This window comes from Aequorivita vitellina (assembly GCF_022008365.1).
GTDB classification, from domain to species: Bacteria; Bacteroidota; Bacteroidia; order Flavobacteriales; family Flavobacteriaceae; genus Aequorivita; species Aequorivita vitellina.
Genome location: NZ_JAIRBA010000013.1, coordinates 1 through 57671 on the forward strand (window position 1 = coordinate 1; position 57671 = coordinate 57671).

Here is a 57671-nt window from a genome sequence, read left to right on the forward strand (position 1 = left end):
AAGTAAGCGCCAAATGTGTCGCGCCAGCTGGAAACTGTACATTTTTCATATCAAAATTGGTAATGTGTAACCTTCGGCTTGTAAAATCAAAATCCTCTGAAGCTGCCAAGGTCTCCATAACATTACAAGAGGGCGTAAATTGAAAATCCTGCAACAACTGTATGCCTCTTGGGGTGTCCAGGCCAGGGCCAACGCTTCTCTTTCCGCGACTGTTTATTCTATCCTGGTCCTTTATTCTGGTAAACAATTGCACCATCCGCCCGTGCAGCTCCCCGTCTTTTCTCACACATAAAAACGGCGCAAGTGCCATTTTAAATGCTTTCTTCGTCTTGCTACACCTTCCAAATTCCGAGGCGTTTTCCATAGTTCGCACCGGCTTTTTCTTCTGGTCTTTACTAAAACCACCTCCCGCTTTCCGCGCTAAGGATCCAGCATTTTTGGTGTTGTAAAAATTTAAATCTCCAATGGTCCCTTTTAACTTAATAATTCCTACCTGCTTTGCCATAATATAAAGTTTAAATAAAGTAAATATAACACATAATCTACTAAAAGTCAAGTTTATAGTAATTATATATTATATATATAGTAATGTTATAGTAACTTTATAGTATGTTTACAGTATGTCTATAGTATATAAAATATATTGAAAATATATCAAATACATTATAATTCTCCTCCACTGACGCGCGATTGCATCGGGCGCCAATCGCCAATCCATGCAGCTAAGGCTAAGAAAAATAATTCGCGGCCCTCTAACCCTAAAAAGGTCATTTTGACACATATATAATTAAAGAAATGGTGTTTTAAGAAGTATTTATCGGAATATGTGCATCATATAGATTAGTAAATATGAAGTATCGATTAAATTTGTTAATTTGCACTTACAATCTTTATACATTATGACAGAACCAAAAAGACTCTTCGACTTTCCATACTACCAACTTGAAAAATACCCTCAAGAAAAAGCCCTTGTAACCAAACACAACGGCAAATGGATACCTACTTCTACCCAAGAATATATAAATAAAGCCAATGCTATAAGTAGGGCGCTAATACAAATGGGCGTGAAACCTAACGATAAAGTGGCGCTTATATCCACCACCAATCGCACCGAATGGAACATCTGCGACATAGGTATAATGCAAACCGGCGCGCAAGATGTGCCCATCTACCCTACTATTTCAGAGTCTGAATACGAATATGTGCTCAACCACAGTGAAGCCATGTATTGCTTTGTTTCAGATCAAGTGGTTTATGACAAAGTAATGTCTATTAAAGCCAATGTACCTTCGTTAAAAGATGTTTTCACTTTCAATGAAATTAAAGGTGCAAAAAACTGGAGCGAGGTTCTGGAAAAAGGAAAGGACGAATCCAATCAAGACGAATTAGATAAAAGAAAAGAAGCCATAAACGAAGACGATGTGGCTACCTTAATTTATACCTCCGGAACAACTGGGAAACCAAAAGGGGTAATGCTTTCGCATAAAAATATTGGTAGCAACGCTAAATTTAGTGCCGAAAGATTACCTATTGAACTCGGAAAATCGTCGGCCTTGAGTTTCTTGCCTGTATGCCACGTGTACGAACGAATGCTGCATTATATGTATCAATATTGTGGTGTGGAACTCTATTTTGCCGAATCGCTTGAAACTATTAGCGATAACCTAAAAGAAGTAAAACCCGAAGTAATGACCGCCGTGCCACGCGTTTTGGAAAAGGTGTACGATAAAATATATGCCAAAGGAGCAGAGCTCACTGGCATTAAAAAGAAACTTTTCTTTTGGGCAATCGATTTAGGTTTAAAATACGAACCTTACGGCGAAAATGGCTGGTGGTACGAAAGCCAACTTAAATTGGCCAACAAACTTATTTTTAGCAAATGGCGCGAGGCTTTGGGCGGCAACCTAAAAGCTATTGCCTCTGGTAGCGCTCCCTTACAACCGCGTTTGGCCCGAGTTTTTAACGCTGCACAAATTCCGGTAATGGAAGGTTATGGCCTTACAGAAACCTCTCCCGTGGTATCGGTAAACGATATGCGTAACAAAGGTTTTAAAATTGGAACCGTAGGCAGACCGTTAAGCCAAACTGAAGTTAAAATTGCCGAAGATGGCGAGATTTTGGTCCAAGGCCCGCAAGTAATGGTTGGCTATTATAAAAATGATGAGGAAACTGAAAAAGTGATGGAAGGTGGCTATTTTCACACCGGTGATATAGGCGAAATTGATAGCGACGGCTTTTTAAAGATCACCGATCGTAAAAAAGAAATGTTCAAAACTAGTGGCGGTAAATACGTTGCGCCACAAGTAATTGAAAACGTGATGAAACAATCGCGTTTCATCGAGCAGATAATGGTTATTGGTGAAGGCGAAAAAATGCCCGCCGCCCTTATCCAACCCGATTTTGAGTTTGTAAAGGAATGGGGGGCACTAAAAAACCACAACCTGCCTACAGACCCAAAGGAATTGGTGAAAAACAAAGAGGTAATTGCCCGCATACAGGAAGAAGTAGATCACTACAACGAAAAGTTCGGCCATTGGGAACGCGTAAAAAAATTCGAGCTAACCCCCGATGTTTGGAGCATTGAAGGCGGACAACTAACCCCAACAATGAAAATGAAACGCAAAATAATTAAAGCAGATTACATAGATTTGTATAATAGGATTTATGATCATACTTCATAAATAGGCTTCTATTGATTTTCACACTGTCATTTGTTGGGTTATATGAAAACTTTAGAAACCATTAAAAAAAAGAACTTGGTAGAAGCAAAGCTGCTTTGGTAAAGAAATATCCCATATATTCTGTAGCTATTTTCGGTGCTGTTTCGCGAAATGAACAAACAAAAGATAACGATCTCGATATTTTGTTAGATTACATTGAAAGCTAGGAATTCGTTTTATTAACCGTTCCAATGAAATTGAAAAACAACTAGGTCTAAATATTGATCTCGTGTCAAGAAATGGCGAAAAAGCCAAGTATTTTAAGTAATTGAAGAAGATTTAATTTATTTCTAAATCTTCTTCCTTTGCTTATAATTCTAGAAATTAATAATTAAATAATGAATTGGATTCTCCTAATAATCGGCGGTCTCTTTGAAGTCGGCTTTGCAGCTTGCTTAGGCAAAGTAAAAGAAACCACGGGCTGGGAATCTAAACTCTGGTTCATTGGCTTTTTAATATGTCTAGCCATAAGTATGGCTTTTCTTATAAAAGCTTCAAAAACGCTTCCCATCGGTACGGCCTATGCCGTTTGGACAGGTATCGGCGCCGTGGGAACGGTCTTAGTCGGAATTTTCTACTTTAACGAACCCGCAACTTTTTGGCGCGTTTTCTTTCTTTCAACCCTTATTTTCTCCATTGTAGGCCTAAAGTTCGTAACCAATTAAAGTTTCGTTAAACCAATTTTAATCCTTCTTCACCCCTTCCCTATTTCTTATATTTAAGGAAAACGTATTGCTCTAAAATGAAGACCATTTGGACCATCGGACATTCAACGCGCACCTTCGACGAATTTTTAAAATTGCTGCAAGCCTTCAATATAAATGCCCTCGTCGATGTACGCCATTATCCCGGGTCGCGAAAATTTCCACACTACAATAAAGACAGTTTAGAAATATCACTTCCCGAAAACAACGTTGAATATACACATCTCGTAGATTTAGGCGGACGCAGAAAACCTGAGCCTAATTCAAAAAACGATGCGTGGCGACTCGACTCTTTTAAAGGGTATGCAGATTATATGCAGACCGAACAGTTTAAGCAAGCATTAAAATCATTAAAGGAAATTGCCGCCGATAAACATACCGCCATCATGTGCGCCGAAGCCGTTTGGTGGAGCTGCCACCGTTCTTTAATCGCAGATATTTTAAAAGTGGATGGCTGGACAGTGCTACATATTATGAGCGAAAATACAGCCACCGAACACCCCTTCACCGCCCCCGCAAAAGTGATAAACGGAAAGCTGGATTATTCAAAGGAAAAGGAAAAAAAGTCGTAACACTCGTGGGCGTCTCAGATTAAGTTCACTTCTTATTTATTTAATAATTAGTCCTACGCCTTAAGTCCTACAGTCTTAAGTCAAATATTTTTCACATATACTATGCGTGCATAATAAATTTTTGTATCTTTGGTTCTCCACTTTTTCAGAAATATTAAATGCAAGAAAAACACAAAGAGAAAACAATAGATTACATACTTCGCTCTACTTGGATGAACGTATCTAAAATGTACAACGAAGAAGCCGGAAAAAAAGGAAGTACAATGGCCACAGGTTTTGCACTTATAAGTATAGACCCCGAATTAGGAACACCTTCAACCGCGCTTGGACCCAAAATGGGTATGGAAGCTACAAGTCTTTCACGTACTTTGAAAGCTATGGAACAAAAAGGATTGATAGAACGTAAACCCAATCCTGAAGACGGTCGCGGGGTGTTAATTCATTTAACAGAATTTGGAAAAGAAATGCGTATCTTTTCAAAGGAAGTAGTACTGGGTTTCGACCAAGCGGTTCAAAAAAATGTTTCCGCCGAAGAACTTGAGACCTTTAAAAAGGTAACGAATACAATTAATGAGTTAATCAATTCAAAAAAAATATACGATTCCGAATAAAAATTCAGAATTCATAACACGCCCCTTAAACGGGCAGAAATAAATTTAAAAAACATGTCAAAAAGAAGAATTAACAAAGTAGCGGTAATCGGTTCCGGAATAATGGGAAGCGGTATAGCCTGCCATTTCGCCAATATAGGCGTTGAAGTGCTCCTGCTAGACATCGTTCCCCGCGAACTTACCGATGCCGAAAAGCAAAAAGGACTTACACTTGAAGATAAAGTGGTGCGAAACAGAATTGTAAATACAGATTTACAAAAAGCCATAAAAAGCAACCCCGCCCCACTCTATCACAAAGATTTTGCAAAGCGAATTACCACCGGAAACCTGGAAGACGATATTGCAAAAGTGAATACAGCCGATTGGATTATTGAAGTTGTAATTGAACGTTTAGACATTAAAAAACAAGTTTTTGAAAATCTAGACAAGCACAGAAAACCGGGCACGCTTATTACTTCAAATACCTCGGGTATTCCTATTAAATTTATGAGCGAAGGACGAAGTGACGATTTCCAAAAACATTTCTGCGGCACCCACTTTTTCAATCCACCGCGTTACTTAAAACTCTTTGAAATTATTCCCGGACCAAAAACTTCACCCGAAGTATTAGATTTCTTAAATGGCTACGGCGAAAAGTTCCTCGGAAAAACCTCCGTAATCGCAAAAGACACGCCTGCATTTATAGGAAACAGAATTGGAATCTTCGGCATTCAAAGCCTTTTTCACCAAGTAAAAGAAATGGGGCTTACGGTTGAAGAAGTAGATAAACTAACTGGTCCCGTGATTGGCCGACCAAAATCTGCTACCTTCCGCACTGTTGATGTTGTTGGCCTAGATACCTTGGTGCACGTTGCCAAAGGCATATACGAAAATGCTCCCGAAGACGAAGAACACAGCATCTTCCAAATTCCGGGTTTCATCGATACAATGATGGAAAAAAAATGGCTGGGAAGCAAAAGCGGACAAGGTTTCTACAAAAAAGTAAAAAATGACGACGGCAGCAGCGAAATCCTAACGCTCGACCTCGATTCTTTAGACTATAGAAAAAGTAAGAAAGCAAATTTCGGCACTTTGGAAAAAACCAAATCGGTTGATAAAGTAACCGACCGTTTCCCAATTCTGGTTGCTGGCGACGATAAAGCAGGCGAATTTTACCGAAAAAACTTCGGCGCCATGTTCGCTTATGTTTCAAAGCGAATTCCTGAAATAACCGACGAGCTTTACAAGATTGACGATGCAATGAAAGCAGGTTTTGGTTGGGATAATGGGCCCTTCGAAATTTGGGATGCCGTTGGCGTTAAAAAAGGAATTGAACTAATTAAAGATTTAGGAAAAGAACCAGCCGCATGGGTAAACGAAATGCTTGAAGCTGGCGTAGATTATTTTTACACTGTAAAAGACGGAAACACCTATTATTACGACATTCCGCAGAAAAAACATCTAAAAGTTCCCGGACAAGATTCATTTATAATCCTCGATAACATTCGTAAAACTTCAGAGGTTTTTAGAAATAACGGAGTTGTAGTTGAAGATCTTGGCGATGGAATTTTAAATGTAGAATTCATCAGTAAAATGAACGCCGTTGGAGGCGATGTTTTAGCCGGAATCAACAAAGCCATCGACTTGGCCGAAAAAGATTACGACGGTTTGGTAATTGCCAACAACGGGAAAAATTTCTCCGTAGGCGCCAACATCGGAATGATATTTATGATGGCGGTGGAGCAGGAATACGACGAGCTGAACGCTGCCGTAAAATACTTCCAAGATACCAGTATGCGTCTTCGCTACTCTTCAATTCCTGTTGTGGTTGCGCCACACGGAATGACTTTGGGCGGGGGTTGCGAATTTACCCTTCACGCAGACAGAGTAGTTGCAGCGGCCGAAAGTTATATTGGTTTGGTAGAATTCGGCGTTGGAGTAATTCCCGGCGGTGGTGGTTCCAAAGAAATGGCAATGCGCGCGAGCGATTTATTCAGAAAAGATGATGTTGAACTCAACACCCTTCAAGAATTTTTCTTAACCATCGCAATGGCAAAAGTATCCACTTCGGCTTATGAAGCTTACGATACCGGCATTCTTCAAAAAGGAAAAGATATTGTAATCGTAAACCAAAATAGGCAGATTGCCGCAGCCAAAGAAGTTGCGCGTTTTATGGCAGATCAAGGTTATACGAAACCAATTCCAAGAACAGATATAAAAGTACTCGGAAAACAAGCGTTGGGAATGTTCCTAGTTGGAACCGATCAAATGCTTGCCGGAAACTATATTAGCGAACACGACAAGAAAATAGCCAACAAACTTGCCTACGTTATGGCAGGTGGCGATTTAAGTGAAGCGAGCTACGTAAGCGAGCAATACTTACTAGATCTTGAAAGAGAAGCTTTCCTAAGTTTAACCGGAGAACGAAAAACCTTAGAAAGATTACAGCATATGATTCAGAAAGGCAAACCGCTTAGAAATTAGATGTGAGATGTGAGATGTGAGATGTGAGATGTGAGAAAAATTGAAATCATTATAATATTGAATTTTAAATCTAAATTATTGTTTTTTATCAAAAAATCTAAAATCTCATGTCTAACTTCTAAGATCTATTATTATGCACAACTTACAAGAATTAAAAATTTGGCAAAAATCGATGGATGTAACCGAACAAACCTATCGACTTTCGGCTGAATTTCCAAAAGAAGAAAAATATGGATTAACTAGCCAAATAAGAAGGAGCGCAGTTTCTATACCATCAAATATTGCTGAGGGTGCGGGAAGAAATACAAATGGAGAATTTAAAAACTTCTTAGGTATTGCAAATGGTTCTTCAAATGAATTGTTTACCCAACTAATTCTTTCCCATAGGCTTGAATTAGTTCCAGAAAACACAGTAAAACCAATTTTAAATGAATTAATTGAGATACAGAAAATGAATTATTCTTTGATACTGAAATTTTCAAAGAAAATTTAAAAAGTCTAAAATCTCAAGTCTAAAATCTAATATCTATTATGAAAACAGCATATATAGTAAAAGCCTACCGAACAGCAGTAGGCAAAGCCCCCAGAGGCGTTTTTCGCTTTAAAAGATCAGATGAGCTTGCAGCGGAAACAATTAAATATATTATGAACGAATTGCCGCAACTCGACAAAAAACGAATTGACGATGTTATCGTAGGTAACGCAATGCCCGAGGCGGAACAAGGCCTAAATATGGGTCGATTAATTTCGTTGATGGGCCTAGATATTGTTGAAATTCCAGGGATGACCGTTAACCGCTATTGTGCTTCTGGCTTGGAGACTATTTCCATCGCCGCTGCAAAAATCCAAAACGGAATGGCAGATTGCATTATTGCCGGTGGTGCCGAAAGTATGAGCTATATCCCAATGGGAGGTTATAAGCCAGTTCCAGATTATAACTTGGCGAAAGAAGGTCACGAAGATTATTATTGGAACATGGGCCTAACCGCCGAAGCCGTTGCCAAAAAGTACAACGTTTCGCGCGAAGACCAAGATGAATTCGCTTATACAAGTCAGATGCGTGCGTTGAAAGCTCAAGACGAAAATCGTTTTCAGGATCAAATTGTACCTATTGATGTGGAACGAACTTATGTAAACGATGCAGGAAAAAAGGTAACCGAAAAATATACAGTAACCAAAGACGAAGGCCCAAGAAAGGGAACCAATATTGAAGCACTTTCAAAACTTCGCCCTGTTTTCGCCGCTGGTGGAAGTGTTACCGCCGGAAACTCTTCACAAATGAGTGATGGCGCCGCTTTCGCAGTAATTATGAGCGAAGAAATGGTAAAGGAATTAAACCTAGAGCCAATTGCAAGAATGGTGAGTTATTCCGCCGTTGGTGTTGAACCAAGCATAATGGGGATAGGCCCACTTTATGCAATTCCAAAAGCATTAAAACAAGCCGGTTTAAAACAAGACCAAATGGAACTTATTGAATTAAATGAGGCTTTTGCTTCACAATCATTAGCTGTAATTCGCGGTTTAGGATTAGACAAAGAAAAAGTAAACGTAAATGGAGGCGCAATCGCAATGGGTCACCCGCTAGGTTGTACTGGCACCAAGCTTTCGGTGCAACTATTTGACGAAATGCGCAAACGCAACCTACAAGGAAAATACGGAATGGTAACCATGTGCGTTGGAACCGGACAAGGAGCTGCTGGGGTTTATGAATTTCTTAAATAGATTTGAGACGAGAGATTTGAGACATTAGACAAATAATTAAATAAATATTAAAAGATGGTTGAGATATCTCATGTCTCACATCTACAATCTAACATCTATATTTAAATGGAAACCAAAAATAACGAACTACTACGCGGAGGACAATTCCTCGTAAAAGAAACAAAAGCCGAAGACGTTTTCACACCTGAAGACTTTACGGAAGAACAAAAAATGATGCGCGATTCTGTAAAGGAATTTGTAGATCGCGAAATCTGGCCTTTAAAGCCACGTTTTGAGCAACACGATTATGCGCTTACAAAAGAAATAATGCAAAAAGCTGGTGAAATGGGCCTTCTCGGAGTCTCCGTTCCTGAAGCATACGGCGGACTTGGAATGAGCTTTGTAACCACTATGTTGGTTTGCGATTACATTTCAGGCGCCAGTGGCTCTGTTGCTACCGCATTTGGTGCACATACCGGAATTGGAACTTTACCAATTACCCTATACGGCACCGAAGAACAAAAGAAAAAGTATGTCCCAAAACTAGCAACTGGCGAATGGTTTGGAGCCTATGCCTTAACTGAGCCGGGAGCAGGTAGTGATGCCAACAGCGGAAAAACAAAAGCAGTACTTTCAGACGATGGAAAATCCTACGCAATCAGCGGACAAAAAATGTGGATTTCCAATGCAGGTTTCTGTAATACTTTTATCGTTTTTGCGCGTATTGAAGACGACAAAAATATTACCGGTTTTATCGTAGAAAACGATTCTTCAAACGGAATTACTTTTGGCGAGGAAGAAAAGAAATTAGGTATTCACTCCTCCTCTACCCGTCAGGTTTTCTTTAGCGAAACAAAAGTTCCTGTAGAAAATATGTTGGGCGAAAGAGGCGAAGGTTTTAAAATAGCGATGAATGCCCTAAATGTAGGTCGAATTAAGCTTGCAGCTGCGGGGCTTGACGGCCAACGTCGAACTATTTCAAAAGCTGTAGAATACGCTAATGAACGCATTCAATTTGACGTGCCAATCGCTTCTTTTGGAGCCATAAAGCTTAAATTGGCCGAAATGGCAACCAATGCATATGTAGACGAAAGTGCTTCATATAGAGCCGCTAAAAATGTTGAAGATAGAATTGCACTTCGTATTAAAGCCGGAAATAGCCATCAAGAAGCAGAGCTAAAAGGTGTTGAAGAATACGCCATTGAATGTTCTATTTTAAAAGTAGCGGTTTCCGAAGATATCCAACATTGTACAGATGAAGGTATCCAAATTTACGGTGGAATGGGTTACAGTGCAGATGCGCCGATGGAGTCTGCTTGGCGAGATGCCCGAATTACCCGTATTTATGAGGGAACCAACGAGATAAATAGAATGCTTTCGGTAGGAATGCTAGTAAAAAAAGCAATGAAAGGTCACGTAGATCTTTTAAATCCTGCACAGGAAGTAGCTTCAGAATTGATGGGCATTCCTTCTTTCGACACCCCAGATTTCTCCGAATTACTTTCAGAAGAAAAAGCGATGATCGCCAAATTGAAAAAAGTATTTTTAATGGTTGCTGGTAGCGCCGTGCAAAAATACGGTACCGAGCTGGAAGAACATCAGCAAACCCTACTTGCCGCTGCAGATATTTTAATTGAAATCTATATGGCGGAAAGTGCAATTTTACGTACCGAAAAGAATGCAAAACGCTTTGGCGAAGACACGCAAAAAGAACAAATTGCAATGTCTAAACTATACCTATATCACGCGGTAGATATTATTACTGTTAAGGCAAAAGAAGCAATTCTTTCATTTGCAGAAGGCGATGAGCAGCGCGCCATGTTGATGGGCCTTAAACGTTTCACCAAATATCAAAATATGCCGAATATTGCCGAGTTGCGTAAAACAATTGCAACCAAAGTAATTGCTGAAAACAAGTATCCGTTTTAATATTCTGCAAGTTTTTTAACAGAATCTATAATTACCAGGCCTAACAGGTTTCCACTTGTCCGCCGAAGCTATTTCAGCGTAGAAGGAAAATCCGTTAGGTCTTTTTTTATAGAATAATTCTTACCTTTAATGTCATTTACTCCTCGAAGACATGAAGAAAATTTTAGCGATAGCAACAATTGCCTTTATGTGTCTTGCATTTTCGTTCGGTAACGTCTCTGGCTTGAAATTGTTAATTCTCAACAGACTTAAAGATTACACCACCAAAAACTATCCCGAAAAAATATATATTCAAACAGACCGGCCTTATTACACTGCTGGCGAAAGTATTTGGTTTAATGCCTATCTCGTTAATGGCGTAACGCATAAAAAGAGCACAAAAAGTAAAGTGATTTATGTGGAGCTCATTAATGAACAAAATGAAGTAATCAGCGACCGAAAAATATTTGCAGAATCCCTAAGCGTCGATGGTGATTTTAAATTACCTGTCAATTTGCCCGAAGGTGTCTATCTTTTGCGGGCTTTTACCAATTATATGCGCAACCAATCACGAGAGTATTTCTTTAAGAAAGAGATTCCCGTTTTTGCACTTAATTCAGATTCGTTAAAAAAAGAAGACGATGAAGCTTCCAAATTAGCAAAAAACACTGAATTGCCAGACATCGGTTTTTATCCCGAAGGTGGTTATTTAGTAAATGGAATCAATAGTAGAGTAGCCGTAAAAATCAAAGATGCCGAATTAACTGCCAGCCCCGTTGCAGGAATTATTGAAGATACTGACGGCAATAAAATAACAGACTTTAAAACCCACGAATTTGGCTTGGGATCTTTCTTTTTAAAGCCTGAGCCCGGCAAAGAATACCGCGCCGTAATCAGCAATGGCGATGAAAATATTTTATACCCCCTCCCTATCCCACTTTCCGAAGGTTATGTAATGAACACTTCAATTACCGATGACGAAGTAATAATAAACGTTGCCACAAACAAAAAAGAAGGATTAAAAAACACCCTAATAATAGGCCAACAAAGAGGCTTGGCCGCTTTTGATTACACGCAGTATAATGATACAAGCACCCTACTCGTAAAAATACCAACTGCAGATTTGGTTGAAGGTGTTTTAGATATTGTACTTTTCAACAATTCTGAAAAACCCGTAGCAGAACGATTGGTGTTTATTAAGAAAGAAGAAAAACTTTCGCTTTCCGTTAAAAAGACAAATGGCTTAACCACTGGCCTTCGCGATCGCGTAAATTTGGAAATCGCAGTTAGGGATAAAATGGGAAGATTGGTTCCCAACACGCTTTCTATTTCGGTTACAGATGCTGTATTGATAAAACCCGATGACAATGCCGAAAACATTAAAACCTATTTATTGCTGAATTCAGATCTTAGAGGTAAAATTAAATCTCCAAACTACTTTTTCACACCTGGCGATACTATTAAAAAAAATCACCAATTAGATTTAATAATGCTCACCCACGGTTGGCGGCGGTTTACTTGGCAAGAATTATTGGAGAATAGTTCGCCCCAAAAATTTCAACCCGAAGACGGAATTTATATAAGCGGCTACACGTTAAACGCGAAATCTCCCTTTCAAAATAAAGTTAGCGAAACAAAACTCACTTTTAGAAAAAATGGATTTTATCAAGAAGCCGAAAGTACCGATAACAACGGGCGCTTTTCCTACGGCCCCTTTGTGTACACTGACACCATTGATGTATTTTTTCAAGCTGGAGAAAACCTTTCTACCGAAAAACCAAACTACAAAGACACTAATATAAAGCTAGATCCGCCAGCCCAGCGACCCACTGTAATTCCGGATAGAATTTTTAACCCATTCAATCAAAAACTGGAAATTGCCAACCTAGAAACCTATCGCAAAAAAACCAGGAGTAATGTATTTCGCGATTTTCAATTTGATCAAGAACGCGAATTATTAGATGAAGTAGTAGTAGCCGGAAAAGGCAAAAAGACAGAGGAAGAAATCAAAGAAATTAAACGCGAAAAAAGAACTCGTCCATTTTCACCTTCGCATCGCATAGTAGTAGATGAACTGGGAGCGCACGGCAGTGGCGATTTTATGGAACTTATAGCTAATGTACCAGGCGTACGCATCGGTCGAAAGCAAGGAAAAGGTAATGAAACTTCGCAAGATTTTGAAGTGAATCTCAGAGGTATGAAACCTGCTTTTTATTTAGATAATGTTGAAGTAGATTTAGTTACCGCTAGAACAGTCCACCAAGCAGAAATAGATTTTATCGACATTATGAATACCGGCCACGCATCCGCAGCTTATGGGCTAAAAGCACAAGGCGTTATTGCTATTTATACCAAACAAGGTTCAGACAGTAAGCTAAGATCCATCGAGAAAAAGCCAGGTTCAATCAACTTTAAGTTGGAAGGGTTTTATGCCGCTCGCGAGTTTTACGCCCCCGATTATTCCTTGGTAGATAGAAACAATCCCCGCCCAGACAGACGTACTACGCTTTATTGGAAACCGAGTATAGTTAGTAATGGTTATAAAAAAACCGAGCTTGTTTTTTATTCAGGCGATGTACAAGGCAAATTTCAAATAAAAATTGAAGGAATTACCGAAGCCGGAATTCCATTTTATACTACTTCTTTTCTCGATGTTCAGTGATATGAAATCAAGTATTGCTTCAAACGCAATCTGACCTTTTTGCTGAAAATCATAATAAAACCAATAGCTACCAAGTAAAAACACGACTTTTTTGCATATATATTCGCGTATTCCAGTTTTATTATTTTATGGCGCAGAGTTTGCTATTTTTAAAGAAAACCTGAATTATAATGAAAAAGCTCCTTTTATTACTTTTTACCTTCGCAACCCAATTCGCTTTCACACAAACCAACACCGAAGTTTATGTTTTTGACATTGCTCCTGCTTACGAAGGTCTAGAATTACGCCATGCGCGAAACATTTCAAACAACGAAGGTTACGACAATCAACCGTCGTTTATTACAAATGAAACCCTTGTTTTTGCCGGCAATAATAATGGGCAGACAGATATTTCAGAATACAACTTAACCTCAAAACTTCAAAAATGGGTCAATAATAAAACCGAAGGTGGCGAATATTCTCCACAAAAATTTCCAACGAATGACGATTTTGCAGCCGTTAGACTCGACACAGATGGCCTGCAACGTTTATACCGTTATAACGCCAAAACAGGCACTTCTTCCGAAATAATTGAAGATTTACAAGTTGCATATTTCGCTTTTTATAACGATCAAAAAATACTCGCCACAGTTTTAAACGGCGATGAATTAGATTTGGTTTTAATCAATCTGCAAACAAAAACCGCCGACACCTTATTCCAAAATGCGGGAAGATCGCTGCAAAAAGTTCCGAAAACAAATTTAATGAGCTATTCGCTGGTGAATGAACAGGACAACCTCGATTTGTATTTGATGGATATGAATAATTCAGAAAACTATTTTGTAACCCAATTACCTATCGGAATTCAGGATTATGTTTGGCTGAACGACACACAAATCCTAATCGGTAGTGGCAATAAACTTTATATGTACGATACTTTGGGCGATTCTCAATGGAACCAAGTAGCTTCCGTGGAAGAATATGGTATTAAAAATATAACAAGGCTCGCCATAAGCCCCAACGGAAAAAGACTTGCCGTTGTGGGAGAAGAGTAGTCGATAGTTTAGCAATTTTTAAAAAAACGAGCTGTCTAAAAGTAGTTTTGGATGTTAAGGCGAGCGCAGGCGAGACCTCATAATAAGTTTGAAACTTTGTGTTCGCACCTGCACTCAAATTAACAAACCGATTGATTTTCACTTTTTAGTCAGCCTCTTTTATAATTCATACGGTTCATTGCCGATCTTTTTGCTATTTTTAGCCAAAATTTCTTCCCTATGAAAATTTACGTTTCCCTCTTTTTTATATCGCTCTCTTTAACCACATTTTCCCAAACCAATCAAAAAATCTATGATATCATTAATTCGGTTTCTTCAGAAAGGATAAAAGCAGACATAACTACTTTAGCCAACTTCGGAACAAGAAATACATTTAGCGATACGGTTAGTAATACCAGAGGAATCGGCGCTGCCCGCAGATGGATTAAAAGTGAATTTGAAACCATTTCCAAAGATTGCAATAACTGTTTAAATGTATTTTATCAAAAAGACTTGGTGAAAGCCGAAGGCAACGACCGCATTCCGACCGATACGTGGATTGTAAACGTTGCAGCAATTCAAAAAGGAACAAAATATCCCAACCGCTACATAATTATGAGCGGCGATATAGATTCGCGAAACAGCGATGGCAGCGATTTTACGAAAGACGCTCCCGGCGCTAACGACAATGCCAGCGGCATGGCAGGCGCAATTGAAGCGGCGCGCGTACTTTCAAAATATAATTTCGAAAGTAGCATTATTTATCTCGGTTTAAGTGGCGAAGAACAAGGATTATTTGGTGGAAAAGGCTTTGCCGAATACGCAAAAAACAAAGGCTGGGAAATAATTGGCGTTTTTAATAACGATATGATTGGGAACATTAAAGGCGTGAACGGTGTAATTAGCAATCGCGATTTCAGAATTTTTAGCGAGCCCGTTCCTCCAACCGAAACGGAGCGCGAACGCCAAATGCGACGCTTTTACGGCGGCGAAGTAGATGGTATTTCACGCCAACTTGCGCGTTATGTTTATAAAACCACCAAAACATATATGCCAGAAATGAACCCGATGCTAATTTATCGTTTAGACCGTTTTGGCCGGGGTGGGCACCACCGTCCGTTTAACGATTTGGGCTGGGCAGGAATCCGAATTATGGAGGCGCACGAAAATTACAATCAGCAGCACCAAGATATTCGCACCGAAAACGGAATTGAATACGGCGATAAACTTAAATTTGTAAACTTTGATTACGCCGCCAAACTTACCGCCGTAAACGCAATTAACTTGGCGAGCCTTGCTTGGGCGCCATCCGCTCCAAAAAATCTAGCTATTGGCGGAGTTGTGGAACCTTCAGCAAAATTGAAATGGGACAAGGTAGATGGCGCAATCGGTTATAAAATCTATTGGCGCGACACCACCAGCCCAACTTGGGATAATAGCCGATATGTAGGCGATGTTTCAGAATTCACCTTAGAAGGAATTGTAATTGACAATTATTTTTTCGGACTTGCAGCCGTGGGAAAAGATGGTTTTGAAAGCGTTGTTGATTTCCCGAATTCGGTGTTCAAGTAAAATTTCAAAAAAATAAATCTCAAATCACAAGCCTACAAGGAGGGATTGAAAAAATTTCAATTATGGAAAAACCTTATGATTTGGAAAGTAGAACCTATTTGTTTGCAAAATCAGTTCGAAATTTAGTTTATGCGTTTATAAAAAGTATTGTAAACATTGAAGATGGAAAACAATTAGTTACATCTTCAGGGTCAGTTGCGGCTAATTACATTGAGTCCAATGAACATATAAGTGATAAAGACTTTGATTTCAGAATAAAAATATGCCGAAAGGAAGCAAAAGAATCGCTTCTTTGGTTAAAATTGTTGAAAAATGATTTCAATATCGAGCATACTTCTAAGTTGGTTGAATTAATAAATGAAGCGGATGAACTAAAAAAGATTTTTTCCGCAATTGTAGAAAAAAGAAAATCGAGATAAAGAAATATCGAATTTGTGATTTGTGATTTGTGATTTGTGATTTGTGATTTGTGATTTGCGATTTGTGATTTAATAAAATTATTATGTTGAAAAAATTATTATTTATTTCATGGTTTATTCTAACCATAAATTCAGTTTATTCCCAACAGGAATTAACCCGCGCCGATACCCTTCGCGGCAGCATAACCCCCGAGCGTGCTTGGTGGGATGTTTTGCACTACAATTTAAACGTAACGGTGAATCCTTCCGCAAAAACCATTTCGGGCAGCAATACTATTTTATATAAGGTTTTAGAGGTGAATAATATTATGCAAATAGACCTTCAAAGTCCGATGCAGATTGACAAAATTCTTCAGAATAACGAAGAAATTTTATTTACTTCAGAAGGAAATGCGCACTTCTTAAAATTGCAGCAAAAACAAGAACCGGGAGCGGAAAACGAAATTACAATCTATTTTTCCGGGAAGCCGAGAGAAGCCGTGCGCCCACCGTGGGATGGCGGTTTCACTTGGAGCAAAGACAGCAACGGCAAACATTTTATTGCCACCTCCAATCAAGGAATAGGCGCCAGCGTTTGGTGGCCATTAAAAGATCACCCTTCCGAAGAAGCCGATAACGGAGTTACAATCGCGGTTACAACGCCAAAAAATTTAATGGATGTAAGCAACGGAAGGTTAAAGGAAACGATAGAAAATAAAGATTCAACAACTTGGATTTGGGAAGTTGTTAACCCCATAAATAGCTATGGCGTAAACATCAATATTGGCGATTATATACACTTTGGCGAAAAGTACAAAGGTGAAAAAGGATTGCTAGATATGGATTATTACGTGCTTCGCGAAAATGAAACCAAAGCCAAAAAACAATTTAAACAAGCCCCAATGATGATGGAAGCTTTTGAACATTGGTTTGGCCCCTACCCTTTTTACGAAGACGGTTACAAACTAGTGGAAACACCTTACTTGGGAATGGAACACCAAAGCAGCGTAACGTATGGAAACAATTTTGAAAACGGTTATTTGGGCAGCGATGTATCAGGTTCTGGTTGGGGAATGAAATTCGATTTTATAATTATTCACGAAAGCGGTCACGAGTGGTTTGCGAATAACATCACCAATAAAGACGTGGCCGATATGTGGATTCACGAAGGTTTCACCAGCTATTCAGAAAATATTTACCTCGATTATCACTTCGGAAAAAAGGCTTCTTCAGAATATGTAATTGGGGTTCGCAATAATGTGGTTAACGACACCCCAATCCTTGGTCGCAATTACAATGTAAACAAAACCGGCAGTAGCGATATGTATTACAAAGGCGCAAATATACTGCACACCGTAAGACAATTGATTGCAGATGATGAAAAATGGCGCCAGATTTTAAGAGGTTTAAACAAAGAATTCTACCATCAAAACGTTACTACCAAACAGATTGAAAATTATATCAGTGAAAAAAGTGGAATTGATCTTTCGGTCTTTTGGAATCAATATTTAAGAACCATAATGATTCCAAAGGTTGCGTATTCATTTGAGGGCAATAAACTGCGATTTCGATATGTTGATATTGTAGAAAACTTCGCAATGCCTATAATTGCTGTAGTTAATGGCGAAGAAGTCTGGATTACCCCAACATCAGAATGGAAAATAAAGCTATTTCCCGAAACCATTCATTCAATGAAAATAAAAAAGGATTTTTATGTAAATTCTGAAAAGTTAAAGTAATGCCCGAAAAACCTGTCCTTTATTTTGAAGAAGATTCACTGTGGCGCCAGTGGCTGCATGAAAACCATGAGGATTTTCCACAGGGGGTCTATTTAATTTTTTATAAACTGGAAACAAATATTCCCACTATGCGTTGGGAAGAAGCTGTAAGAGTTGCCCTGTGCTATGGCTGGATAGACAGCACCTCCAAAAGCCTCGGAAACGGAAAGCGACAACAGTATTTTTGCCCAAGAAACGCAAAAAGTGTTTGGAGTGCAGTCAACAAATCGCATTTAAAAGAACTTGAAAAAGAAGGCTTACTTCATAAAAACGGAAAAAAAGTAATTGCCGAAGCTAAGAAAAATGGTAGTTGGACGGCCTTAGACGACGTGGAAAATTTAATTATTCCAGCAGATCTTCAGAAGGAATTCAACAAGAATAAATTAGCCTTTGTGAACTTTGAAAATTTCAGTAAAAGCTATAAAAAAAGCTATCTTTATTGGCTAAATCAAGCCAAACGAGAAGTAACTCGCAACAAAAGAATTTCAGAAATTATTAATCTCTGTGCAAAAAATATAAAATCAAGAAATTAACCGTCAAATAAATTTAAACATGAAAATTTTTTCACTTTTAGTCTGTATTATTTTTTCAACAGCATTTTATGCACAAAAAAAAGCAGACAAAACGAAAGAAGAATTGAAATGGGACGTTGCAAATCCCGGAAAAGACTTTAACTATAAAACCCACACCTTCACTACAAACGAAGGCACATGGATGAATCTGGATATTAGCCCCGATGGGCAAACCATTGTTTTTGATATGGTGGGCGATATTTATACGATGCCAATTACTGGCGGAAAAGCCAAACCAATTAGAACGGGAATTCCTTTTGAAATACAACCCCGGTTTAGCCCCGATGGCACCAAAATTTCCTTTACTAGCGATGCCGGTGGCGGTGACAATATTTGGGTGATGAATGCCGATGGCAGCAATGCAAAGCAAGTTACAAAAGAAGATTTTAGACTTTTAAACAATGCCGTTTGGAGTGCCGATGGCAATTATTTAATCGCCCGAAAGCATTTTTCTTCAAGTAGAAGTTTAGGTGCTGGCGAAATGTGGCAATACCACAAAACTGGTGGTTCTGGCTTACAACTCACAAAACGCAAAAACGATCAGCAGGATGTAAATGAACCTTTTGTTTCCCCCGACGGCAAATATCTTTACTACAGTGAAGATATGTATCCGGGCGGATATTTTAAATACAACAAAGACCCCAACAGCCAGATTTATGTAATAAAAAGATACGAGTTTGAAACTGGAGAAACCGAAACAATAACCGGCGGTCCCGGTGGTGCTGCACGACCAACAATTTCGCGCGACGGTAAAAAACTAGCCTTTGTAAAAAGAGTGCGCACTAAAAGTGTTCTTTTTATTCACGACCTAGAAACTGGCGAAGAATACCCAATCTATGATAAATTGAATAAAGACCAACAGGAAGCTTGGGCGCTTTTTGGCGTGTATCCCAACTTTAATTGGATGCCAAATAATAAGGAAATCATCTTTTGGAGCGGCGGAAAAATCAATAAAATTGATGTAAATACATTAACTGTTACTGACATTCCCTTCACAGCAGACGTGAAAATTGATTTGGCAGAAACGGTTCATTTCAACAATAAAATTGAAACCGAAACTTTCACACCAAAAATGATTCGTCACACAATTACTTCGCCAGATGGCAAGTTTATTGTTTTTAGCGCTTTGGGGCATTTGTATAAAAAAACACTGCCCAACGGCGAACCGCAACGACTTACAAACAGCATAGATTTTGAATTCGAACCAGCTTTTTCGCCCAATGGTTCCGAAATAATTTACGTTACTTGGAACGATTCGGAAAAAGGCGCAATCAATAAAATTTCGGCAAATGGCGGAACTCCTGTTAAATTAACTTCAGAAAAAGGAATTTACCGAACGCCCTCCTATTCGCAAAACGGAACGCAAATAGTTTTTAGAAAAGAAAAAGGCAACACCGACCAAGGTTTTACGTACACCAAAAACCCGGGGATTTACACCATGAATGCCAACGGAGCAAATGTCAATTTCGTTGTTGATAAAGGCGAATACCCAACATTCAGCAAAGATGGAGAACGAATTTTTCTACAAACTGGCGGCACCTATTTTGGTGAAATTGAAAAGAAACTTATCAGCGTTAACTTAAATGGAAAGGACGAAAAAACACACCTTACTTCAAAATATGCCAACAGATTAATTCCGAGTCCAAACAACGAATGGATCGCTTTTACAAACCTTCATAAATTGTTTGTAGCGCCTTTGGTATTAAACGGACACACCATAGATTTAGACGATAAAACCAAAGCGGTTCCAGTTTCACAACTTGCAAAAGACGCTGGTATAAATATTCACTGGTCGCCCAAAAGCGATAAAATAATGTGGACTTTAGGCGATGAATATTTCAGCAATGAATTGAAAAACAGGTTCACTTTCTTAACTGGTTCCCCCGAAAAAGTACCTGAAATTACTTTGGAAGGAACTAAAATTGGCCTGCAAACCAAGGTTGATAAACCCAGCGGAAGAATTGCCTTCACCAATGCCCGAATAATTACAATGGAAGGCGATAAAGTAATTGAAAACGGAACTATTGTAATTAACGGTAACATAATTGAAGCCATTGGCAATGCTGCTGAAGTTTCTGTTCCGTCAGGTACTAAAATTTATTCAGCACAAGGCAAAACAATTATGCCCGGAATGGTTGATGCGCACGCCCACGTTGGCGCCTTTAGATATGGTTTGCCATCACAACAATACTGGCCGTTTATGGCTAATTTGGCCTTCGGTGTAACTACATCGCACGATCCTTCGGCAAATACCGAAACAGTGTTCACACTTTCCGAACTTCAAAAAAGCGGACAATTGGTTGGCCCGCGATTGTTTTCAACAGGTTTTATTCTCTACGGTGCCGATGGCGATTTTAAAGCTGTAATCAATAACTTGGAAGACGCTAGAAGCAGTATTCGCCGTACAAAAGCCTTTGGTGCCAAAAGTGTAAAAAGCTACAACCAACCGCGTCGCGATCAGCGTCAGCAAGTATTGCAGGCCGCTCGCGAGTTGGGAATTAACGTAGTACCCGAAGGCGGCTCTACTTTTTACCATAACATAACACAGGTTATCGACGGCCATACGGGCATTGAACACAACATACCCGTTGCGCCAGTTTACAAAGATATTTTAGAAATTTGGAGTAAAAGTGGCACGGGTTACACCCCTACGCTAATTGTAAATTACGGCGGAATGAACGGCGAGTTCTACTATTACGAACGCGACAATGTTTGGGAAAATAAAAAACTACTAACTTTTAGTCCGCGTAGTATTATTGACAGCCGCTCGCGCCACAGAATGAAAACACCCCAGGAAGAATACAAAAACGGTCATATTTTAGTTTCAGAAACCGTGAAAAGTTTGAGCGATGCCGGCGTAAAAGTGAATATGGGCGCACACGGACAATTACAAGGTTTGGGCGCACATTGGGAAACTTGGATGATACAACAAGGCGGCATGAGCAATCTTGAAGCCTTGAAGGCAGCCACTATCAATTCGGCTAAATATATCGGCGCTGGCGAAAGTATTGGTTCTTTAAAAACAGGAAAACTAGCCGATTTAATTGTGATGGACAAAAACCCATTGGAAAACATTGAAAACACCGAATCCATAAATATGGTAATGATTAACGGCAGATTATACGATGCTGAAACAATGAATGAAATAGGCAATCACCCAAAGGAGCGTTTGCCATTTTTCTGGGAAATGGACAATTACAACCAAGCCTTCCCTTGGCATCAAGAGACTCACGGATTTATGGATGGTGGCTGTAGCTGTCATTAATTTAAAATATATTAATAATAATGTGTATTTTAAATCTTGCGCATAAAAAAAGCTCCAGAAATGGAGCTTTTTAATTCTTCAAATTTTTTAATTACATATTGGGCATGAGCACCTTGTCAATTACGTGAATTGTACCATTAGAAGCATCCATATCTGCACTAGAAACAGTAGCAGTTTTTCCTTTTGCATCCTTAATCATCAGTTTTCCGTTTTTTTCAGATAACGTTAAAACATCACCGTTTAAAGTGGTAACATCTAGCTTATTATTGGCCTCTTTTACTTTTGCCAATACATCGGCAGCAGGTAGTTTGCCTTGTAATACGTGATACTTAAGAACATCTTGAAGTTGCTCTTTGTTTTCTGGTTTCATTAAATTCCCCATTATCGCTCCCGGTACCTTATTAAAAGCTTCATTGGTTGGCGCAAATACAGTGTACTGCCCTTCAGATTTAAAAGTTTGAGTCAAATCTGCAGCTTGAAGTGCACTCACTAAAGTGGACAAATCTGCATTACTCATTGCTTTTGCCGCAATTGAATTGGCTTCCATTTCTGCCAATCTCGCGGTATTCATTTCTTCAATTTTAATTAAAGAATCTTTCTCGCGCTCCATGCGCAATTGTTCTGCTTGAGCTTCAGCTTCAGCTTCTTTCTTTTTCGTGTCCTCGCAGCTTGCAAAAAGCATTGCTACTACCGCTAGAGACATTACAATTGTTTTTAGTTTCATAATAATTTTTGTTGGTTTATAGTTTCGGTCAAAGATATTATAAGTACCATTCACTTTTTGCTAATTAATCCCCCAGTTTAGTTAAATATTTAATAAATTTTATAAGGTACTCTCAGTGATTTGAATCAATTATTAAATTTTTATTAATCCTGAAAAATCGTGAATTTAAAATGCATATCTTTATATATTAACCCATAAAACATAATTAAAAATGATTAAATCAAAATATCAGAGCGTTTTAGATTTAGGTGAAAAACTCAACATTAAAGACGGGGATGTAAAAGAAGAAAACGGACAACTAAAAGTTTGGGGCACCGCAAAAAATCAGTACGAGAAAAATCTGCTTTGGGATGAAATAAAACGTGTTGGTGGCGAAAATCCAACCGATATTATGGCAGACATTAAAGTTGCCGATTCCTCTGTTTTTGCACATCACACTGTAAAAAGTGGCGAATCATTAAGTAAAATTGCAAAACAATATTACGGTAATGCCAATAAATACAACGCAATTTTTGAAGCCAACAAAGGAAAATTAAAATCTGCAGACCTTATCCATCCTGGTGATGAGTTGGTTATCCCAAATATTTAATTATTAGTTTAAAGCGTCAAAAAACCGCCAAGTTTATCTAAAACTGGCGGTTTTTTTATGCTATAATTTTAGATTAAAGTCCACTAATATAGCTTCCGTATAAATCTCTAAAATGCAGACCATTTCCTAAACTGTAACGACTTAATTTTTTATTTTCGGCCAAGGCCCAAAGAATTAATTCTTTTAGAAAATAACTGTCTTCTTTTACAGTTTCTGGTTGGTATTTTTCTATTAATTGTTGTAATGGAATAATACGGTCCAATTCATTTTTATATTCGTCATCTGAAAATGAATCGAGTAATTCAAAATCGTTTTCTTCAAAAAACCAAGCCACAATTTCGGCGTACGGGTCCGAATCACCTTCCTTTGTAAGTTTTTCAATTTTTGGAAACTTCTCTTTAAACGTAGTGTTTACGGCATCCACAATTAACTGTTGTGCTACTTGCGAAACGCCTTCCTGCTCCCCTTCGTAAACCAATTCTATTTTCCCAGTAATTGACGGAATTATACCAATAAAATCGCCCAAACGTACACTGGTTTTTTCATCTCCGGTGTGCAATGCACGTCTTTCGGCAGTACTTAATAAATTTTCAAAAGCTGTAATACTCAATCGAGCGCTAACGCCACTTTTAGCATCTATAAAATCATTTTCCCGGGCCTCAAAACTTATTTGCTCTAAAATATCTTTTGCCAAATTGGGAACATAAACGTTTGCTTTTGCTTTAATAGCTTCGGCCGTTTCTTGTTCAGTAATTGTGCGCGCGGTTTCAATATCTTCTGGGTAGTGGGTTAAAATTTGCGAGCCAATTCTATCTTTCAGCGGTGTAACAATGCTGCCACGGTTTGTGTAATCTTCGGGGTTTGCTGTAAAAACGAATTGAATATCCAAGGGCAAACGCACGGCAAAACCACGAATCTGTATATCGCCTTCCTGCAAAATATTAAAAAGTGCCACTTGAATTCGCGGTTGTAAATCGGGCAATTCGTTTATAACAAAGATGCAACGGTTACTGCGTGGAATCATCCCAAAGTGAATCACGCGATCATCGGCATACGTGAGTTTTAAATTTGCAGCTTTTATTGGGTCAACATCGCCAACAATATCGGCAACCGTAACGTCTGGCGTCGCTAGTTTTTCTGAAAAGCGGTCGTCGCGGTGTAACCAACTTATGGGCGTATTGTCACCTTTTTCAATAAGTACGTTTTTGGCATACCGCGAAATAGGGTTAAACGGATCATCGTTAATTTCGCTGCCTTCCACCATTGGGATATACTCGTCTAAAAGCCCAACCATTTGTCGTGCCAATCGCGTTTTAGCTTGTCCGCGAAGCCCCAAAAGATTGATGTTGTGTTTTGAAAGAATAGCGCGTTCCAATTCGGGAATTACAGTAAGTTCATACCCGTGAATACCCACAAAAGGCGATTCTTTCTTCATTATTTTTTGAAGCAGATTGCGGCGCAATTCTTCTTTAATTGATATTGATTCGTAACCCGATTTTTTGAGTTGTCCGAAGGTTTTAATTGTTTCTATTTTCATAATTGTTATTAGATATAAGAGAAAAGAAGAAAGCTAAAAGACTATTAACCCAAGGGGTTTTGAAAACCAGAGGTCATCATTTGCCATTCTGTTATATTATTTTCCAACTTTTCTAATTCTTCATCATTACTATATTTTTTATGATGTGCGATTAATAATTGAGTACTTAATTTATAGGATGATCCCGATGAAATATCTAGAAAATGATTAAATGATTTATCGGTTCGAGAGGATCCCTCCGCGATATTACTTGGAATTGAGATTGAACATCGACTCATTTGAGAAGTCAAGTTACACTGTTCTTTCTGAGAAAAAGCTTCTAAGATATCTGATGTGTCAAAAGCTATATATAAAGCTTTTTTCCATATTTTTAAATTTTTATAGTTGTGCTTAAGTTTCATAATATATGGATTCTAAAACTAAAAATTTTACGCTGTTTTTCGTCTAAATCGCGCTTCCTCTTCTTTATACTTCCCTTTATAATTTTCAACGCAAACGTTTCGTTCTATTCGTTTCATAATCACTAAAAATCATTTCGCCCAAACCTTTTAATCCTGTGTAAAATGCTTTGCCTTTATTGGCCGCCGTAAATTCTTCAACAAACTGCATTAAATACGGGTCTTCAGCAATCATAAATGTTGTTATTGGAATGTGCAATTTCCGCGCTTGCGACGCCATTGCATAGCATTTATTCACAATATAACTGTCCAAACCATTGCTGTTTTTATAATAACGTCCGTCCGGCAGTCGCACGCAGCTCGGCTTTCCATCGGTAATCATAAATATTTGTTTGTTGGTGTTTCGTTTTCTTCGCAATAAATCCATTGCAAGTTGAAGTCCGGCGACTGTATTTGTATGATACGGCCCTACATTTAAATATGGCAAATCCTTAATTTTAATTGGCCAAGCATCATTTCCGAAGACTAAAATATCTAAAGTATCTTTTGGATATCGCGTGGTTATAAATTCGGAAAGCGCCATCGCCACCTTTTTTGCGGGCGTAATTCGGTCTTCGCCGTAAAGAATCATACTGTGGCTAATATCTATCATTAACACGGTACTCATCTGGGTTTTATACATGGTTTCTTCAACCACCAAATCGTTTTCTGAAAGGGTAAAGTCGCCCAGTCCGTGATTAATTTGTGCATTTTTAAAACTTTCGGTCATCGAAATCTGTTCCAACGAATCGCCAAAACGATAATCGCGAAACTCACCAGCCTGCTCATCTCCCCTTCCCGTTTGTTTGGTTCGGTGGTTGCCGGCACCGCTCTTTCGCAGTTTTCCAAAGATTTGTTCCAAAGCGCGCTTCCGAAGGGCTCTTTCAGTTTTTTCGGTAATTGCCAAGCCGCTTTTACCATCTATCTTTATTTCTTCGCGCAGATAGCCTTTCTTTTTTAAATCTTCCACGAAATCGTCTAAAGTATAGTCCTCGGTAGTGAGCTTATACTCTTCATCCAACTGTTTTAACCAATCCATCGCTTCATCAAAGTCTCCGGAAGTATGGGTAATCAATTCCTGAAAAACATCGAACAGTTTTTCAAACGGCGATTGGTCTTTTGGTGTGTGCTTGGTGAAGACAAACCCGCTCTTTGTAATTTTCTTATTCATATTCTAAAAATAAAACTTTCACGGCTCATAAAAAAAGGGCAAACGTTAAACTCCTACCAATTAAAATACGCTTTAGTAAAGAATAATTAATGTGGGAAAAACAAAAATTCCTTAGATTTGTTTTGAAAATCAACTACATATCCATTAAAATTAAGCATTATGAAAAATTTCAGTTTAATCTTTTCCGCTTTGGTACTCTTTGTGGCGTGTAAAGACAAGCCAAAAGACGAAACCAAGGAAGTTGCAACTGTAAATACTTACTCTATTGAACAGTTTATGGGAAATGAAAATGCTTCGGCCAATGGATTTTCACCAGATAAGTCTAAGGTTTTAATGACCAGCAACCGGTCTGGAGTTTACAATATGTACACCGTTCCAGCACAAGGTGGCGAGTTTACACCGGTAACCCAATCTGATAGTGCTTCGGTTTACGGTATTTCGTATTTTCCTGAAGATGACCGAATCCTTTTTAGAATGGACGGAAATGGTGACGAAATTTATAAAATTTTTGTAAAAGACAGCAGTGGAATTAAAAGATTGACACCCGAAAAAAATGTGCGTGCGCTATTTCAAGGCTGGGCAAAAGATGGTAAAAGCTTCTATTATAACAGCAACGAGCGCAATCCGCAGCAAATGGATGTTTACGAAATGGACATCGTTACTTTTAAACCGAAACTGATTTATAAAAATGAAGAAGCAATGGATTTCGGGGGAATTTCAGACGATAAAAATTACATGCTGCTTTCAAAAGCTATAAATACAAACGACAGCGATTTGTTTCTGTTGAATCTGAAAACTAACAAAAAAACGAAAATCAACGAAACTGTCAGCAAAAATTCACCCGAAGATTTTTCGCCCGACGGGAAATCATTCTACTACACAACAGACGACAATTCTGAATTTAGTTATTTAATGAAATACAACGTTGAAGACGGTACCAAAGAAAAAGTTTTAGAAAAAGATTGGGACATTAACGCCTTTTATTTTACGCACAACGGCAAGTATTCGGTGCTGTTTAGCAATGAAGACGCCAAAACAAAAATGTATGTAACTGAAGTCGCTACTGGCAATGAATTGAATTTCCCAGAGATTGATGGACAAGCCATTAGTGCGGCTAGATTTTCAAACGACGAGACCATGGCATTATTAACCGTTGGAAGCTCGCAACTGCCTACCAATACTTACTCCTACAATTTAGCAACACAAGAATATTACAAGCTTACCAATGTTTTAAACCCGGAAATTAATCCAAACGATTTGGTGGAGGCCACGGTGGTTAGATACAAATCTTTTGACGGGTTGGAAATTCCGGCAATATATTACCAACCAAAACAAGCAACCGTAAACAATAAAGTTCCAGCATTAGTTTGGGTTCACGGCGGCCCCGGCGGACAATCTCGACAAAATTACAGTTCATTAATTCAATATTTAGTAAATCACGGCTATGCTATTTTAGCCGTAAACAATCGCGGAAGCAGTGGCTACGGAAAAAGTTTTTATAGAATGGACGACCAAAATCACGGCGACAAAGATTTAAAAGATTGCATTGCAGGAAAAGATTGGTTGTCAAGTCAAGAAAATATTGATAAAGATAAGATAGGAATAATTGGTGGTTCGTACGGTGGTTATATGACGATGGCGGCACTTACTTATGCCCCAGAGGAGTTTGAGGTTGGCGTGAATATTTTTGGCGTTACAAACTGGATACGTACTTTAAAAAGCATTCCGCCATGGTGGGCTTCTTTTAAAGACGCGCTTTATTTGGAAATGGGCAATCCCAATACGGCAGATTCTGTTCGTTTAAAGCAGATTTCACCTTTATTTCACACTGAAAATGTAACCAAACCTTTGATGGTTTTGCAAGGTGCCCAAGACCCGAGAGTGCTTAAAATTGAATCCGATGAAATTGTGGAAGGCGTTAAAAAGAACGGCGTTCCCGTAGAATACGTTGTTTTTGAAGATGAAGGTCACGGCTTTGTAAAAAAAGAAAATGAAATAGTAGCAGGCAAACGCATTTTAAACTTTTTAGACAAGTATTTAAAAGGTGAAAGTGAAAACAGTTTAGACACCAAAACCGCCGAACGAATTGAAGTAAAATAGCTGTGTATTTTAAAGTATACCTATTTTTTCTGAATGGAGAATTGCCTTTTCGCTATTGCTGAAATAACAGGTTGCTACATCCATAGATTCTATATTATTAAGAATTTTCTGAGTATGCGTTTTTTTTGTTTTTGATGTTTGCCGAATATAAATAGCCTTTATATTTTCGGGAAATATCTTCACCACACGTTCGTATAAATACGGATCCTTTTGCGAATCGTCGCCTAGTAAAACGTACTTTAGTTTTGGGTAAAACATAATGATGTCTTTTATCTTTTCAAACTTGTGGTCGTGGCTTCCTCTTCCTGTAAAAAGAAAATCTGAAATACCCGTTTTTATTTTTTTGAGCTTTATTACCGCTTTGGGAAGTTCGTGAAGTCGTGCAAACGAGTCGATAAATTCATATAAATTCCATTCGCTACTAGAAACGTAAAAGAAGGAATTTGAAGCAGTTTCATTCTCCTGCCCCGCCCTGCTCAAGGCTTGGTAGTGTGGTACAACATCTTCAAAAACCTTGCGTTTGTTGATGTTTTTTAAAAGTAGAACATATAGTTTTTTAAGGAAGTTTCCGCTGTGCGAAACTAAAAAGGTATCGTCAATATCTGAAATTACACCAACTTTGCTTTCAAAAGGTTTCAGTATTTCTGAATTTTCAACAATGCCATAATCGTAGTAGTTGCAAATAACCTGATACGGATGCCAGCCACTTTCAAGCTTTTCGGAATATGGAATTGTAAACCTGAAATATCCATCGGCCAAGGTTTTGGTTGTAATTTCAATGTTTTTAAATTTCAATTTTACTTCCACATTTTCCAACGGTTTTATTCTAAACATATGGATTACCGAAACCGCATGCCGAATTCCCTTGCGGTCCAAACGGTACTTATCTGGCGCCCAAGATTTAAAAACGTGCCCAAAAACCACAAGTTCTTCAGCGTTGGCATAGCCTCTATAAAGTTTTAAATCTAGTTTCACTAATTGAGATTTTGTTAACGGTTTAGTATTTCCAAAATAGGTATTTTTAAAATTATTCTTTACTAATGAAATCAGAAAATTATATTTTATTAATTGTAAACCCTATTGCTGGCGATTCAGAAAAGGATACTATTATAAATTCGGTTACAAGTGAAGCAGCTCGTAGGCAAATTAATTTAAATCTATATAAAACTACCGGAACCGGAGATAAAGAAGCTATTGATTCGTTAATTGACGAATTAAAACCCGAGCGCATTTTGGTTGCGGGTGGCGATGGAACTATTTCGTTAGTCGCAGCCTGCGTGTTTGAAAAAGATATAATTTTAGGCATAATTCCCGCCGGCTCTGCAAATGGGATGGCAGTAAATTTTGATTTGCCGCAAACACTTCCGGAACAGATTGCGATTGCATTTTCAGATTGCACCCTGGCAATAGACGTTTTGTTTATCAATGAAAACATTTGCCTGCACATAGCCGACTTAGGAATAAACGCCGAATTGATTAAAAATTATGAAAATTCGAGTGTTCGAGGAAAGTTTGGCTACTTTTTACAGACTATACCTACGCTAATAAATTCTGAATATCCTTTTCATTTTGAAATTGAAACCGAAGCAGGCACCACCGAAGAAACCGGAATTTTACTGGCAATTGCAAACGCAAACAAATTTGGAACCGGTGCCACAATTAATCCAGAAGGCAAGATTAACGACGGTAAATTTGAAATATTGATTTTTAAAAATCTAGATGTAATTGAAATAGTAAAAACAATACAAGAAAGACCCCAAATGCATTCAGACTTTGTGCGTGTTATTTCAACTCATAAAGCGAAAATTAGAAGCAAAAAGAAGGTGCCATTTCAGATAGATGGTGAGTTTTTAGACCACGTTGATGCGGTATCGGTTTTTGTTTCAAATCAACAATTAGAAATAGCATTGCCCGAAAAATTCTGTAAACTTCACAAAAACAACACCGAATTATGAATATTGAAAAAGTATCATTTACCAATAAAGATGAAGAACAATTGGCGGGTAGGTTAGAACTGCCCTTAGATCAAAAACCGCATAACTTCGCCATTTTTGCCCACTGTTTTACGTGCACCAAAAATTTAATTGCCGTAAAAAATATTAGCAGATCGCTCACCGCCGCTGGTTTTGCCGTTTTGCGATTCGATTTTACAGGTTTGGGTGAAAGCGAGGGCGATTTTGAAAACACTAACTTCTCTGGAAATGTTGACGATTTAATTGAAGCTGCAAATTTTCTCACTAAAAATTATATCGCGCCAACGCTAATAATTGGTCATTCTTTGGGCGGAGCTGCAGCCATATTTGCCGCCGATAAAATACCGTCTATTAAGGCTGTGGCAGTTATCAATTCGCCCAGCGATCCTTCGCATGTGCGGAATTTACTAAGAGATAGCGCACAAGAAATTGCAAAAAACGGAAAGGCGAAAGTAAATTTAGGCGGTGTAGATTTCACCATAAAAAAACAATTTTTAGACGATCTTGAAAACAAATCGCTTAAAACTATAGTGGGTAGTTTTAGGAAAGCGCTATTAATATTGCATTCACCACAAGACAAAACCGTGGGCATAAAAAATGCTGAAGATTTATACATTGCTGCGCATCATCCTAAAAGCTTTATTTCGTTAGATAGCGTTGATCACCTTTTGAGCAAAAAAGAAGATTCCAGCTATGTAGGGCAGGTAATTGCAGGCTGGGCGGCGCGTTATGTTTCCATTCCGTCAAAAGAAGAATTAAAAAGCAAAAGTAAAGTTGCGGCAAGTTTAGATAACGATACCATGTTTACCACCCAACTAAAACTTGGCGATCATAATATGCTGGCAGATGAGCCCAAAACTTTTGGCGGAAACAATTTTGGCCCTTCCCCTTATGAGTTACTGTCTGCTGGGCTCGCCGCTTGTACGGTAATGACAATACAAATGTATGCCAGAAGAAAGAAATGGGAAGTAGAAAATGTAACCTGCCACATAGATTATTCAAAAGATCACGCGGTAGATTGTGAGCATTGCGAAGATGATTCGGCTAAAATAGACACCTTTAAACGCAAATTAACTTTAAAAGGAAATCTTTCCGAAGAACAAAAAACGAGACTGCTGGAAATTGCCGATAGATGCCCCGTTCATAAAACTTTGCATTCTAAAACACAGATTATAACTACTTTGTTAGAATTATAAATTCTTATTCATTGGTATTAATCTATTTCGTAAACTTGTAGTATACTTAAAACTTCAGTTTATGAAACAAATATATCGGTTAATACTTATAGCATTTGCGATGGCAATTTTTCAAAGTTGCTGCCGAAATGGCGACTGCGATGAAATAGATGATTTTCCTGGTTCCATGGTCGTTTCGGCATACGAACCCGTTTTTATGGAGCGGCCTGCCTTTGAAAGCAGTGTGGTACTTTCTCCTATTAAACCAGTAATAAATGCGGGAAAAATATATGTTGTGGGTACGTATCTTTTTATAAATGAAAAAAATGAAGGGTTTCACGTTTTCAATAATGAAAATCCCGCCAATCCATTGCCCATTCATTTTATAGAATCGCCCGGAGCGACAGATTTGGCTATACGCGATAATGTTTTCTTTATAAATCAGGCAACAGATCTTATAGCTGTTGAAGTGAATTTGGAAACGGATAGATTAACAGTTTCAAAACGAATAAAAGAAACATTCCCCATAATGCTATCGCCCGATGGGTTTTATCCGCAAAGCATTCCTACAAACAATGTAATTGTAAACTGGATTCCTAAAACCACCACGCCATGAAAAAAGTAGTATTTTTATTTTTTACTGTAGCACTTACAATTGCTTGTAGCCAAGATGGCAACAACAGTTCTTCAAACGAAATGATGAGTAATGGCGACGGACAAGGTGGTTCTTTGGCGCGTTTTGCAATGTTGGGCGATTACCTATACACCGTAGATGAATATGGTTTAAACGTTTATAATATTGCAACCCCAGCAGATCCAGTATTTGTTAACAACGTACCCATTGGGTTTAGAATTGAAACTCTTTTTAACTATAAAGAATACCTTTATATAGGTTCACAAAACGGCATGTTTATTTACAGTGTAAGCAACCCAGAATTTCCAAGTTATCTTGCCGATGTGCAGCATTTTACCTCCTGCGATCCCGTTGTGGCAAATGCCACTATGGCTTTCGTTACGCTCTGGTCTGAATTGAATTGCGGTACAACTTTAAACCAGTTAGAGATTTATGACATTACCGATGTTGTAAACCCTACCCTTCTGAGTGTTCGGAATTTAACCCACCCAAAAGGTTTGGGGCTGTACGGTGATTATCTAATTGTATGCGACGATGAAATAAAGGTTTTTGATATTTCAGACCCCACCAATTCGGTATTGGTCCACAATATAAACCGGCTTGCTTTTGATGTAATTATTCAACACGATTTGCTGATTGCTATTGGTCAAAACGGAATTTATCAATATCAACTCAATCAAAATAACATTGCTGATACTTCAGAATTGAGCGTTATAAACTTTTAAAATAGTCTTAAATAATTGTGCTCGCCCAAAAACTATTGTACCTTTAATTATAAAACTAAAATTAAACCAAAAAATAAATCATGAAAAAAATTAGTTTAGTTTGTGGCCTATTTGCCGTTTTGGCTTTTGTAGGGTGCAAAAATGAAAAAAAAGATGCTGAAAATATGGATACGATGAACGATACCATACAAGTAGACAAAGAATCTGAACCAGAAATAACAAAAAGTATTTCGGTTACAATGGAGCCAAAAAGCAAAAGTACTGCCCAAGGTGAAGTTTATTTCAGTGAAGCAAATGGGGTTGTTAGTTTAGAAGCTAAGTTTAGTGGCTTAACACCAGGAACACATGCAATTCACTTACACGAAAAAGCCGATTGCAGTGCTGCCGATGCTACTTCTTCTGGCGGACACTGGAACCCAACTCATTCAAAACACGGTAAATGGGGCGATGCTGACGGTTACCATAAAGGTGACATAGGTAACTTTGAAGTTGGCGACGACGGTACTGGTAAGGTTACAATGTTAACAGACCAATGGTGTATAGGCTGTGGCGATGAAACCAAAGATATAATTGGAAAAGCTGTAATTGTACACGAAGGACAAGACGATTTTAAAACGCAACCAACTGGCGATGCTGGAGGAAGAGTTGCTTGTGGCGGAATTATTAAATAATATTTCGTAACATATTTTTAGAAAAGCCATCCTAAATATAAAGGGTGGCTTTTTTGCTATTTCATATTTTGAAGCATCAAAATAATTAAAATGAACTTTAATTTTATTATTATTGAAAGCAATTACACTCAATATACGCTTAACGCATTATGAATACTTCACCCCAAATCTATTTTCTTTATATTTTTCTATTCTTCACGCTAAACGCATTATATTCTCAAAACCGCGAGAATTATGAATTGCTGTGGGAAATTAAACATAAAAACAGTAACAAAAAATCGTACTTATTCGGTACGCTTCACCTTAAAGATGTGCGGGCCTTTAAATTTAGTGACTCGGTAATTCCAGCAATAAAAAGAGCTGAAGTGTTTGCTTTAGAAATTCATCCAGACTCCGCCGTAACAAGTTTTAGTGAAAATTATTACAACACCGAAACAGAAAATATTTACAAAAAGATTCTTTCAAAAGAAGAATATCAGAAATTGAAAGATCGTTTTTTTGAAGTCAAACAAATCGATTTAGATAGTTTTCCATTAAAAAATCCAAGTTTAATAAAATCCATGTTAACGCTAGACGAAAGCAAAGCCGATGATCGCCGTACCTTTTTAGACGCCTATCTATACGGCATTGCTTACAATAGTAAAAAAGAAATAACCGGGCTTGAAAAAGTTGAAGACCAAATGACCATGTTTGAAGCACCAACCGATATGGAGCTTCGAGAAAGCATTTTATCTATTTTAAACGACCCGCATCACGAATCGGAAAACCAAATTAACAAAATAACCCAGTTGTACTATGAAGGCGATTTAGAAAAAATATTAGCCTATGTGAGTTATAGTCGCGCTACAGATTCTATTATGGCTAAACGCAACCACGTTATGCGCAACAGCTTGGAAAAAATAATGAAATCCAAAACAGTTTTTGCTGCGGTTGGCGCAGCACATTTACCTGGAGATCAAGGTTTAATTCAATTGCTCCGCGATGCAGGATATCAAGTTTCTAAGGTAGAAGCCACTTTTAGCGACCGCGAAGAACAATACGAAATTGTTCCAGACATAGACAGATGGGTTGAAGATCGCGATGCAACGCTCGGCTACCGCGTATTAACGCCTAATAAAGCCACACCAATCGCCATTAACGAATCTGTAAATGCAATGACAAGCACCGATTTAATTTACGGTGGTACTTTTATGTATATGATTGGAGACTTAAGAAATCAAGTTTTGAAAGATGGATTTGATTTTGTTGGAAATATAATCAACAGCCAGACCAAATCTGCTTCAGACTCTATATTGAGTAGAAAAACTGTAGTTAAGAACGGTGTGGAATTTTCTGAAGTTATAATTGTAAAAGATAAAGAATACGTACGGTTGCAAGTGGCTATGAAAGGTAAAATTGTATATACTTTTATGACCGAAAATACTTTAGACGAAATAACTTCGGCGTACGCAAACGCATTTTTTGATTCTATTAAAATTTTCGAACCTTCATTTGCTCCAGCGGTTTGGCAAACACAAACAGACAGTATTGGTGCTTACAGTATTCGCGTTCCCGGAAAGGTGACAGACAGAAGTCAGATAAAAGACAATCCAGATGGTAATCAAGATTCGCCTTATATCATTAATATTTTTTCAGCAGAAGACAAAGCTAACAATTCCATCTTTCTGTTTCGCTATAACAATCAGCCTGTTGGTTATTATTTAGACCAAAAAGAAGAATACTTTGCAGAGTTCGACCAATATTTTCAACAAAATGGCACCTACTTACGTGAGCCCGAAAAAATAATGAAGGACGGAAGCGAAGGCAGAAAATATGAACTTTTATTTTCGGGAAAACACCATACCATCGCAAAGCTATTTCTACGCGGAAACCGAACTTATTTGTTAATGGCTCAAACTTTTAAGGAAGGTGAAAAAATTTCAGAAGACAATGAGTTTTTCAACTCATTTGAATTTTTACCCTTCACCGAAGCTGCATTCGATACCGTTGTAAACATTCAAAATAAATATTCATTTAAAGCGCCAAGCCCCAAAATTGTTACAGAAGAAGAGCCCCAAGATGCTTATTCGGAGTACAGCTATGTGAAAAATTACAGCGCCTTGGACGAAACCACTTCGGGCACTTATTTGGTGCAACACATAAAGTTAAAACCGTATTATAGAAAAAAATCACTTCAAGATTTTTACCAGGACTATATCGAGCTTTTTACGGGTTACAGCGATAGTATCACCAGCAATGTAAATACCACCTTGGCCGGAAAACCCGCACGCGAGATTAGAATGCAAAACACAAACACCAACGTAAAACAACGGATGAAATTAGTATTGGATGACGATAACATCCTATTACTTTTAACCTATTTGGGCGATGAAGAAATTAACAAGCCCCGCGTTGACAAATTTTTCAACTCCTTAAAAATTAAGCAAAACTCCAAAAATTTCAACCTTACAGCTTCAAAAGCAGATTTGATTTTTAAAAACCTAAAATCTAAAGACTCTATAAAGTTCGCAGAAGCCAAAGGCGCTTTAAATTATTACGAATTTGACGCTTCAGAATACAAATATTTAGAGAAGAATTTAAAACATAGCTATCCGGACGACACGACATACTACGGTGCAAAATATTATATTATTAATGCAATGGCCATACTTGAAAAACCTGAAACGTTAAATACTTTCGAAACGTTTTATAAAAACAAGAAAAGTAGTTACGAAGCTCGTATTGAAATTCTGGAGCAGCTTCCGAAACTAAAAAATAGTAACGCATTAGCTACCTATTTTAACCTTTTGCAAAATCATAAACTCAATCGCGTTCCAGGCAAGAATTACGATATTATGACTACGCTATTAGACACTATTCCGTTGTTTGTTGCCAACGACGCTCGGTTCGCCGAGTTAGTAGATATAGACGATTACAGAGCAGAGTTGGCTTCAATGTACGCGTATAATGTTATTAATGACAGTGTTTACGCACATAAAATGCCGCTGTTAAAAAACAAACTACTTTCATTTATGTATCAAGACGTTGCAAAATATGTAGATACTATTTCTCGGAAAAAAAATCCATATCTTCCCGAAGGTATTATTTATAGTTACATTGAATTTGCAAAAAGTTTTAACCCCGTCCCGCAGGAAGTTGTAAAAACCTTAAACCTTCTTTCGGAACAAGTGAAAGATGATAATTGGTTACAAGCGCAAGCATTAATGGCGGCCACAGAATTAAATATTGAAGTTAACCCACAAACTCTTAAAACCAGTTTTAAAGATATGTATGTGCGGTTCGAATTGATGGAAAGCCTAATTAAAGCTGAAAAAACCAATCTAATTCCCGAAGTGTATTTAGAGCCGCAAGAATTTGCAAAACTATCACTTTACAATATGGTGGGCGCCGAATACGAGGGATATCCGCAATATTTCAACTATTTAACTGAAGTAACTGTTGACGGTACTGAATATTATGTATTTGAATTTTCTTATTTTGAAGACGATGCAGATAAGTATCTCGGAATTGTTTCGAAAACAGCGATAGACTTTTCAGATTTTCAAATGGCCGATGCTTTTATTTCTTCGGAAACCATTGAAGAAGATTGGAAAACCCAAGCCACGAAAATTATAGCTGAAAAAATTAAGGAGAAAGATTTAGATACTGAATAATTTCAGATTTACACAATTAAAAAAAGTCCCACTTCTGCGGGACTTTTTTTATTTGAATATTGCAATTTTAGATGTGCAACGCTCTGTTATCTGTCGCCGCAAGCGCAGCTTCTTTTACAGCTTCGGCATAAGTTGGATGCGCGTGGCTCATTCTGGCTATATCTTCGGCGCTAGCACGATATTCCATCGCTACTACAGCCTCGGCAATTACATCGGCTACCCTTGCTCCTACCATATGCACGCCCAAAACCTCATCGGTTTTTTTGTCTGAAAGTATTTTCACAAAACCATCAATGTCACCACTGGCACGGCTTCGTCCTAATGCACGCATTGGAAATTGACCCGATTTGTATTCTACTTTTGCTTCTTTAAGCTGCGCTTCAGTTTTTCCTACCGAAGCAACTTCCGGCCAAGTGTAAACCACGCCTGGAATTAAGTTATAATTGATATGTGGTTTTTGTCCGGCGATTATTTCGGCAACCAAAACTCCTTCTTCCGAAGCTTTGTGTGCCAACATTGCACCGCGAACTACATCGCCAATGGCGTAAATGTTTTTAATGTTTGTTTGCAGTTGATCGTTCACATCAATCATGCCGCGTTCGGTGATTTTCACGCCGGCGTTTTCAGCTTTTAAACCATCGGTATAGGGCTTTCTTCCAACGGAAACCAAGCAATAATCGCCTTTAAAAGTTACTTCTTTATCCTTTTTATCAGTAGCTGTAACAGTTATTTCTTTGCCCTTTTTAGAAACTGCAGAAACCTTATGCGAAAGGTGAAACTTTACACCTTGTTTTTTCATAGCTTTCATTAATTCCTTGCTTTGGGCAGAATCCATTGTTGGAATTATTCGATCCATATATTCCACCACGGAAACCTCAGCCCCTAATCGACGGTAAACTTGACCTAATTCTAAGCCAATTACGCCACCGCCAATAACAATCAAATGTTTCGGAATTTCCTTTAAGCTCAACGCTTCAGTTGAAGTAATAATCCTGTCTTTATCTAACTTTATAAAAGGAAGTGTAGAAGGCTTACTACCCGTTGCAATAATTGTATTTTTTGCTTCAATAGTTTCATTTTTTTCACCACCGGTAATTTCAATATGAGTTGCGTCTTTAAAAGCACCCATTCCGGTGAAAACGTCAATTTTGTTTTTATTCATTAAAAACTCAATTCCTTTGGTAGTCTGTTCTACAACCGAAGCTTTGCGTTCCACCATTTTCTTGAAATTCACTTTTATATCGCCGGGAATTTCAATACCGTGGTCTTCAAAATGCTTTATGGCTTCTTCGTAATGATGCGACGAATCCAGCAATGCTTTACTAGGAATACAGCCCACATTTAGGCAAGTTCCGCCCAAGACATTATATTTTTCAATGATCGCGGTTTTCATACCCAATTGTGCGCAACGGATTGCCGCTACATACCCACCGGGGCCCGAACCAATTATTGCTACATCATAAGTGCTCATAAAGTGTTTCTTTTAAATTGAAGTGCAAATTTAACAGTTAAAGCTTAGATAGTAAAAGTTATAATCAATAAAGTTTCGGCAATTATTTTAAGCAAAACTTTTAAAAGGAAATGGGTTATAATTTGACCACTCATTTTAATTTTCGCAAATTTGCGAGACATTTTAAATAAACGACCATGGCATTTAAACCAGCAGATAAAATTCAGGATTTACAGTATTTTGGCGAATTTGGAGGGGTTAATCCTTCAATTTCAGATTCTTCAACATATACGTTTCTTTCAGCAAAAACAATGTTCGATACTTTTGAAGGCAATGCCGAAGGGTGCTATTTGTATTCGCGCCACTCTACGCCTTCCAATTTATATTTGGGCGAAGCTTTGGCCGCGATGGAAGGAACCGAAACCGCAAATGTTGCCGCAAGCGGAATGGGTGCCATTACCCCCGCTATTTTGCAACTCTGCAAAGCTGGCGATCACGTGGTTTCCAGTCGCACCATTTACGGCGGAACCTATGCTTTTCTGAAAAACTTTGCGCCGCGTTTAAATATTGAAACCTCTTTTGTAGATATTACAAAACTCGATGCCGTGGAAGCCGCCATTACAAAAAACACGAAAATACTGTATTGCGAAGCCGTTAGCAATCCACTTTTGGAAATTGCAGACATTGAAGCACTTTCAAAAATTGCCAAAAAACACAAGCTTCAACTTTTGGTTGACAATACCTTTTCACCGTTAAGTATTTCACCTGCCAAATTGGGAGCTGACGTGGTTTTGCACAGCTTAACAAAATTTATAAACGGAAGCAGCGATACTATGGGCGGCGTAACTTGCGGCACACAGGAGTTTATCGATACCTTGCGAAACGTAAACGATGGCGCCAATATGCTGCTTGGTCCAGCAATGGATAGTTTGCGCGCAGCCTCTATTTTGAAAAATTTACGAACGCTTCACATTCGTATAAAACAACACAGCGAAAACGCTCTGTATTTAGCCGAAAAGTTTGAAGCCGATGGTTTAAAAACGGTTTACCCAGGATTGAAGTCTCACAATGGACACGAGCTTTTCAAAAAAATGATGAACAAAGAATATGGTTTCGGTGGGATGCTTACGCTGGACGTTGGCGGAATTGACAAAGCCAACGAACTAATGGAAATGATGCAGGAGCGGAATCTTGGGTATTTGGCGGTGAGTTTAGGCTTTTACAAAACCTTATTTAGCGCCCCAGGTTCTTCTACTTCTTCTGAAATTCCTGAAGAGGAGCAAAAAGAAATGGGACTTAGCGACGGATTGATTCGATTTAGTATTGGGTTGGATAATGATATTGCACGCACGTACCAGATGATGCGGGAGTGTATGGTTGAGGTTGGTGTACTGTAAATATTTTTTATGTTATTTCAATTCTACCAATTCAACTGATAATGAACTTCCTGATAAAATTGTAGTAGAAATTCCGGAAACTACTGATATGACATCATTAACATCAAATTCTACAAATATTGACCTAGTAGCGGTTGCTTGTTGAATTTGAGCCTGAAAATCCATATAAGTTCTACTTCCTGATATTTCATCGGTTAAATCTTTCAAATAAAAATATGGATTATTACCACCGGACGCAGAAACAGTATAGGTCACCCGATAAACCCCTTTATATAGAATTGTAATTTTACTATTATCAATGGTGACATCCTTAAATAGACTTAATATGTTGAACCCTATTACATCGCCACTTGATACAGAAGTATTACTGTTTCTATAAATTTCACCATAAATCGGATCAGCAGCATTTCTCTTCCAAGTAACATTACCCGCCCCATCCGTTTGTAAAATTTGTTTATCGGTTCCTCTAACATTAGGAAGCGTATATGGACTAGCCCCTCCTACAACTAAATTTCCAAATGATCTTACCTGAGTATTACTAGAACTACCAAGAACTATTTGATTACTTGAAGTTGTGTTAGAACCATTGCCGATTGCTGTACTATTTTGTTGTGTTGCAGTTGCGCCATTACCAATAGCTATGGCATCATTTGCACTCGCGCTTGCATTATTTCCCATTACAATAGTGTTTTGATTTGAAGCAATAGCAGCAGATCCCAGTGCAATTGCATAATTGGCATTTGCTTTGGCATCATTACCTATAGCAATATTTTTATAATTTGACTGGGCTCCACTACCAATTGCAACGGATTCATTTCCATTATTCTGTGCTTGATATCCTATCGCCAAAGCTTGATATGCTGATTTCGATTCATAACCTATTGCAACCGATTGATTGCCATCATTATTAGCATTATACCCAATAACTAAAGCCTGGTGTGCTGATTCCGCACCATATCCTATTGCAACCGATTGGTTTCCATTACTATTAGCGTTATAGCCAATAGCCAATGCCTCGTGACTTGCAGATGCCGATTTTCCCAATGCTAAAGAATTATTAGCGGTAGCCACAGCATTTTCGCCAAAACTAACCCCTCCTTGAGGATGCAAATTACCCATACTTTTATTGTTTACTTTAAACTCTAGAGAGTTATAATTAGTTGTTCCCAAAAAATTATTATTTGCAATACTATTTCCTGTTAAACTCCATCCCTCTGTACTCCCACTACCACTATTTTTTATTGGACTCCATAAACTTCCCGTCCAATAGTAAAACCCAGGCGAAACATCATTGGTTGTTGCCGTATTATAAACTAATAAGCTTGATGCGGGTGAGTTAATTGGGGAGCTGCTGGTCGTTCTAGTTAAATTTACTCTGGGAAGCAACATCCCTTTCTCAGAAGAAGTTATATCCAACACACTGGAAGGGTCTGGATTGGTAGTACCAATACCAACCTGTGCGAAATTTGAAAATGATAATGTTATAAAAAACAATGATATATAAATGGTTTTCATACTTGAGCATATTTAAAACTCCGTAAACATATATCCGTTTTATGTTAATTCCAAAGGTTTAATCGATTACTCAATTTTAAGTCGTTGTATAACTCATTTTGACGACAAAGTGACTAGATTATAGGTTATTTGTAGACCATATAATTTTAATCTACTCACTAAGCAATGACAAGGACTTATCTTTTTAATTTGCATAGGTTTTTACAAAATCGTAACATTACAATCCAATTTAAAACTTCCCTATGCAAAGTCAGGATATTAAGCCCACAGATCCAAAAGATGAACAAGTAGTAGAAAATAAAGAATTGAATATTTGGGAGGCGTTAATACCGGTCGTTGCACTAATTATAATGCTTTTTTACAATGTCTTTTTCGCTTATGGTGATGATGCCCTAAGTGGAAGCAACCAATTCATTCTTTTAATGGGCGGTGCCGTGGCTGCCATTGTAGGCTTTTATAACAAGGTGAGTTTTGACCAGATGCTGGAAGAGGTAGCTATAAATATAAAATCTACTGCTGGGGCTATTTTAATACTTTTAATGGTTGGCGCATTGGCCGGAACGTGGTTAATTAGCGGAATTATCCCCACAATGATTTATTACGGACTACAAATTTTAAATCCAACAATATTTCTAGCTTCTTGCGTAATTATTTGCGCTATTATTTCGGTGGCGACGGGAAGTAGTTGGACTACTTCAGCAACCGTGGGGATTGCTTTAATTGGTATTGCCAATGCCTTAGGAATATCGGTGGGAATGACAGCTGGAGCAATTCTTTCCGGCGCTTATTTTGGTGATAAAATTTCGCCTTTAAGCGACACAACAAACCTCGCTCCTGCAATGGCTGGCACAGATTTATTTACACACATTAGGTATATGCTGTACACTACCGTCCCTACTTTAATTATTACCTTGATAATTTTTACAATCATAGGGTTCAGTATAGATACTTCTGGCACCGCCGATACACATTTAATTCTGGCAGCTGTAAAAGAATCTATTAATGTTAGTCCGTGGTTGTTTTTGGTTCCTGCAGTAGTAATTTTTTTAATTGTCAAGAAAACGCCTCCTTTAATTGCGCTTCTAATAGGAACACTTTTTGGCGCAGTTGCCGCATTAATATTTCAACCAAATATAGTTGCCTCAATAGGCGGTGGAACATCGCTTACGTTTGAAAATGGCTATAAAGGAATAATGAACGCCATTACCGTAGACAGTGCTATCCCTACAGAAAATGAAGCTTTAAAAGACCTCTTTGCCGCCGGGGGAATGTCGGGCATGCTCAATACAATATGGCTTATTCTCTGTGCCATGGTTTTTGGTGGGATAATGGATGCTATAGGAGCACTTGCCGCAATCAGTAAAGCATTGTTGAAATTGTTCCACACAACCTTCGGACTTTTTGCGAGTACCGTGGCCAGTTGTTTAGCACTAAACCTTACTGCAAGTGATCAATATTTAGCAATTGTAGTTCCGGGAAAGATGTATTCAAAAGCGTTTAAAGATAAAGGTTTGGCTCCCGAAAATCTCTCACGAACGTTGGAAGATTCGGGAACAGTCACTTCTGTTTTGGTGCCTTGGAATACGTGCGGAGCATACCACAGCGGTGTGTTGGGCGTAGATACACTTCACTATGCGGGTTATGCTTTTTTTAACTGGCTTAGCCCATTTATGACTTTGCTTTTTGCCGCTTTCAGAATCAAAATCAGGATGTTAACTACACCTGCAAAAACATAAAACCTCCATTACTTTTACTTATAGTTAAAATTTTAACCTATTGCTAAAATCTATTGGTTTATAAGTTAATCCATTGAAGATTTCTTCCTTTATTAGAGGTACTTCCTATCTTTGCAATAGAAAAATATTAACCTTAAAAAATAAATAAAACTATGGCTTTAGTAGGAAAACAATTCCCAAACATTTCAGTAGATGCAATGAACGAAATGGGGGATACTTTTAAACTAAATGTGCTTGAAGAAGCTAAGAAAAACAACAAGAAAGTATTGCTTTTTTGGTACCCAAAAGATTTCACTTTTGTATGTCCAACTGAAATTCACTCATTTCAAGAAGCGCTTTCAAAATTTGAAGATAGAAACACAATGGTAATTGGTGCTTCTTGCGATACTCCCGAAGTTCATTTTGCGTGGTTAAACACTCCAAAAGACGACGGAGGAATTGAAGGTGTAACATACCCATTATTAGCAGATACTAACCGTAACCTCGCCAACGCACTTGGAATTCTTGATATTACAAACGAGCGCTACGACGATGAAACCGGATTGCTTATGGTAGATGGCGATAACGTAACTTACCGTGCAACTTATTTGATTGATGAAGAAGGAAAAATATTCCACGAAAGTGTAAACGATATGCCTTTGGGAAGAAATGTAAATGAATTCATCAGATTAGTAGATGCTTACACCCACGTACAGAAAAATGGTGAGGTTTGTCCAGCAAACTGGGAAGAAGGAAAAGAAGCAATGCAAGCAACGCGTGAAGCTGTAGCTACATACTTAAGAAATTAAGATATGATAGTAGAGTTAAAAGATGATAGCCTGCAACAGCTAATTTCTGAAGAAAAGAACGTAGTTGTTCAATTCTCGGCAGGATGGTGCGGCAATTGTAGAGTGATGAAACCAAAATTTAAAAAGTTGGCTTCGGAAACTGAAAATTTAAAGTTTGTATTGGTAGATGCCGAAAAATTTCCTGAAAGTAGAAAAATGGCAAATGTAGATAATTTGCCAACCTTCGCAACTTTCAAAAATGGCGAATTGGTAAACCAAGTACAAACCAACAAATTTGAACTTTTAAAAGATCTAGTGAATGAAGTTGCCAGTAATTAGACATATTCAACGTAACAATTCTATAGCGCAGATTGAAAGCTGTGTTGAAGTTTTGGAATCTTTCAGCGAATACAATCGTATTACAGAAGAAGAAATGGACGTTATTGGTGAGCTTATTACCAACCTTTGCGGGGCGGTAGAAGTACACAAAATGATCGCAGACGGCATGCCGGAGCGCGACGCTGCAAATACTTTTGCACAAAAAGTTTTGGGCTCCATAGACCGATAGATTTATAATATATACTTTATAAAAATCCCTTTGCAAATTTTGTGAAGGGATTTTTTCTTTAGGAAAAATAGCTTCAAAAAAACATTTTTTAAAAGTTCCTATTTACACTTAAAATATTACGAAATGTTACAAACATTTTCATATAATTTCATTTTATAATTATTTGAAGACCAATTAACTATACGTGTAATAAGATAATTTTGTATTTTTAGTTGATCTAACAAATAAAAAATGAAATTTGTTTGCTATTGTACTATCCTATTGTTGCTTTTTTCTGAAAGGAATATGGCACAACAGCCTATTACATTCCAGCACTTTGGCGTTGGCGAAGGGCTTTCCTCTGCAGATGTAACAACCATATTTCAGGATAGTCGCGGGTATATGTGGATTGGCACCGGCAATGGCCTAAACCGCGGTAACGGAAAGCAATTTACAGTGTATACCGTTTCTACAGACAGTAGTAAAACTTCACTTCCCAACGCAAAAATAAGAAGCATTTTTGAAGACCGTCACAAATCAATTTGGATTGGTACTTCCGCTGGACTTTCAAAATACAATCCGCAGTTAGAAAAGTTTACAAATTTCACCGAGGTTGGCGACTGCAAGAATTGTTTGGCTGGCCGTATCATAAAGGTAATAAAGGAAGATGGCAATTATTTATGGCTTGGTACCAACGCCGGACTCTCAAAAATAAATACCAAAACCAACGAGATTACTTCGTGGTGGCACAAAGAAGGCCGCGACAACATTCCATCAATTTATTCCATTATTGATATTCTTCTTCTTAAAAATGGTTCTTTACTTTTAGCCACACACGAAGGGTTGGTTGTATTTAACCCAAAACAAGACATTTTTACTGAAATAACAATTCCACTAAAACTGCAGGAAAAAGGATTGGGCGCTTTGTTTCAAGATTCATTCGGCACAATTTGGATTGGGACTAATTATGACGGCGTAATACAAATGACGGGAGATTGGCAGCATCCCAATTTTAAGCATTTTCCCCAACTCGTAGATGCCGAGGAAGGAAGAACAACAGTTTACGATTTTGAAGAAGATGCCAATGGCAGACTTTGGACTTCCAGTTATTTGGGCGTGTCGGTTTTAAATCAAAAAAACAACAAAATTAATTATTACAGAAGCAAAGCAGACAGCCCAACTTCCATTTCACAAAACCCCATAAAAAAAATATACAAAGATGCGCAAAACAGGATGTGGCTGGGCTCACGAGCGGGTATTGATTTGTTTGACCCGTATCTCAATCAATTTGAAATACTGAAACACGACAGTGATAATGCTCAAAGTATTTCTAACAACAATACTTTTAGCATTTTGGAAGATTCAAAGGGATACCTGTGGTTCGGCTTTATGGACAGTGGCATTTCTGTGCTTTGGAAAGATGAAAATGGCACGGAACAGTACCACCACATAACAGCGGGAATTGGTAATAGGCACCTAAAACACAACTCGGTTTATGCCCTCGAAGAAGACAAAAAAGGAAATATTTGGGCAAGCAGTCCCGGAGGTTTGCACATACTTGAATGGAAAGACAGAAGCAAATTTGAATACACCATTTCAACAGTTCCCGAAGGTTCCATAACTGAAAATAAACTGCCTGAAAGGCGTATTTATGAAATAAAAAACGATGCCGACAATAAAACGTGGTTAGCCACACATAGCGCCGGAATTATCGCTTTTGATACCCACGGAGCTGCACAGCAGTTTCTGTTTGAAGATCAAAACCCAGAACTGAGTTCAAAGGATTTTGTAGTTACTTTGAATATAGACGCTAAAAAACGAGTCTGGACTGGTAATTTCAATTTGGGAGGTGCCGTTATTCAAGATCCCACTTCCGAAACTTCCTTCAAAAAAATAAAGGGCGATGCTCCATTTTATTTGAAGGTGGTGAACGATTATTTCTTTGATGAAAATGAAGCGCTTCTCACTACCGAAGATGGAGTTTTTCATTTCTCGAATGTTGAAGAATTGCTCACATCCGAAAACCCAAATCATATTAAATACACAGAAGAATCGGGACTTTCCAGTAATTTCACTTCCGAAATTATAAAAACCAATACGCACGAATTTTGGATAAGCACGGTGAATGGTTTAACCAAATTAAATACCGCCGAGAAAAAAGCTACTTCATTTAAAAAAATTCTAAACGCCCGCGATTTTGAATTCAATCATAATTCAGCTGTACTCACCACCGATAGTATTGCGTATTTTGGAGGCACCCACGGTATTGTTCGTTTTAAACCATCAGAAATCTATAAAAATCCACATCCACCGCGAGTTTCATTTTCAGATTTTCGCATTTTGAACGTACCTGTTCCTATTTCAAGTGAAAAAACAAAAAGAACTTCAATTCCTAAAAACATAGCTTATATTGAAAATATAATTCTAAAAACATCAGACAAAATAATTTCCTTTACAATAGACGCAGTCAATTTCACACTTCCCGAAGAAACGCGCTACGCATACAAATTAGAAGGTTTTGACGAAACTTGGATTGAATCTGAAAGCCCGGTAATTACACGATCTAATCTCGATCCAGGAACCTACACGCTTTTGGCAAAAGCTTCAAATAACGATGGGGTTTGGAGCAATACGGCTTCACTTAAACTTGAAATGCCTACTCCGTGGTTTCAAAGTTGGTGGGCGTATTTTCTATATTTTATTTTAGCTATCGGTGGTGTTTATTTACTACTCAAATTACGATTGCAACAAGAACGGCGCATAGAATTAGCTCGTGCGCAGGAAAGAGATATTTTTAGAAAACGAAGTTCCCGCGATTTTCACGATGAAGCCGGTACAAAAATTACGAGAATTGCTTTAATAACCGAATTGGCCAGAATTGAAAATCCAAAAAACAAGGAATTACAGAAACATTTGCTGCAAATAGATGATAATATTCAAGACCTAAATAATGGAATGCGTGACTTTATCTGGACACTGGATCCTTCTAACGACAACGCGTACGACACCTTAAACCGTTATACTGAATTTGCGGGAAAGTTTTGTGAAATCGCCAATATAAAATTCCATTCAGACGCTATTTCCGAAGAGCTAAAAACCAAAGAGCTCAATATGGCCGAACGCCGCCATTTACTAATGATTTTAAAGGAAGCCACAAACAATTTGGTAAAGCACGGCAATCCCACCGTGGTGCATTTTGGCGTAAAACACAAGCCGGGAAAACTTGTATTAAAATTAAAAGACAATGGCAACGGATTTGACACCACTCAAGAAAATAGCGGCAATGGGCTAACCAATATGCGCGAAAGAGCCGAAGCCCTGGGCGGAGCGTTAAAAATAGATTCTAAAACAAACGGTGGCACTACCCTAACCCTTACTTTGGAAACTACCCGCTTGGGTAATTGATAAAAATATAGAATGGTTGTATCTTGCTAAAACCGATGGAAAATCTGCCAACCATAAAAATCTGCATCATAGAAGACGATGCCCTTATTTTAAAATCGCTTCAGCAAGTATTGAACAAGGCGGACGGTTTTAAGGTAACAGGAACGTTTTTTTCGGCGGAGGCTGCCTTCGAAATTTTCACCAACTACTACCCAGATGTACTGCTGTTAGATATAGATTTGCCGGGAATTAGCGGTATTGAAGCAATTCCGAAACTCAAAAAACTACAACCAGAGCTCAATATTTTAATGCTCACCGTTCACGAGGAGTCCGAGCTGGTTTTTTCGGCATTGCGACAAGGAGCCGTTGGTTATTTGGTAAAAGGTAGTAATTCAAAACTATTATTAGATGGCATTCGCGAAGTGTACGAAGGTGGGGCGCCCATGAGCCCAACTATTGCAAGACAAGTTATAGCTTCTTTCCGCCCTGAAAAAGAAAGCATTTTAAGCGATCGCGAAAACGAAGTGCTTCAAAGTTTGAGCAACGGCACCAATAACAAACAGATCGCCGAAGATCTTTTTGTTTCTCCAAACACAATAAAAGCCCACATAAAAAATATTTACAAAAAACTACACGTAAATTCTCGTGCCGAAGCTGTTAAAAAAGCCATGAAAAAAGGGTGGATTTGAATGAAGTTGAAGTTGAAGATGAAGTTGAAATGCTTTGTAGAAGTAAACAACAATCCTTCTAGGTTGATATTGAATATATAAGTAAAAAAACAAATGCAACCTTCCGAATATTAAACTTTAAAACTATGAATAACAGGCTCTTAATAACGTTAATATTATTTTCAGCAATTTGCCATGCGCAATCATTTAAAGGCAGTTTCGACCTTAAAATTTCACAAGAAAGCAATGATGGAAACCAACATATCGAAACGATTTCCTATTATTTTGGTGAAGAAAAAACAGCTACTATAATCCACGCCAGAGGCAATCAGCCATCATTGCGTTTAATTTTTAATCCTGCCGATTCTACCATTACCGGAACCTATGAAATGAATGATAAAAAAGGTGGCTATATATTACCGATGAATAATAAATATTGGCCAACGATGAAGTATGCTTTAGGCGAAAAAGACACTTTAAATAATTCAGAGCGGAACTTCACAAGTAATAAAAAAGAAATTGAAACATATAACACTACTGCGATTTCCTGTAGCAACGACAAAATTGACGCAACATTTTGGATAGCCGAAGAAATAGAACTGAGCCTCACCCAGGTAATGGCGTATCAATTTGTAGGGTCGGGAGAGGAAGGTGACGACCTTGAAATGTTAGCCAATTGCGGCATCAAATCACTTGCACTTTATACTTCACTTTTTGATAAAAAACGAAATAGCACCATTATTCTTCAAATAGAAAATCTTTCCACAAAAGTAGATATAACGGTTTTTAACACAAGTGGTTATAACCTTAGCGATATGCGAAAAGAGAAATAATTTAAAACCTGCAAGCTATGAGCTCAGCGATTCTTGTGGGTTTACCCCCTGTTGGTTTTAATCTGTCCACTTTATTCTTTCTTCTATGTTATATGATCTTTTTAGTAATAATATGCTGAAGTTGCAACTGGCAAAACCTACGTAAAACGTCAGTCTTTTCCTGTCGAGTTTTATCAAACCGACATCGCTCCGATCTTTCAATAAGTGCAGAAATGCACCTTTTAGTTTTAAAAAACGGGAGCTCCAAACTAAACTTTGAAGGCTCCCGCTATTAAAAAAATTATGTAATCGTTTTATTCGTATTGACAATTAACTGCTTGCACTCCTTCAAGTCCTGGCATTTGTTGTTCATTAAGCTGTGGTATGCTGGCTTGTGGAAATCCTTTTAACCGCAATCCTTTTACCGTTATGTTTCCTCCATTGGTTACGTTAATTGCATTTTTCCTAACGCTTACTTCAACAATAGCGGATGAAAGACTAGCCGCTCCTGGGTTTACCATAAACAGTTGCGGACTGTACACGTAAGCATTGGGTATATTTCTAAGATCTCCACCCTGTTGATGTTTTAACTGAACGCCATTCACTACTAAAGCAGGAACCGACGTATCCATGGGATTACCATAGTTGGCTATATTAAATTCAGGTTGTTGATTGGGATGTAATTTTCCTTTGTTAGACATATACAATCCTTGCGTCTGTGTCTGCCAATTCGGATTTTCGGTAATTGGCTCAGAGCCTATAAAAATTGCTTGATGCGATGTTTCAGCTTCAATAATAAGAGGTGGCAAAGATGTGTTTCCTGTTCCATTAAAATTGGCTTCTTGTCTATACGTCCCGTTTTTCACAATAATTTTTACCGGTTTTCCTTGCAATCGTTTCCCTTGAGCCACATTTAATGCTTTTTGCATAGTTGCAAAAGGGCTAGAATTAGTGCCTGAATTAGTGTCGTTTCCATTTGTGGCAATGTATATTTCTTCAGAATTATCGTTATTTTGATCATCTTCGGGGTCAGCTCCACTTGTGCCAGTTCCCATATCTATACTGTCTAAAATAGGATCGTCTGGATCTATAACATCTGCTTCACCGCAAAAACACAGTTCATCTATAAAAACCTCACTACCATCAGTGCTAGGGTAACGTTGTGCTAATTCCAGAGCGCTCATTCCATAAGGTGGTGTAACCGGAAATCCACTGCCCACCATCTGCATTTGTATCAAAGCCTTTACGGGAGTCCTATCTGGAAGAATCCTGAGTGGGATTCTAAAAGGTGTCCAATCGCTGGCATTTTTTGTAATAACCGAAGCGGTCTCACCAGGCATAACACCACCCGCGGGCATATCATTTTCTATAGCCAAATATGGAAGTATCCATAATTTATCCCCTTCTTTTAAGTTGGCTTTGTAATATCCACATAATGCCCCCGGAGTTTTTGATAGGGGGAAAAACATGTTTTTACGCATGAATATCTCATTTTCAGATAAGGTGGCACCTTCACAGTTTCCTTGGCAGGTAAATAACGAGCCGCTAAAAGAGCTTTTGCGCAATTGTTCTTTTATTGAAGCAGGGAGTTTGGCAAATTCTGCTGGTTTTTCTGCTTTAAGCATTTCCAACACAGATGCGTTCTTTATACGCACACCATTTCCATATTTTCCAGGAGTCTTAAAAACATTGCGCATATCAAAGCCTACCGTAGGTGTTCCGTATTTATCGCCCATATTTGTGGTTAGCCAATTTACTGGGTCGTCATTCCCTGTCCAATTTTGAAAATTTCCATTCGGAATTTGCGTACAATCTTCTTGCGCCTGAGCGTTCATTACCACTATTGTAAGTAGTAAAAGGAATAATTTTTTCATAAGGCAGTTACTTTTAAAATTTACTGAACAATAAATTCAGTTCTTCTATTTTTCGCTTTATTCATAGCCGTATCGTTAGAAGCGACTGGCTCACTTTCACCTTTTCCAACGATAGTTAATCTTGAAGCATCAACTCCAAATTCGTTTACCAAAGCATTTTTTACAGCCAAGGCCCTGCGATTTGAAAGATCCATATTGTGTTCATCAGACCCATCGGAATCGGTGTGGCCGGTTATTAAAATACTTTTTCCTGCTTCCGAATTAATGGCTTCAGCAATTTGTTTAATAATGCCATAAGCTTCAGGTTTTAGCTTATCGCTGTCCACATCAAAAGTGATGGCGGTAGTTGAATAACTCCCGGTTTTAAAGAGTTTGTTTCGAGGTTCTGGCAAGCCTTCTGCCACGCGGAGGTTGGTGATTAAAATAGCTTGGTCGTCCCCAATACCATAGGTGTCAAAGAGTATACTGCTAAAATTTTCCGTATCGTTTATAGCCCTAGGCGCGTCAAATAACTTTTCTCCATTAACATAGGTTCTGTACCGTTTGCCATTTACCGAAATTGCCACATGCATTCCTCCTTTAAAAACTTCACGAATATCTTTATTGGTTTTTCCTGCCGCTAGTTCACCAGCACCTTCATAATCTATAGATTTAAGATATTGTTCTTTAACCCATTTTTGATATGGTGAAAAATAACTTGATACATACCTACGACCAATTTTTAACGGTTTTTTTCCATCACCGAAGTACACCCAAAATCCAGCGGTCTGCGATGTATTATTATCGCTTATATTATAGGTGCGTACATCAAATTCTACGGTAAATTCTTTTGGCAAATCTTTGGGAAGGTCTGGTTCGTACCAAGTGTCGTTATAGAGTTTTAACCATTTTACTTTGGGGTTGTCACTTAAAGTAATAAGCTCCCCCGAGCCGTTGGTATTCCAAAGTTGTGGAAAATCGCCAACAGGATCGCTCGCAAAATCGTCAAATAGTATAATATCTTCACCCGGCACCCAATCGCTCTTTTTATACATAGTTACTGTTTCGGTTTCAGAATGCGCTACCGTAGAATTATCATTTGTCTGGCTGTTATTTTGACCATCGCTCGTTCCGCCAGGAGCGGTGCTTCCTGTAGAATTATTGCCATCGTTACCCAAAATGGTATCCATTACTTTATTGGTTTCCTTTTCGGTTTTCTGCTCAAGCTTGCGAGTAACAGCATTTTCTGCTTTCTTCTCTAATTTTTTCCATATTTGTGCCTCGGCTTTTTGTACACTCAAACACACAAAAAGAACTGACAAAATAAGTGCTGTAATGAAGTTTATATTTTTCATATTTAAAGGTTTTAACAATGGGGATGTTTATAAAATTCAAAGCTAGCTTTAATATAAACGGTTGTTTATCACCCGTTTGGGTAATTTTTACCGTCTATGCTACATTGAAAGAATAAAACAGTTCATTTAAATTGAGTGAAACCTTTATGAAGTCTTTTAGAAACAAAATGAAATTGATTGCTTATTTTTAGGCAAACAAATTTTTAAGAAATTATGACAAAGATAAAATTAGGCGACAATACTATCGAAACAATAGGAACCCTTCCAAAAGTGGGCGATACGGCTCCAGATTTCGATTTAACGGCACAAGATTTAAGCTCAAAAAAACTATCAGATTACAAAGGATCGCGTGTAGTTATGAATATTTTCCCCAGCATAGACACCAATGTTTGTGCAACTTCGGTGCGAAAATTCAACGAAAAGGCAACGGGGTTAAAGAACACCAAGGTGCTTTGTATTTCTAAAGACCTGCCTTTTGCCCAGCAACGATTTGTAAATGATGAAGAAATAAACAACGTTACCAACCTTTCCGATTTCCGCGATGGCAACTTTGGAAAAAACTACGGGGTGGAAATGAGCAGCGGAGCCTTGCGAGGTCTTCATTCGCGAGCCGTTGTAGTTTTAGATGAAGAAGGAAAAGTAATTTACAATCAGCAAGTGCCAGCAATTGGTGAAGAACCAGATTATCTTTCCGCCTTAAAAACCCTTTTATAATGTGGAATTCATTTTTGGGAAAGCGCCTTAAAGCATTTCGTTACGCTTTTAAGGGCGCTTTTCTTTTACTTCGGCACGAAGCGAGTATTCAAGTGCAAACGGCGATTGCCATTGTAATGACCATTACTGGCTTTTATTTTGAAATTTCCGCTGTTGAGTGGATGTTTCAAATTTTTGCAATTGGCCTTATTCTAAGTGTTGAAGGGCTGAACACCGCTGTAGAGAAGATCGCAGATTTTGTGCACCCCGATTTTCACAATAAAATAGGATTTATAAAAGACATAGCTGCAGGTGCCGTATTTTTTGCCGCGGTAACTGCGATAATTATTGGATGTTTTATTTACATTCCGAAGTTTTAAGCATTATAAAAATCACCCAAATGGGTAATTGAAGTTTCATTAATTTGGTTGTAAGTTTATTTTTTAAATAAATTTTCAATAACTTTATTGTAGCCAAATTAATTGATTATGAAACAATTAGCCATTTTTTTATGTGCGTTGCTTTTCTCAATTCTGAGTATTTCGCAAACCAAACAAGCCCCCGAAACTCCTTCGCCAATCATTTTTATTTACGATGCCAGTGGCTCTATGTGGGGGCAAATTAAAGGCAAGACAAAGATGGAAATTGCGTCTACGGTGCTTTCAAATTCAATAAACGATTTTGCCGAAAATCAAAAGATAGGTCTCGTAGCTTATGGACATCGAAAAAAGGGAGATTGCCGCGATGTAGAAATTTTACTTCCCATTAATAACACTTCAAAAAACAAGGTGGCGACCGCTGTTAAAAGTATCAAACCTTTGGGAATGACCCCGCTCGCCTACTCCGCCTCTACGGTTATTGACCAGCTTCGGAAAAGCAAAGAAAAAGCAACCATTGTTTTAATTACCGACGGAATAGAATCCTGTGATGGCAATATCTGCGATGTAATAAAAGCAGCCAAAGCCGAAGGAATTGATTTTAAACTTCACATAGTTGGTTTTGGATTGAAAAAAGGTGAAACCCAACAATTGGAATGCGCCGCAAAAGCAGGCGACGGCAACTATTATGACGCAGCCGATGCCAGTGGTTTAGGCGATGCAATGACCGAAGTTGCTTCGGAAACGGTAGACAAACCAAAGGGAAACCATGGCATATATGCCACGATGAACGGCCAGCCAATTGATGCATTGGTACACGCATATAAGGCAGGCACAAAAAATAAGGCCGGAGGAACGCGAACCTATAGAGACACATCCTATGTTTACCTGCCACAAGAAACCTATGATCTTGAAATTCGCCCACTTGAAAACTCAAAAGTAGCTCCAATCTTTATCAAAGGAGTTAAAACTTCGAATGAAAAAAAAACCTATAGCATTGTAAGTTTTGACGGTGGGAAGTTTTTAATAAAAACTACTAACAATGATGCGGGTTGGGATACAACAGTAAACGTGAAGGATGAAAATGGAAAAAATGTTGGAGGTGGTCGCACCTATGGCCAATCAAAAGAAATAGAGTTAAATGCAGGAACCTACAGCATAGTTATAAAAGCAATTAAATTAAATGGATTGCAAAATAAAATAACCTTAAAGAATCAGGTTATCACAGGAGGTGAAACTACTGCAGTAGATTATAATTTTGAATCTGGCACCTTGGAAATCTTACCAAAGGGCGGGGGTAAATTAATAGACTGCACGGTAAATGTAATTGAAGTTAACTCCCGTACAAGTGTTGGGGGTGGTAGATCTTATGATCGTGGTGTTAAGATGAACATCAACCCCGGAACATATCAAATTAAAGTAAAGGCACTCCGCAAAACTGGCTTTGAAGGTGAAAAAGTAGCAACAGTTACAATTAAAAAAGGTGAAGATAAAAAGCAGGAGTTTCAGTATTAAAAAAATAGTATGAAGTCTAAACACCTAATTTCAATCATTTTGTCCTTTGTTTTATTTGGATCCATAGCAGCTCAGAACAAACTGGGCGAAGGTTTCTTTTCACCAAAAACAGATGAAATAGAAACCCTTTATTTATACAATATTCCCAACAGCAGAGCTGGTAGTCAGGAACGGCCAATAGACAGTATCACTTTTGTAAAAAGACACGCCAATTATGCAGATGGTATAGGGTATGCGCCAAAAAATTTTGCACCCTTTAAAGAAAAACTGGATTACGGTCTTTTTATCCTCCGCGTAAAAAAATTAGGTATCGATTATATTGAAATTATTATAAATGAAAACACTGGCGAAACCGCTTACGTAAATTCGCAACAGGGGCGTTTTATAACCTGGGGCGAGTTTTTTCTGAATTGTCATTCGGTGGAATTTATAGATAAAAACCAAAAAGTATTTGATAACCCAATGATAAAATCTGCAGGCCGAGTAGTAAGTCCCACAAATTTTAGAGTCCGATACATAATGGGCGATTGGATGGAAGTGGAAATTTTAGCAGACGATTACAACACCGAAAAGGGAAAAGGCTGGATACGTTGGAGAAAAGACGAAGAACTGCTGATTATCTATAATCTATTCTCATAGCATTTCAAGTTTCACGTCTAAAATTTAAACTATGAAAAACATCTTTAAACCCGCGCGAATCGCCTTTTATATTTTAATGTTGGTTACCTTTTTTATCGTTGGTCTCTACTTCGCAGGGCTTATTGATGCTGGTAAAGGACAAGGATTAGCTGGCGGTGCTATCGTTGTTGGATATGGCTTTCTCTTTGCAGTAATCGCGTTTATAGCGTCCTTTTTTATAGCTCATTTTGCCACACACAAATTTATAGTGTATGCAAATATTGGGTTATTGGCAGTTATTATTATTGCTTACGGAATCACCCATTATCGGTATGTTCAGCATCAAAAATCGAAAGAAAAAAAGGAACAATTTAGACCCAAATCAACTACTCCAACATCGCAAGTTGAACCCATGGGAATGGTAACGTTTTACAAACATGATGGCTCGCTTCCAAATTCAGTTAACATTCAAGATGAAGAAAATGACAAATTAGGTCTCGGATTTTTTAAACCTAATTTTTTTCAGTATTCCACTCTTTTTTTTTACGGAAATGTAACGTTGGAAAAATCGATAACCCAACATAATCCCGTTGATAGTCTTCCTTTGGGTCGCGATCAATTTGGTGATTTTACCCTTATTGCAGCACCGCCCTGGCTATTGCCAGAAGCAATGAACCCTTCTTTCGGAATCTTTTATTTTAATGTGAAATCTGTGAGCCGTGAGTTTATTGAAGTAGAAGTAAATAAAAAAACAGGGCAGACAGCCTATTTAAACAAACACATTGGTCAACTTCTCTTTTGGCCGGAATTTTTACTTTCAACAGCTTCAATTGAATTTTTAGAAGGCAAGTCTCAAACACCAAAAATAAAACCATTGGATTATGCAGCCGAAGTACACACCCCATTTTTAAAAATGAAACCATTACAAGTAAAAGATGAGTGGATACAAGTTGTTTTAAAAAACCAAAATTTTCAGGAAGTGGACAAAGGCTGGATTCGCTGGAAAAGAGACAACAAACTATTAATAAAATTCGAGCTTCCCAACATTTCAACTCCGTAAATTGCCCGTTTTAAAGCAGGGATTTTTTTATAAAATTTTATTTAGCTTGTGCCGTTGTATATTTGTATTTTTGCTGAAAAGACAACCGTTCCCTTAATGGCCAAAAAGAAGAAAAAAACAACAACCAAAACACCGCGTAAAAAGATACGTTTTTCGCTATCCAAGCAACAGAAAATACTCTTGGGTAGCTTTTTGTTTTTGTTGGGGCTGGCGCTTTTATTTTCTTTTGTTTCCTACTTTTTTACGTGGCAAGCAGACCAAAGTGAAATAGGGAATTTGGCAGAACGCAAATTACCAACACAAAACTGGCTCAATAAATTTGGTGCAAATGTGGCGCACTTCTTTATCTACGATGGTTTCGGGGTTTCGGCATTTATTTTTGCATTTCTAATAGCCTTAACCGGCGTTTATTATTTCTTCGATTACACCAAGAAACAGCTCTTAAAATTTTGGTTTTGGGGATTGTTATTAATGCTTTGGGTTTCTGTATTTTTCGGATTTTTCAGCGGAAAGGCAACTCTTTTTAGTGGAATAATTGGTTTCGAAACCAACGATATAATGCAAGATTATATCGGGTTTATTGGCGCCGTGTTAGT

At 38.0% G+C, this 57671-nt stretch carries 48 protein-coding genes (1 of these 48 running past the window's edge); 38 read left to right on the plus strand and 10 right to left on the minus strand.

The annotated features are described in order from the left end of the window. On the minus strand, positions 1-505 hold a 505-nt coding region (locus tag K8089_RS08100; protein WP_237602773.1), incomplete at its 3' end, for a hypothetical protein. A gap of 394 nt (positions 506-899) precedes the next feature. Here K8089_RS08100 and K8089_RS08105 point away from each other — a divergent pair. From K8089_RS08105 to K8089_RS08180, 16 genes are all read left to right on the plus strand, one after another. Continuing rightward, positions 900-2681, plus strand: coding sequence for an AMP-dependent synthetase/ligase (locus tag K8089_RS08105; RefSeq protein ID WP_237602774.1), 1782 nt, complete (start codon positions 900-902; stop codon positions 2679-2681). Positions 2682-2776: 95 nt separating this feature from the next. Then, the gene (locus tag K8089_RS08110) at positions 2777-2887 is read left to right on the plus strand and encodes a nucleotidyltransferase domain-containing protein (protein WP_237602775.1); all 111 of its coding nucleotides are present in this window, start codon (positions 2777-2779) and stop codon (positions 2885-2887) included. Positions 2888-3058: 171 nt separating this feature from the next. Beyond that, entirely contained in the window at positions 3059-3385 is a 327-nt protein-coding gene (locus K8089_RS08115; RefSeq protein ID WP_237602776.1) for a DMT family transporter, read from the plus strand. A 77-nt stretch (positions 3386-3462) separates the two neighbouring features. Next, a complete protein-coding gene (locus K8089_RS08120) occupies positions 3463-3996 on the plus strand; it encodes a DUF488 domain-containing protein (protein WP_237602777.1) in 534 nt (177 codons plus the stop codon). Between the two features lie 158 nt (positions 3997-4154). Further along, entirely contained in the window at positions 4155-4607 is a 453-nt protein-coding gene (locus K8089_RS08125) for a MarR family winged helix-turn-helix transcriptional regulator (protein WP_237602778.1), read from the plus strand. A 54-nt stretch (positions 4608-4661) separates the two neighbouring features. Continuing rightward, on the plus strand, positions 4662-7070 hold the full coding sequence (locus K8089_RS08130; RefSeq protein ID WP_237602779.1) for a 3-hydroxyacyl-CoA dehydrogenase/enoyl-CoA hydratase family protein: 2409 nt from the start codon (positions 4662-4664) through the stop codon (positions 7068-7070). A 133-nt stretch (positions 7071-7203) separates the two neighbouring features. Continuing rightward, positions 7204-7563, plus strand: a complete 360-nt coding sequence (locus K8089_RS08135; RefSeq protein WP_237602780.1) for a four helix bundle protein — start codon at positions 7204-7206, stop codon at positions 7561-7563. Between the two features lie 38 nt (positions 7564-7601). Further along, a complete protein-coding gene (locus K8089_RS08140; RefSeq protein ID WP_237602781.1) occupies positions 7602-8792 on the plus strand; it encodes an acetyl-CoA C-acyltransferase in 1191 nt (396 codons plus the stop codon). A gap of 105 nt (positions 8793-8897) precedes the next feature. Further along, a complete protein-coding gene (locus K8089_RS08145; RefSeq protein ID WP_237602782.1) occupies positions 8898-10700 on the plus strand; it encodes an acyl-CoA dehydrogenase family protein in 1803 nt (600 codons plus the stop codon). A gap of 151 nt (positions 10701-10851) precedes the next feature. Next, positions 10852-13341: a TonB-dependent receptor plug domain-containing protein gene (locus K8089_RS08150; protein ID WP_237602783.1), complete on the plus strand. Its 2490-nt coding sequence runs from the start codon at positions 10852-10854 to the stop codon at positions 13339-13341. A gap of 170 nt (positions 13342-13511) precedes the next feature. Further along, the gene (locus K8089_RS08155) at positions 13512-14375 is read left to right on the plus strand and encodes a TolB-like translocation protein (protein WP_237602784.1); all 864 of its coding nucleotides are present in this window, start codon (positions 13512-13514) and stop codon (positions 14373-14375) included. A 219-nt stretch (positions 14376-14594) separates the two neighbouring features. After that, on the plus strand, positions 14595-15926 hold the full coding sequence (locus tag K8089_RS08160) for a M28 family metallopeptidase (protein ID WP_237602785.1): 1332 nt from the start codon (positions 14595-14597) through the stop codon (positions 15924-15926). Between the two features lie 62 nt (positions 15927-15988). Continuing rightward, positions 15989-16345: a four helix bundle protein gene (locus tag K8089_RS08165; RefSeq protein ID WP_237602786.1), complete on the plus strand. Its 357-nt coding sequence runs from the start codon at positions 15989-15991 to the stop codon at positions 16343-16345. Between the two features lie 83 nt (positions 16346-16428). Next, positions 16429-18063: a M1 family metallopeptidase gene (locus tag K8089_RS08170; RefSeq protein WP_237602787.1), complete on the plus strand. Its 1635-nt coding sequence runs from the start codon at positions 16429-16431 to the stop codon at positions 18061-18063. Next, positions 18063-18635 carry a YdeI/OmpD-associated family protein gene (locus tag K8089_RS08175; protein WP_237602788.1) on the plus strand — a complete coding sequence of 191 codons (573 nt, stop codon included), beginning with the start codon at positions 18063-18065 and terminating at the stop codon, positions 18633-18635. Before K8089_RS08170 ends, K8089_RS08175 begins: the two co-directional genes overlap by 1 nt. Before the next feature lie 19 nt (positions 18636-18654). Next, positions 18655-21939 (plus strand): amidohydrolase family protein, encoded by a 3285-nt coding sequence (locus tag K8089_RS08180; protein ID WP_237602789.1) that lies wholly within the window; start codon positions 18655-18657, stop codon positions 21937-21939. A gap of 91 nt (positions 21940-22030) precedes the next feature. Here the strand turns inward: K8089_RS08180 and K8089_RS08185 are convergent, their stop codons facing one another. After that, positions 22031-22663, minus strand: coding sequence for a fasciclin domain-containing protein (locus K8089_RS08185; RefSeq protein ID WP_237602790.1), 633 nt, complete (start codon positions 22661-22663; stop codon positions 22031-22033). Positions 22664-22874: 211 nt separating this feature from the next. On the opposite strand from K8089_RS08185, the gene K8089_RS08190 reads away from it, so the two are divergent. After that, the gene (locus tag K8089_RS08190) at positions 22875-23252 is read left to right on the plus strand and encodes a LysM peptidoglycan-binding domain-containing protein (protein ID WP_237602791.1); all 378 of its coding nucleotides are present in this window, start codon (positions 22875-22877) and stop codon (positions 23250-23252) included. A 73-nt stretch (positions 23253-23325) separates the two neighbouring features. On the opposite strand, the gene K8089_RS08195 is transcribed toward K8089_RS08190, so the two are convergent. The 3 genes from K8089_RS08195 to K8089_RS08205 form a co-directional block, all read right to left on the minus strand. Then, positions 23326-24789, minus strand: a complete 1464-nt coding sequence (locus K8089_RS08195; protein ID WP_237602792.1) for a magnesium chelatase — start codon at positions 24787-24789, stop codon at positions 23326-23328. 44 nt (positions 24790-24833) lie between these two features. Continuing rightward, the gene (locus K8089_RS08200; protein WP_237602793.1) at positions 24834-25190 is read right to left on the minus strand and encodes a four helix bundle protein; all 357 of its coding nucleotides are present in this window, start codon (positions 25188-25190) and stop codon (positions 24834-24836) included. 85 nt (positions 25191-25275) lie between these two features. After that, positions 25276-26397 carry a vWA domain-containing protein gene (locus K8089_RS08205; RefSeq protein WP_237602794.1) on the minus strand — a complete coding sequence of 374 codons (1122 nt, stop codon included), beginning with the start codon at positions 26395-26397 and terminating at the stop codon, positions 25276-25278. Between the two features lie 159 nt (positions 26398-26556). Here K8089_RS08205 and K8089_RS08210 point away from each other — a divergent pair, with 159 nt between their 5' ends. Continuing rightward, positions 26557-28497, plus strand: coding sequence for a S9 family peptidase (locus K8089_RS08210; protein WP_237602795.1), 1941 nt, complete (start codon positions 26557-26559; stop codon positions 28495-28497). Positions 28498-28506: 9 nt separating this feature from the next. On the opposite strand, the gene K8089_RS08215 is transcribed toward K8089_RS08210, so the two are convergent. Continuing rightward, the gene (locus K8089_RS08215) at positions 28507-29472 is read right to left on the minus strand and encodes an App1 family protein (protein WP_237602796.1); all 966 of its coding nucleotides are present in this window, start codon (positions 29470-29472) and stop codon (positions 28507-28509) included. A gap of 65 nt (positions 29473-29537) precedes the next feature. On the opposite strand from K8089_RS08215, the gene K8089_RS08220 reads away from it, so the two are divergent. From K8089_RS08220 to K8089_RS08245, 6 genes are all read left to right on the plus strand, one after another. Beyond that, a complete protein-coding gene (locus K8089_RS08220) occupies positions 29538-30452 on the plus strand; it encodes a diacylglycerol/lipid kinase family protein (RefSeq protein WP_237602797.1) in 915 nt (304 codons plus the stop codon). Next, positions 30449-31666, plus strand: coding sequence for a bifunctional alpha/beta hydrolase/OsmC family protein (locus K8089_RS08225; protein ID WP_237602798.1), 1218 nt, complete (start codon positions 30449-30451; stop codon positions 31664-31666). The genes K8089_RS08220 and K8089_RS08225 overlap by 4 nt, the downstream gene beginning before the upstream one ends. A 61-nt stretch (positions 31667-31727) precedes the next feature. Continuing rightward, the gene (locus K8089_RS08230; protein ID WP_237602799.1) at positions 31728-32261 is read left to right on the plus strand and encodes a hypothetical protein; all 534 of its coding nucleotides are present in this window, start codon (positions 31728-31730) and stop codon (positions 32259-32261) included. Further along, positions 32258-33004 carry an LVIVD repeat-containing protein gene (locus K8089_RS08235; protein WP_237602800.1) on the plus strand — a complete coding sequence of 249 codons (747 nt, stop codon included), beginning with the start codon at positions 32258-32260 and terminating at the stop codon, positions 33002-33004. Before K8089_RS08230 ends, K8089_RS08235 begins: the two co-directional genes overlap by 4 nt. A gap of 80 nt (positions 33005-33084) precedes the next feature. Continuing rightward, a complete protein-coding gene (locus K8089_RS08240) occupies positions 33085-33675 on the plus strand; it encodes a superoxide dismutase family protein (protein WP_237602801.1) in 591 nt (196 codons plus the stop codon). A gap of 149 nt (positions 33676-33824) precedes the next feature. Beyond that, a complete protein-coding gene (locus K8089_RS08245; RefSeq protein ID WP_237602802.1) occupies positions 33825-37328 on the plus strand; it encodes a TraB/GumN family protein in 3504 nt (1167 codons plus the stop codon). A gap of 67 nt (positions 37329-37395) precedes the next feature. Here K8089_RS08245 and lpdA read toward each other — a convergent pair whose 3' ends face one another. After that, positions 37396-38799, minus strand: a complete 1404-nt coding sequence (lpdA, locus tag K8089_RS08250; protein WP_237602803.1) for a dihydrolipoyl dehydrogenase — start codon at positions 38797-38799, stop codon at positions 37396-37398. Between the two features lie 176 nt (positions 38800-38975). Between lpdA and K8089_RS08255 the strand changes: the two genes are divergently transcribed. Then, the gene (locus K8089_RS08255) at positions 38976-40175 is read left to right on the plus strand and encodes an aminotransferase class I/II-fold pyridoxal phosphate-dependent enzyme (RefSeq protein WP_237602804.1); all 1200 of its coding nucleotides are present in this window, start codon (positions 38976-38978) and stop codon (positions 40173-40175) included. A 12-nt stretch (positions 40176-40187) separates the two neighbouring features. Here the strand turns inward: K8089_RS08255 and K8089_RS08260 are convergent, their stop codons facing one another. Next, a complete protein-coding gene (locus tag K8089_RS08260; protein ID WP_237602805.1) occupies positions 40188-41690 on the minus strand; it encodes a hypothetical protein in 1503 nt (500 codons plus the stop codon). 242 nt (positions 41691-41932) lie between these two features. Between K8089_RS08260 and nhaC the strand changes: the two genes are divergently transcribed. From nhaC to K8089_RS08295, 7 genes are all read left to right on the plus strand, one after another. Then, entirely contained in the window at positions 41933-43426 is a 1494-nt protein-coding gene (nhaC, locus tag K8089_RS08265; protein ID WP_237602806.1) for a Na+/H+ antiporter NhaC, read from the plus strand. 152 nt (positions 43427-43578) lie between these two features. Next, positions 43579-44214, plus strand: coding sequence for a peroxiredoxin (locus tag K8089_RS08270; RefSeq protein WP_237602807.1), 636 nt, complete (start codon positions 43579-43581; stop codon positions 44212-44214). A 3-nt stretch (positions 44215-44217) separates the two neighbouring features. Next, positions 44218-44532, plus strand: coding sequence for a thioredoxin family protein (locus tag K8089_RS08275; RefSeq protein WP_237602808.1), 315 nt, complete (start codon positions 44218-44220; stop codon positions 44530-44532). Further along, entirely contained in the window at positions 44513-44761 is a 249-nt protein-coding gene (locus tag K8089_RS08280) for a DUF6952 family protein (RefSeq protein WP_237602809.1), read from the plus strand. Before K8089_RS08275 ends, K8089_RS08280 begins: the two co-directional genes overlap by 20 nt. 231 nt (positions 44762-44992) lie before the next feature. Continuing rightward, complete coding sequence (locus K8089_RS08285) at positions 44993-48145, plus strand: sensor histidine kinase (protein ID WP_237602810.1); 3153 nt, start codon at positions 44993-44995, stop codon at positions 48143-48145. Between the two features lie 35 nt (positions 48146-48180). After that, positions 48181-48813 (plus strand): response regulator transcription factor, encoded by a 633-nt coding sequence (locus K8089_RS08290; protein WP_237602811.1) that lies wholly within the window; start codon positions 48181-48183, stop codon positions 48811-48813. Positions 48814-48938: 125 nt separating this feature from the next. Continuing rightward, complete coding sequence (locus K8089_RS08295) at positions 48939-49625, plus strand: hypothetical protein (RefSeq protein WP_237602812.1); 687 nt, start codon at positions 48939-48941, stop codon at positions 49623-49625. Between the two features lie 293 nt (positions 49626-49918). Here K8089_RS08295 and K8089_RS08300 read toward each other — a convergent pair whose 3' ends face one another. Together K8089_RS08300 and K8089_RS08305 are read right to left on the minus strand one after the other, a co-directional pair. After that, on the minus strand, positions 49919-51478 hold the full coding sequence (locus K8089_RS08300; protein ID WP_237602813.1) for a DUF1565 domain-containing protein: 1560 nt from the start codon (positions 51476-51478) through the stop codon (positions 49919-49921). Between the two features lie 20 nt (positions 51479-51498). Beyond that, on the minus strand, positions 51499-52812 hold the full coding sequence (locus tag K8089_RS08305) for an OmpA family protein (protein ID WP_237602814.1): 1314 nt from the start codon (positions 52810-52812) through the stop codon (positions 51499-51501). Between the two features lie 213 nt (positions 52813-53025). Between K8089_RS08305 and tpx the strand changes: the two genes are divergently transcribed. The 6 genes from tpx to K8089_RS08335 all read left to right on the plus strand — a co-directional run. Then, a complete protein-coding gene (gene tpx / locus K8089_RS08310) occupies positions 53026-53526 on the plus strand; it encodes a thiol peroxidase (RefSeq protein ID WP_237602815.1) in 501 nt (166 codons plus the stop codon). Then, a complete protein-coding gene (locus K8089_RS08315; protein ID WP_237602816.1) occupies positions 53526-53885 on the plus strand; it encodes a diacylglycerol kinase in 360 nt (119 codons plus the stop codon). Before tpx ends, K8089_RS08315 begins: the two co-directional genes overlap by 1 nt. Positions 53886-53993: 108 nt before the next feature. After that, complete coding sequence (locus K8089_RS08320) at positions 53994-55397, plus strand: vWA domain-containing protein (RefSeq protein ID WP_237602817.1); 1404 nt, start codon at positions 53994-53996, stop codon at positions 55395-55397. A 9-nt stretch (positions 55398-55406) separates the two neighbouring features. After that, positions 55407-56036 carry a hypothetical protein gene (locus K8089_RS08325; RefSeq protein WP_237602818.1) on the plus strand — a complete coding sequence of 210 codons (630 nt, stop codon included), beginning with the start codon at positions 55407-55409 and terminating at the stop codon, positions 56034-56036. A 31-nt stretch (positions 56037-56067) separates the two neighbouring features. After that, positions 56068-57075, plus strand: a complete 1008-nt coding sequence (locus K8089_RS08330; RefSeq protein WP_237602819.1) for a hypothetical protein — start codon at positions 56068-56070, stop codon at positions 57073-57075. 96 nt (positions 57076-57171) lie between these two features. After that, on the plus strand, positions 57172-57671 hold the beginning of the coding sequence (locus K8089_RS08335) for an FtsK/SpoIIIE family DNA translocase (protein ID WP_237602820.1). It continues 1861 nt past the right edge of the window; only the first 500 of its 2361 coding nucleotides appear in the window; its start codon is at positions 57172-57174; its stop codon lies off the right edge, out of view.

What these genes read in the sequence shown, in the direction of transcription:
- K8089_RS08330 (WP_237602819.1), top strand. Translation starts at nt 56,068, where the DNA reads ATGAAAAACATCTTTAAACCCGCGCGAATCGCCTTTTATATTTTAATG.
- K8089_RS08115 (WP_237602776.1), top strand. Translation starts at nt 3,059, where the DNA reads ATGAATTGGATTCTCCTAATAATCGGCGGTCTCTTTGAAGTCGGCTTT.
- K8089_RS08315 (WP_237602816.1), top strand. Translation starts at nt 53,526, where the DNA reads ATGTGGAATTCATTTTTGGGAAAGCGCCTTAAAGCATTTCGTTACGCT.
- nhaC (WP_237602806.1), top strand. Translation starts at nt 41,933, where the DNA reads ATGCAAAGTCAGGATATTAAGCCCACAGATCCAAAAGATGAACAAGTA.
- lpdA (WP_237602803.1), bottom strand. Translation starts at nt 38,799, where the DNA reads ATGAGCACTTATGATGTAGCAATAATTGGTTCGGGCCCCGGTGGGTAT.
- tpx (WP_237602815.1), top strand. Translation starts at nt 53,026, where the DNA reads ATGACAAAGATAAAATTAGGCGACAATACTATCGAAACAATAGGAACC.
- K8089_RS08180 (WP_237602789.1), top strand. Translation starts at nt 18,655, where the DNA reads ATGAAAATTTTTTCACTTTTAGTCTGTATTATTTTTTCAACAGCATTT.
- K8089_RS08220 (WP_237602797.1), top strand. Translation starts at nt 29,538, where the DNA reads ATGAAATCAGAAAATTATATTTTATTAATTGTAAACCCTATTGCTGGC.
- K8089_RS08165 (WP_237602786.1), top strand. Translation starts at nt 15,989, where the DNA reads ATGGAAAAACCTTATGATTTGGAAAGTAGAACCTATTTGTTTGCAAAA.
- K8089_RS08135 (WP_237602780.1), top strand. Translation starts at nt 7,204, where the DNA reads ATGCACAACTTACAAGAATTAAAAATTTGGCAAAAATCGATGGATGTA.
- K8089_RS08230 (WP_237602799.1), top strand. Translation starts at nt 31,728, where the DNA reads ATGAAACAAATATATCGGTTAATACTTATAGCATTTGCGATGGCAATT.
- K8089_RS08170 (WP_237602787.1), top strand. Translation starts at nt 16,429, where the DNA reads ATGTTGAAAAAATTATTATTTATTTCATGGTTTATTCTAACCATAAAT.
- K8089_RS08175 (WP_237602788.1), top strand. Translation starts at nt 18,063, where the DNA reads ATGCCCGAAAAACCTGTCCTTTATTTTGAAGAAGATTCACTGTGGCGC.
- K8089_RS08130 (WP_237602779.1), top strand. Translation starts at nt 4,662, where the DNA reads ATGTCAAAAAGAAGAATTAACAAAGTAGCGGTAATCGGTTCCGGAATA.
- K8089_RS08285 (WP_237602810.1), top strand. Translation starts at nt 44,993, where the DNA reads ATGAAATTTGTTTGCTATTGTACTATCCTATTGTTGCTTTTTTCTGAA.
- K8089_RS08150 (WP_237602783.1), top strand. Translation starts at nt 10,852, where the DNA reads ATGAAGAAAATTTTAGCGATAGCAACAATTGCCTTTATGTGTCTTGCA.
- K8089_RS08190 (WP_237602791.1), top strand. Translation starts at nt 22,875, where the DNA reads ATGATTAAATCAAAATATCAGAGCGTTTTAGATTTAGGTGAAAAACTC.
- K8089_RS08195 (WP_237602792.1), bottom strand. Translation starts at nt 24,789, where the DNA reads ATGAAAATAGAAACAATTAAAACCTTCGGACAACTCAAAAAATCGGGT.
- K8089_RS08305 (WP_237602814.1), bottom strand. Translation starts at nt 52,812, where the DNA reads ATGAAAAATATAAACTTCATTACAGCACTTATTTTGTCAGTTCTTTTT.
- K8089_RS08275 (WP_237602808.1), top strand. Translation starts at nt 44,218, where the DNA reads ATGATAGTAGAGTTAAAAGATGATAGCCTGCAACAGCTAATTTCTGAA.
- K8089_RS08290 (WP_237602811.1), top strand. Translation starts at nt 48,181, where the DNA reads ATGGAAAATCTGCCAACCATAAAAATCTGCATCATAGAAGACGATGCC.
- K8089_RS08210 (WP_237602795.1), top strand. Translation starts at nt 26,557, where the DNA reads ATGAAAAATTTCAGTTTAATCTTTTCCGCTTTGGTACTCTTTGTGGCG.
- K8089_RS08160 (WP_237602785.1), top strand. Translation starts at nt 14,595, where the DNA reads ATGAAAATTTACGTTTCCCTCTTTTTTATATCGCTCTCTTTAACCACA.
- K8089_RS08270 (WP_237602807.1), top strand. Translation starts at nt 43,579, where the DNA reads ATGGCTTTAGTAGGAAAACAATTCCCAAACATTTCAGTAGATGCAATG.
- K8089_RS08295 (WP_237602812.1), top strand. Translation starts at nt 48,939, where the DNA reads ATGAATAACAGGCTCTTAATAACGTTAATATTATTTTCAGCAATTTGC.
- K8089_RS08320 (WP_237602817.1), top strand. Translation starts at nt 53,994, where the DNA reads ATGAAACAATTAGCCATTTTTTTATGTGCGTTGCTTTTCTCAATTCTG.
- K8089_RS08125 (WP_237602778.1), top strand. Translation starts at nt 4,155, where the DNA reads ATGCAAGAAAAACACAAAGAGAAAACAATAGATTACATACTTCGCTCT.
- K8089_RS08325 (WP_237602818.1), top strand. Translation starts at nt 55,407, where the DNA reads ATGAAGTCTAAACACCTAATTTCAATCATTTTGTCCTTTGTTTTATTT.
- K8089_RS08120 (WP_237602777.1), top strand. Translation starts at nt 3,463, where the DNA reads ATGAAGACCATTTGGACCATCGGACATTCAACGCGCACCTTCGACGAA.
- K8089_RS08155 (WP_237602784.1), top strand. Translation starts at nt 13,512, where the DNA reads ATGAAAAAGCTCCTTTTATTACTTTTTACCTTCGCAACCCAATTCGCT.
- K8089_RS08205 (WP_237602794.1), bottom strand. Translation starts at nt 26,397, where the DNA reads ATGAATAAGAAAATTACAAAGAGCGGGTTTGTCTTCACCAAGCACACA.
- K8089_RS08300 (WP_237602813.1), bottom strand. Translation starts at nt 51,478, where the DNA reads ATGAAAAAATTATTCCTTTTACTACTTACAATAGTGGTAATGAACGCT.
- K8089_RS08235 (WP_237602800.1), top strand. Translation starts at nt 32,258, where the DNA reads ATGAAAAAAGTAGTATTTTTATTTTTTACTGTAGCACTTACAATTGCT.
- K8089_RS08140 (WP_237602781.1), top strand. Translation starts at nt 7,602, where the DNA reads ATGAAAACAGCATATATAGTAAAAGCCTACCGAACAGCAGTAGGCAAA.
- K8089_RS08260 (WP_237602805.1), bottom strand. Translation starts at nt 41,690, where the DNA reads ATGAAAACCATTTATATATCATTGTTTTTTATAACATTATCATTTTCA.
- K8089_RS08105 (WP_237602774.1), top strand. Translation starts at nt 900, where the DNA reads ATGACAGAACCAAAAAGACTCTTCGACTTTCCATACTACCAACTTGAA.
- K8089_RS08225 (WP_237602798.1), top strand. Translation starts at nt 30,449, where the DNA reads ATGAATATTGAAAAAGTATCATTTACCAATAAAGATGAAGAACAATTG.
- K8089_RS08145 (WP_237602782.1), top strand. Translation starts at nt 8,898, where the DNA reads ATGGAAACCAAAAATAACGAACTACTACGCGGAGGACAATTCCTCGTA.
- K8089_RS08245 (WP_237602802.1), top strand. Translation starts at nt 33,825, where the DNA reads ATGAATACTTCACCCCAAATCTATTTTCTTTATATTTTTCTATTCTTC.
- K8089_RS08185 (WP_237602790.1), bottom strand. Translation starts at nt 22,663, where the DNA reads ATGAAACTAAAAACAATTGTAATGTCTCTAGCGGTAGTAGCAATGCTT.
- K8089_RS08280 (WP_237602809.1), top strand. Translation starts at nt 44,513, where the DNA reads ATGAAGTTGCCAGTAATTAGACATATTCAACGTAACAATTCTATAGCG.
- K8089_RS08240 (WP_237602801.1), top strand. Translation starts at nt 33,085, where the DNA reads ATGAAAAAAATTAGTTTAGTTTGTGGCCTATTTGCCGTTTTGGCTTTT.
- K8089_RS08200 (WP_237602793.1), bottom strand. Translation starts at nt 25,190, where the DNA reads ATGAAACTTAAGCACAACTATAAAAATTTAAAAATATGGAAAAAAGCT.
- K8089_RS08255 (WP_237602804.1), top strand. Translation starts at nt 38,976, where the DNA reads ATGGCATTTAAACCAGCAGATAAAATTCAGGATTTACAGTATTTTGGC.